Source organism: Pseudomonas sp. NFPP02, from assembly GCF_900119355.1.
Lineage (GTDB): Bacteria > Pseudomonadota > Gammaproteobacteria > Pseudomonadales > Pseudomonadaceae > Aquipseudomonas > Aquipseudomonas paracarnis.
This window is the reverse complement of record NZ_FPJI01000010.1, coordinates 23,842-81,354: the sequence shown is the minus strand read 5'-3', so window position 1 is coordinate 81,354 and position 57,513 is coordinate 23,842. Positions and strand designations below refer to the sequence as shown.

At 61.3% G+C, this 57,513-nt stretch carries 52 protein-coding genes and 1 pseudogene (1 of these 53 only partly in view); 33 read left to right on the top strand and 20 right to left on the bottom strand.

Features of this window, described 5'->3' with window-relative positions; genetic code table 11:
* The 13 genes from BT204_RS18225 to BT204_RS18165 all read left to right on the top strand — a co-directional run.
* Positions 1–422, top strand: the 3' portion of a protein-coding gene (locus BT204_RS18225; protein WP_054896538.1) for a copper chaperone PCu(A)C. The gene continues 61 nt to the left of window position 1, outside the view; only the last 422 of its 483 coding nucleotides appear in the window; its start codon lies off the left edge, out of view; it ends in the stop codon at positions 420–422.
* A 144-nt stretch (positions 423–566) separates the two neighbouring features.
* The gene (locus tag BT204_RS18220; protein WP_072447756.1) at positions 567–1,061 is read left to right on the top strand and encodes a DUF1543 domain-containing protein; all 495 of its coding nucleotides are present in this window, start codon (positions 567–569) and stop codon (positions 1,059–1,061) included.
* A gap of 107 nt (positions 1,062–1,168) precedes the next feature.
* A complete protein-coding gene (locus BT204_RS18215) occupies positions 1,169–1,450 on the top strand; it encodes a peptidylprolyl isomerase (protein ID WP_034125729.1) in 282 nt (93 codons plus the stop codon).
* Between the two features lie 129 nt (positions 1,451–1,579).
* Positions 1,580–3,439 (top strand): extracellular solute-binding protein, encoded by a 1,860-nt coding sequence (locus BT204_RS18210; protein WP_072447755.1) that lies wholly within the window; start codon positions 1,580–1,582, stop codon positions 3,437–3,439.
* Positions 3,439–4,497 (top strand): microcin C ABC transporter permease YejB, encoded by a 1,059-nt coding sequence (gene yejB / locus BT204_RS18205; protein ID WP_072447753.1) that lies wholly within the window; start codon positions 3,439–3,441, stop codon positions 4,495–4,497. Before BT204_RS18210 ends, yejB begins: the two co-directional genes overlap by 1 nt.
* A complete protein-coding gene (locus BT204_RS18200) occupies positions 4,497–5,519 on the top strand; it encodes an ABC transporter permease (protein WP_032896898.1) in 1,023 nt (340 codons plus the stop codon). The genes yejB and BT204_RS18200 overlap by 1 nt, the downstream gene beginning before the upstream one ends.
* A 10-nt stretch (positions 5,520–5,529) precedes the next feature.
* The gene (locus BT204_RS18195) at positions 5,530–7,101 is read left to right on the top strand and encodes an ABC transporter ATP-binding protein (RefSeq protein ID WP_072447751.1); all 1,572 of its coding nucleotides are present in this window, start codon (positions 5,530–5,532) and stop codon (positions 7,099–7,101) included.
* A gap of 145 nt (positions 7,102–7,246) precedes the next feature.
* Positions 7,247–8,647, top strand: coding sequence for a sigma-54 interaction domain-containing protein (locus BT204_RS18190; protein WP_072447749.1), 1,401 nt, complete (start codon positions 7,247–7,249; stop codon positions 8,645–8,647).
* 286 nt (positions 8,648–8,933) lie between these two features.
* Complete coding sequence (locus BT204_RS18185; RefSeq protein ID WP_054896542.1) at positions 8,934–10,325, top strand: GntP family permease; 1,392 nt, start codon at positions 8,934–8,936, stop codon at positions 10,323–10,325.
* Between the two features lie 7 nt (positions 10,326–10,332).
* Positions 10,333–11,106: a 3-hydroxybutyrate dehydrogenase gene (locus BT204_RS18180; RefSeq protein WP_072447747.1), complete on the top strand. Its 774-nt coding sequence runs from the start codon at positions 10,333–10,335 to the stop codon at positions 11,104–11,106.
* A gap of 127 nt (positions 11,107–11,233) precedes the next feature.
* A complete protein-coding gene (locus BT204_RS18175) occupies positions 11,234–13,189 on the top strand; it encodes an acetoacetate--CoA ligase (RefSeq protein WP_072447745.1) in 1,956 nt (651 codons plus the stop codon).
* A gap of 138 nt (positions 13,190–13,327) precedes the next feature.
* Positions 13,328–15,865 carry a PAS domain-containing hybrid sensor histidine kinase/response regulator gene (locus BT204_RS18170; protein WP_072447743.1) on the top strand — a complete coding sequence of 846 codons (2,538 nt, stop codon included), beginning with the start codon at positions 13,328–13,330 and terminating at the stop codon, positions 15,863–15,865.
* Between the two features lie 43 nt (positions 15,866–15,908).
* On the top strand, positions 15,909–16,184 hold the full coding sequence (locus tag BT204_RS18165) for a peptidylprolyl isomerase (protein ID WP_003174397.1): 276 nt from the start codon (positions 15,909–15,911) through the stop codon (positions 16,182–16,184).
* Between the two features lie 129 nt (positions 16,185–16,313).
* Here the strand turns inward: BT204_RS18165 and BT204_RS18160 are convergent, their stop codons facing one another.
* The 8 genes from BT204_RS18160 to BT204_RS18125 all read right to left on the bottom strand — a co-directional run bounded on the left by BT204_RS18160 (position 16,314) and on the right by BT204_RS18125 (position 22,900).
* Positions 16,314–17,219: a sugar kinase gene (locus BT204_RS18160; protein ID WP_072447888.1), complete on the bottom strand. Its 906-nt coding sequence runs from the start codon at positions 17,217–17,219 to the stop codon at positions 16,314–16,316.
* Positions 17,220–17,362: 143 nt separating this feature from the next.
* A complete protein-coding gene (locus BT204_RS18155; RefSeq protein WP_054918566.1) occupies positions 17,363–18,571 on the bottom strand; it encodes an amino acid deaminase in 1,209 nt (402 codons plus the stop codon).
* 9 nt (positions 18,572–18,580) lie between these two features.
* Positions 18,581–19,345, bottom strand: a complete 765-nt coding sequence (locus BT204_RS18150; protein WP_003191821.1) for an IclR family transcriptional regulator — start codon at positions 19,343–19,345, stop codon at positions 18,581–18,583.
* Between the two features lie 134 nt (positions 19,346–19,479).
* Positions 19,480–19,869 (bottom strand): RidA family protein, encoded by a 390-nt coding sequence (locus BT204_RS18145; RefSeq protein ID WP_057014351.1) that lies wholly within the window; start codon positions 19,867–19,869, stop codon positions 19,480–19,482.
* A 14-nt stretch (positions 19,870–19,883) separates the two neighbouring features.
* On the bottom strand, positions 19,884–20,666 hold the full coding sequence (locus BT204_RS18140) for an amino acid ABC transporter ATP-binding protein (protein WP_020301585.1): 783 nt from the start codon (positions 20,664–20,666) through the stop codon (positions 19,884–19,886).
* The gene (locus tag BT204_RS18135; protein WP_072447742.1) at positions 20,663–21,325 is read right to left on the bottom strand and encodes an amino acid ABC transporter permease; all 663 of its coding nucleotides are present in this window, start codon (positions 21,323–21,325) and stop codon (positions 20,663–20,665) included. Before BT204_RS18135 ends, BT204_RS18140 begins: the two co-directional genes overlap by 4 nt.
* An 11-nt stretch (positions 21,326–21,336) precedes the next feature.
* On the bottom strand, positions 21,337–21,999 hold the full coding sequence (locus tag BT204_RS18130) for an amino acid ABC transporter permease (protein WP_054896547.1): 663 nt from the start codon (positions 21,997–21,999) through the stop codon (positions 21,337–21,339).
* A gap of 52 nt (positions 22,000–22,051) precedes the next feature.
* Positions 22,052–22,900, bottom strand: a complete 849-nt coding sequence (locus BT204_RS18125) for a transporter substrate-binding domain-containing protein (RefSeq protein WP_054896548.1) — start codon at positions 22,898–22,900, stop codon at positions 22,052–22,054.
* A 282-nt stretch (positions 22,901–23,182) separates the two neighbouring features.
* On the opposite strand from BT204_RS18125, the gene BT204_RS18120 reads away from it, so the two are divergent.
* Entirely contained in the window at positions 23,183–23,431 is a 249-nt protein-coding gene (locus tag BT204_RS18120) for a hypothetical protein (RefSeq protein ID WP_072447740.1), read from the top strand.
* A gap of 74 nt (positions 23,432–23,505) precedes the next feature.
* Positions 23,506–23,793 (top strand): annotated as a pseudogene (locus BT204_RS26970) (thioredoxin family protein); the annotation flags it as partial.
* 22 nt (positions 23,794–23,815) lie between these two features.
* On the opposite strand, the gene BT204_RS18110 reads toward BT204_RS26970, so the two are convergent.
* The 3 genes from BT204_RS18110 to rpiB all read right to left on the bottom strand — a co-directional run bounded on the left by BT204_RS18110 (position 23,816) and on the right by rpiB (position 27,386).
* Entirely contained in the window at positions 23,816–25,384 is a 1,569-nt protein-coding gene (locus BT204_RS18110) for a TerC family protein (RefSeq protein ID WP_034125744.1), read from the bottom strand.
* 496 nt (positions 25,385–25,880) lie between these two features.
* Entirely contained in the window at positions 25,881–26,861 is a 981-nt protein-coding gene (locus BT204_RS18105; protein WP_054918572.1) for a sugar-binding transcriptional regulator, read from the bottom strand.
* A gap of 63 nt (positions 26,862–26,924) precedes the next feature.
* Complete coding sequence (gene rpiB, locus BT204_RS18100; RefSeq protein WP_019817614.1) at positions 26,925–27,386, bottom strand: ribose 5-phosphate isomerase B; 462 nt, start codon at positions 27,384–27,386, stop codon at positions 26,925–26,927.
* A gap of 262 nt (positions 27,387–27,648) precedes the next feature.
* On the opposite strand from rpiB, the gene BT204_RS18095 reads away from it, so the two are divergent.
* The 7 genes from BT204_RS18095 (at position 27,649) to dhaL (ending at position 34,972) form a co-directional block, all read left to right on the top strand.
* Positions 27,649–29,136, top strand: a complete 1,488-nt coding sequence (locus BT204_RS18095; RefSeq protein ID WP_054918574.1) for a sugar ABC transporter ATP-binding protein — start codon at positions 27,649–27,651, stop codon at positions 29,134–29,136.
* Complete coding sequence (locus tag BT204_RS18090) at positions 29,133–30,110, top strand: ABC transporter permease (RefSeq protein WP_014718193.1); 978 nt, start codon at positions 29,133–29,135, stop codon at positions 30,108–30,110. Before BT204_RS18095 ends, BT204_RS18090 begins: the two co-directional genes overlap by 4 nt.
* Positions 30,111–30,144: 34 nt before the next feature.
* A complete protein-coding gene (locus BT204_RS18085; protein ID WP_014718192.1) occupies positions 30,145–31,152 on the top strand; it encodes a substrate-binding domain-containing protein in 1,008 nt (335 codons plus the stop codon).
* Between the two features lie 121 nt (positions 31,153–31,273).
* On the top strand, positions 31,274–32,029 hold the full coding sequence (locus tag BT204_RS18080; RefSeq protein ID WP_072447736.1) for an SDR family oxidoreductase: 756 nt from the start codon (positions 31,274–31,276) through the stop codon (positions 32,027–32,029).
* Positions 32,030–32,056: 27 nt separating this feature from the next.
* The gene (locus BT204_RS18075) at positions 32,057–33,172 is read left to right on the top strand and encodes an erythritol/L-threitol dehydrogenase (RefSeq protein WP_019817618.1); all 1,116 of its coding nucleotides are present in this window, start codon (positions 32,057–32,059) and stop codon (positions 33,170–33,172) included.
* Between the two features lie 150 nt (positions 33,173–33,322).
* The gene (locus BT204_RS18070) at positions 33,323–34,324 is read left to right on the top strand and encodes a dihydroxyacetone kinase subunit DhaK (protein ID WP_034125751.1); all 1,002 of its coding nucleotides are present in this window, start codon (positions 33,323–33,325) and stop codon (positions 34,322–34,324) included.
* Positions 34,325–34,327: 3 nt separating this feature from the next.
* Positions 34,328–34,972: a dihydroxyacetone kinase subunit DhaL gene (gene dhaL / locus BT204_RS18065; protein ID WP_054896551.1), complete on the top strand. Its 645-nt coding sequence runs from the start codon at positions 34,328–34,330 to the stop codon at positions 34,970–34,972.
* 65 nt (positions 34,973–35,037) lie between these two features.
* Here dhaL and sohB read toward each other — a convergent pair whose 3' ends face one another.
* Positions 35,038–36,063, bottom strand: coding sequence for a protease SohB (gene sohB / locus BT204_RS18060; RefSeq protein ID WP_014718187.1), 1,026 nt, complete (start codon positions 36,061–36,063; stop codon positions 35,038–35,040).
* Between the two features lie 194 nt (positions 36,064–36,257).
* On the opposite strand from sohB, the gene BT204_RS18055 reads away from it, so the two are divergent.
* Together BT204_RS18055 and BT204_RS18050 are read left to right on the top strand one after the other, a co-directional pair.
* The gene (locus BT204_RS18055; protein ID WP_034135852.1) at positions 36,258–36,968 is read left to right on the top strand and encodes a histidine phosphatase family protein; all 711 of its coding nucleotides are present in this window, start codon (positions 36,258–36,260) and stop codon (positions 36,966–36,968) included.
* 56 nt (positions 36,969–37,024) lie between these two features.
* Positions 37,025–37,339, top strand: coding sequence for an SCP2 sterol-binding domain-containing protein (locus BT204_RS18050; RefSeq protein ID WP_034125754.1), 315 nt, complete (start codon positions 37,025–37,027; stop codon positions 37,337–37,339).
* A gap of 182 nt (positions 37,340–37,521) precedes the next feature.
* On the opposite strand, the gene BT204_RS18045 is transcribed toward BT204_RS18050, so the two are convergent.
* Positions 37,522–40,158, bottom strand: a complete 2,637-nt coding sequence (locus BT204_RS18045) for an MGH1-like glycoside hydrolase domain-containing protein (protein WP_072447734.1) — start codon at positions 40,156–40,158, stop codon at positions 37,522–37,524.
* A gap of 198 nt (positions 40,159–40,356) precedes the next feature.
* Here BT204_RS18045 and BT204_RS18040 point away from each other — a divergent pair, with 198 nt between their 5' ends.
* On the top strand, positions 40,357–41,733 hold the full coding sequence (locus tag BT204_RS18040) for a 2-oxoadipate dioxygenase/decarboxylase HglS (RefSeq protein WP_072447732.1): 1,377 nt from the start codon (positions 40,357–40,359) through the stop codon (positions 41,731–41,733).
* 780 nt (positions 41,734–42,513) lie between these two features.
* On the opposite strand, the gene BT204_RS18035 is transcribed toward BT204_RS18040, so the two are convergent.
* Positions 42,514–42,738 (bottom strand): HP1242/YdcH family protein, encoded by a 225-nt coding sequence (locus tag BT204_RS18035; protein ID WP_072447730.1) that lies wholly within the window; start codon positions 42,736–42,738, stop codon positions 42,514–42,516.
* A 175-nt stretch (positions 42,739–42,913) separates the two neighbouring features.
* On the opposite strand from BT204_RS18035, the gene tkt reads away from it, so the two are divergent.
* On the top strand, positions 42,914–44,968 hold the full coding sequence (tkt, locus tag BT204_RS18030; RefSeq protein ID WP_072447728.1) for a transketolase: 2,055 nt from the start codon (positions 42,914–42,916) through the stop codon (positions 44,966–44,968).
* Positions 44,969–44,998: 30 nt separating this feature from the next.
* Here tkt and BT204_RS18025 read toward each other — a convergent pair whose 3' ends face one another.
* Positions 44,999–45,910, bottom strand: a complete 912-nt coding sequence (locus tag BT204_RS18025; RefSeq protein WP_072447726.1) for a LysR family transcriptional regulator — start codon at positions 45,908–45,910, stop codon at positions 44,999–45,001.
* Between the two features lie 250 nt (positions 45,911–46,160).
* Here BT204_RS18025 and BT204_RS18020 point away from each other — a divergent pair, with 250 nt between their 5' ends.
* From BT204_RS18020 to BT204_RS27570, 3 genes are all read left to right on the top strand, one after another.
* Positions 46,161–47,576, top strand: coding sequence for a purine-cytosine permease family protein (locus BT204_RS18020; RefSeq protein ID WP_072447724.1), 1,416 nt, complete (start codon positions 46,161–46,163; stop codon positions 47,574–47,576).
* A gap of 214 nt (positions 47,577–47,790) precedes the next feature.
* Complete coding sequence (locus BT204_RS18015) at positions 47,791–48,300, top strand: GNAT family N-acetyltransferase (RefSeq protein ID WP_060765081.1); 510 nt, start codon at positions 47,791–47,793, stop codon at positions 48,298–48,300.
* 308 nt (positions 48,301–48,608) lie between these two features.
* Entirely contained in the window at positions 48,609–49,175 is a 567-nt protein-coding gene (locus BT204_RS27570) for a hypothetical protein (protein ID WP_139271524.1), read from the top strand.
* Positions 49,176–49,321: 146 nt separating this feature from the next.
* On the opposite strand, the gene BT204_RS18005 is transcribed toward BT204_RS27570, so the two are convergent.
* Positions 49,322–50,515 carry a TPM domain-containing protein gene (locus tag BT204_RS18005; protein ID WP_072447719.1) on the bottom strand — a complete coding sequence of 398 codons (1,194 nt, stop codon included), beginning with the start codon at positions 50,513–50,515 and terminating at the stop codon, positions 49,322–49,324.
* A gap of 131 nt (positions 50,516–50,646) precedes the next feature.
* On the opposite strand from BT204_RS18005, the gene BT204_RS18000 reads away from it, so the two are divergent.
* Entirely contained in the window at positions 50,647–51,462 is an 816-nt protein-coding gene (locus tag BT204_RS18000) for an alpha/beta fold hydrolase (RefSeq protein ID WP_072447717.1), read from the top strand.
* The gene (locus tag BT204_RS17995; RefSeq protein ID WP_072447715.1) at positions 51,452–52,588 is read left to right on the top strand and encodes a PAS domain-containing sensor histidine kinase; all 1,137 of its coding nucleotides are present in this window, start codon (positions 51,452–51,454) and stop codon (positions 52,586–52,588) included. The genes BT204_RS18000 and BT204_RS17995 overlap by 11 nt, the downstream gene beginning before the upstream one ends.
* On the opposite strand, the gene dapF is transcribed toward BT204_RS17995, so the two are convergent.
* Complete coding sequence (gene dapF, locus BT204_RS17990; RefSeq protein WP_034125768.1) at positions 52,585–53,388, bottom strand: diaminopimelate epimerase; 804 nt, start codon at positions 53,386–53,388, stop codon at positions 52,585–52,587. The genes BT204_RS17995 and dapF overlap by 4 nt on opposite strands.
* Before the next feature lie 160 nt (positions 53,389–53,548).
* On the opposite strand from dapF, the gene BT204_RS17985 reads away from it, so the two are divergent.
* The gene (locus BT204_RS17985; protein ID WP_034125769.1) at positions 53,549–54,046 is read left to right on the top strand and encodes a P-loop nucleotide/nucleoside kinase family protein; all 498 of its coding nucleotides are present in this window, start codon (positions 53,549–53,551) and stop codon (positions 54,044–54,046) included.
* A gap of 107 nt (positions 54,047–54,153) precedes the next feature.
* On the opposite strand, the gene BT204_RS17980 is transcribed toward BT204_RS17985, so the two are convergent.
* The 3 genes from BT204_RS17980 to BT204_RS17970 are packed head-to-tail and all read right to left on the bottom strand — an operon-like array spanning position 54,154 to position 56,409.
* Positions 54,154–54,564, bottom strand: a complete 411-nt coding sequence (locus tag BT204_RS17980) for an SRPBCC family protein (protein ID WP_054918606.1) — start codon at positions 54,562–54,564, stop codon at positions 54,154–54,156.
* A gap of 25 nt (positions 54,565–54,589) precedes the next feature.
* The gene (locus tag BT204_RS17975; protein ID WP_072447712.1) at positions 54,590–55,387 is read right to left on the bottom strand and encodes an SDR family NAD(P)-dependent oxidoreductase; all 798 of its coding nucleotides are present in this window, start codon (positions 55,385–55,387) and stop codon (positions 54,590–54,592) included.
* A gap of 11 nt (positions 55,388–55,398) precedes the next feature.
* Positions 55,399–56,409 (bottom strand): aldo/keto reductase, encoded by a 1,011-nt coding sequence (locus tag BT204_RS17970; RefSeq protein WP_072447710.1) that lies wholly within the window; start codon positions 56,407–56,409, stop codon positions 55,399–55,401.
* 112 nt (positions 56,410–56,521) lie between these two features.
* Here BT204_RS17970 and BT204_RS17965 point away from each other — a divergent pair, with 112 nt between their 5' ends.
* Entirely contained in the window at positions 56,522–57,418 is an 897-nt protein-coding gene (locus BT204_RS17965; protein ID WP_072447707.1) for a LysR substrate-binding domain-containing protein, read from the top strand.
* Positions 57,419–57,513 lie beyond the last annotated feature (95 nt).

The following is a 57,513-nucleotide window of genomic DNA, read 5'->3' as shown; positions in this document are numbered from 1 at the left end:
CCCACGCCAGTGCCCAGGTACAAGTCACTGACGCCTGGGTACGCGCCTCCGTAGTGGGCCAACCGTCCAGTGGCGCCTTCATGACCCTCACAGCCGACAGCGACAGCAAACTGTTGAGCGTGGCATCGCCAGTGGCCAAGGACGTGCAGATTCATGAGATGAGCATGAAGGACGACGTCATGCGCATGGGCCCGGTGGGCTCGGTGGCCCTGCCTGCCGGCAAAGCCGTCAAGCTCGACCCCAACGGCTACCACGTCATGTTGATGGGCCTGACCGGCCAGATCAAGGAAGGCGACCAGGTACCACTGACCCTTACGGTAGAAGATGCCAAGGGTGAAAAGCAGGCCGTCGAAGTGAAGGCAACGGCGCGTGGGCTGGATGGCATGGACCACAGCAAGATGGACCATAGCAAGATGCATTGATTGCGCAAACAAGCCTGCAGCGCTTGCTCTGCTCCCCGGTAACGTTGGTTGAGGGTTGCCCCTCAACCATAGAATCTCCCACAGTTTGATTGCCGGGAGTGATCAGATAGGCTGTCAGGCCGCCCTCCCCAGGAATCATCGGTAATGCTGTTTGTCGTCATGCTCGGGGGCAAGCACCCGCGGGCCAGGATCGAAGTACACGATGTGGTGTTCGCCGTGGCGGACACCCTGCAAGCCACCTACCCGCAATTACGCGACGCCTGGTTCGGCAGCCCCAAAGGCGTACACATCGATTCATGGATGGCCGTCGATGGCGTCGACGGCTGGAAGGTTGAACTGAGCCACCTGGCGCCCCACGGCGATGCACTCCGCCTGTACTTCATCAACCTGGGCGGTTACGAAGCCAATAGCTTTGGCGAGTCCCATCACTACCTGCTGTTGGTCGCCCGTAACAAACAGGAGGCCATGGGCAAAGGCAAGCAGCAGATGCTCAGCCACTGGTCCCAGGCCCACACCGACGCGGTGCTGGATATCGACGACTGCCTGGCCATCGACCTGGTGGACGGCCGCTATATCCACCTGGTGCAAGCGGCGCACCGCCCGATCGTGCAGCGCAACGACTACCTTGTGCTGCCTTGAATCCTCACGGCGAAAACAGTGCCGGCTGAAACCCAGTGGAACTTTGCCGAGAAATAACCGCCTGAATCCGGTACGCTCACCGTTTTTTACTCTAGGAGTTACTCACCATGGCCAAAGCCACCGCCCGTCACATCCTCGTTGCCTCTGAAGACAAGTGCAACGAACTCAAGGCCCAAATCGAAGGCGGCGCTGATTTCGCAGAAATCGCTAAAGCCAACTCCAGCTGCCCATCCAGCCGCCAGGGCGGTGACCTCGGTTCGTTCGGCCCAGGCCAGATGGTCAAGGAATTCGACACCGTGGTCTTCAGTGCCCCGGTCAACACCGTGCAAGGCCCGGTGAAGACTCAGTTCGGCTACCACCTGCTGGAAGTCACCAGCCGCCAGGATTGATTCAATCCGCGCTGATGCTATAAACAACGGCCCGCCCTTTGGTGGGCCGTTGTGCATCTGATGACTGGCGATGCCCAGGCCGTTAGCGTACAAATCCTTATGACTCTTACCCGGCGCTCAAGGCTGATAATGCGATTGGCTTTTTCATCTCTGCTCTGTTCCACCCTGGCCTTGCTAATGGCCAGCACTGCGGTGATCGCAGCCCCGCAAACCTACCTGACGGTGTACGGCGAGCCCGCCAAATACGCCGAAGGTTTCAGCCATTTCGACTATGCCAACCCCAACGCTCCCAAGGGCGGCAGCCTGCGGCGTTCCGCGCTGGAGGTGGGGCGGTTTGACCATGTGCTGCCGTATATCGACAAAGGCATCGGCGTATCCCAGGTCGACGGCTGGGTGTATGCGCCCTTGGCGTTGCGCTCGCTGGATGAGCCTTACACCGTCTACGGCCTGGTGGCGCAAAAGATGGAGCGCGCCGACGATGGCCTGTCACTGCGCTTCTACCTGAACCCCAAGGCGCACTTTGCCGATGGCAAGCCCATCACCGCGCAAGACGTGCGCTACAGCTTTGACGTGCTGATGACCCAAGGCAGCTTGCGCTTTCGCACGCTATTTGCCGACGTGAAGCACGTCGAGGTCGAAGGTGAGCGCCAGGTGCGCTTTGACTTTTCCAGCAACGAAAACCGTACCCTGCCCCTGGATATCGCTACCTTGCCGGTGTTCCCCGAGCACTGGTGGAAGACCCGCGACTTTGCCAACGGCGGTGGCTACGAAGCGCCACTGGGCAGCGGCCCTTACAAGGTCAGCAAGATCGACTCCGGCAGTACCATCACCTTCACCCGTGACCCCGACTGGTGGGGCAAGGACTTGCCGGTCAGCCGCGGCCTGTACAACTTCGATCACCTGAGCCTGGAGTACTTCGGCGACACCGAAGTAGCGCGACAAGTGCTACGCGGCGGCGCCTATGATTTCAACCGTGAATTCTCCGCCACCGGTTACTCCATCGGCTACAACGGCCCGGCCCTGGACGATGGCCGCCTGCAGCGCGCGCACCTGGCCAAGGAGATGCCGCAGCCGGCCCAGGGCTATGTGTTCAACGTGCAAAAACCGATATTCAAGGATCGCCGCGTGCGCCAGGCCCTGGCGATGCTGTGGGATTTTGAATGGGCCAACCGGCAGATGATGCGCAACCTGTACATCCGACAGCAGAGCTATTTTTCCAATAGCCCGCTGGCCGCCAGCCAGTTGCCCACCCCGCAAGAACTGGCGATCCTCGAACCCCTGCGCGGGCAGATTCCCGACGAGGTGTTCACCCAGGTGTTCAAGGCCCCGGTCACCGATGGCAGTGGCATGATCCGCGACAAACAGTTGCAAGCCTTGGCCCTGCTGGAAGACGCCGGCTGGAAACCTGTGGGCGACAAACTCGTCAATGCCCAGGGCGAGCCACTGGAATTCACCTTCCTCAACGTCCAGAACGGCCTCGAACGCCTGTTGCTGCCCTACAAACGCAACCTGGCGCAGATCGGCATTACCCTGAACATCCGCCGCATCGACTCCTCGCAATACGTCAACCGACTGATGGCCCGCGACTACGACATGATCGTCACGGGTTTCCCAGTCACCACCTCGCCCGGCATGGAGCTGTACAACTATTTCGGCTCTGCCGCCGCGTTCGATTCGGGCGCCAACAACTACATCGTACTCAAGGACCCGGCCGTCGATACGCTGATCCATGGCCTGGTCAAGGCCGACACCCAGGCGAAGATGCTCACCTATGCCCACGCCCTGGACCGCGTACTGCAATGGAATTACCTGTGGATCCCCAACTATTACCCACCGGGCACCTCCGCCGCATGGTGGAACCGTTTCGGGCGCCCGGCCATCGAGGCGAAGAACGACGAAGCCTTGGAAACCTGGTGGGAAGTCAGCCCCACCCCGCTGACGAACGAACAAATGCAGGCTGAGTTGAAAAAACGCGGAGAGGCCCACTGATGTTTGCCTATATCGTACGGCGCCTGCTGCTGATCATCCCGACGCTGGTGATCATCCTGCTGGTGAACTTCGTGATCGTGCAGGCCGCGCCCGGCGGGCCGGTGGAGCAAGCCATCGCCCACTTGCAAGGCATTGGCGGCGGTGGTGTAGCCGGCGCATCCGGCGAAGGCATCAGCGGCTCGCGAGCCAGCCGCGGCCTGGACCCGAAGCTGATCAAGGACATCGAGAAACAATACGGCTTCGACAAATCCGCGCCGGAACGCCTGTGGTTGATGCTCAAGAACTATGCCCAACTGGACTTCGGCAACAGCTTCTTTCGTGGCGCGACGGTGACTGAGCTGATCCTGGAAAAGATGCCCGTCACGATTTCCCTTGGCCTGTGGGCCACGCTGATCACCTACCTGGTGTCGATCCCGCTGGGCATACGCAAGGCCGTGCGCCATGGCAGCAGCTTTGATATGTGGAGCAGCACGGCCATCGTCATCGGTTACGCGATGCCGGCGTTCCTGTTTGCGATGTTCCTGATCGTGGTGTTCGCGGGCGGCACCTCGCTGAACTGGTTCCCGGTACGCGGGCTGGTCTCGGAAAACTTCGCCGAACTGAGCACCGTGGGCAAAATCGCCGACTATTTCTGGCACCTGGTACTGCCAGTAACGGCGCTGGTGATCGGCGGCTTTGCCACCTTGACCATCCTGACCAAGAACTCGTTCCTCAATGAAATTACCCGCCAGTACGTGGTCACCGCCCGCGCCAAGGGTTTGAGCGAACGCCGGGTGCTGTACGGTCACGTGTTCCGCAATGCGATGTTGCTGGTGATCTCGGGGATTCCCCAAGCGTTTATCAGCGTGTTCTTTGCCGGTTCGCTGCTGATCGAGGTGATCTTCTCCCTCGATGGCCTGGGCCGCATGAGCTACGAGGCGGCCGTGTCCCGCGACTACCCGGTGGTGTTCGGCTCGCTGTTTATCTTCACCCTGTTCGGCCTCTTGATAAAACTCATCGGTGACCTCTGCTACACCCTGGTGGACCCGCGTATCGACTTCGCCGCGAGGAACGCCTGATGCTCAACCTCTCCCCCGTGGCCCGCCGACGCTTCGAGCGCTTCAAGAAAAACCGCCGTGGCTGGTGGTCGCTGTGGCTGTTTATCGGCCTGTTTATCCTGACCCTGGGCGGCGAGTTGATCGCCAATGACAAGCCCCTGGTGCTCAGTTTCAAGAACGAGCTGTATTTTCCGGTGTTCAAGCGCTACACCGAGCAGCAGTTCGGTGGGCAGTTGCCGTTCCAGGCGGACTACCGCAGTGACTACGTGCAAAAGCTGATCAAGCAGGATGGCGGCTGGATGCTGTTCCCGCCGATTCCATTCAGCGATGACACACCCAACTACGAACTCACCCGCCCTGCCCCGAGCCCGCCGTCGGCGGTGAACTGGCTGGGCACCGATGACCAGTCCCGCGATGTGTTGGCCCGGGTGATCTTTGGTGCACGGGTGTCGATCCTGTTTGCCCTGGCCCTGACCGCCATCAGCGCGGTCATTGGCATTGCCGCCGGGGCGTTGCAGGGGTACTACGGCGGCTGGGTGGACTTGCTCGGCCAGCGCATCCTCGAGGTGTGGTCTGGCCTGCCGGTGCTGTACCTGCTGATTATCCTGTCGGGGTTTGTGGAGCCGAACTTCTGGTGGTTGCTGGGGATCATGGCACTGTTTTCCTGGTTGGCCCTGGTGGACGTGGTGCGCGCCGAGTTCCTGCGTGGGCGCAACCTGGAGTACGTCAAGGCCGCACGCGCCCTGGGCCTGGGCGACGGCAAGATCATTCGCCGGCATATCCTGCCCAATGCCATGACCGCAACCCTCAGCTATTTGCCGTTTATCTTGACCGGGGCGATATCCACCTTGAGCGCCCTGGATTTCCTTGGCTTCGGCATGCCCGCCGGCAGCGCCTCCCTGGGCGAGCTGATCGGCCAGGGCAAGCAGAACCTGCAAGCGCCGTGGCTGGGCTTGACGGCGTTTTTCACCTTGGCGCTGATTCTGTCGTTGCTGGTGTTTATCGGCGAGGCACTGCGTGATGCCTTCGACCCCCGCTCATGAGTGACTGCGTATGAACCTGATCGAAATCCGCGACCTGTGCGTCGCCTTCAACGGCCAGACCGTCGTGCGCAACCTGAGCCTGGACGTGCGCCCTGGCGAGTGCCTGGCGTTGGTGGGCGAGTCGGGCTCGGGCAAGTCGGTGACGGCCCATTCGATCCTGCAACTGCTGCCGCAAGCCGGCACCGAAACCCTGGGTTCCATCAAGTATCGCGGCCAGGAACTGATCGGCACCTCACCGAGTACCTTGCAAAAATTGCGCGGCAACCGCATTGCCATGATCTTCCAGGAGCCGATGACCTCCCTCAACCCGCTGCACAGCATCGAAAAGCAGATCGGCGAAACCCTGCTGCTGCACAAGGGCCTGGGCGGCAAGGCGGCGCAGGCGCGCATCCTCGAACTGCTGGAACTGGTGGGCATCCAGAAACCCCAGGAACGGCTCAAGGCCTACCCCCATCAATTGTCCGGCGGCCAGCGCCAGCGGGTGATGATCGCCATGGCCCTGGCCTGCGAGCCCGAACTGCTGATTGCCGACGAGCCCACCACGGCGCTGGACGTGACGGTGCAGCGCAAGATCCTGCTGCTGCTCAAGTCCTTGCAACAACGCCTGGGCATGTCGCTGCTGCTGATCAGCCATGACCTCAACCTGGTGCGCAGTATCGCCCAGCGGGTCTGTGTGATGCGTGCCGGCGAAATCGTCGAGCAGGCTGACTGCCAGGCCTTGTTCACCGCACCGCAGCATCCCTACAGCCGCCTGCTGCTGGACGCCGAGCCCTCGGGCGATGTGCTGTGCAGCGAGCCCCGTGAGACGGTACTGGAAGTGGATGACCTGAGCGTGCAATTCCCCCTCGGTGGCGGGCTGTTCCGGGCCAAGACCTACCTGCGCGCGGTGGACGGCATCAGCCTCAGCGTGCAGCGCGGCAAAACCCTGGGGATTGTCGGCGAGTCCGGTTCCGGCAAGTCCACCCTGGGCCAGGCGATCCTGCGCTTGCTCGACTCCAGCGGCGGCATTCGCTTCCAGGGTGAGGCCCTGGACCCGCTCAACCATCAGCAGATGCGCCCATGGCGCAAGCAGATGCAGGTGGTGTTCCAGGACCCCTATGGCAGCCTCAGCCCGCGCATGTCGGTGCAGCAGATCATCAGCGAGGGCCTGGAAGTACACGCGCCGTGCAGCCTGGCCGAGCGTGACGCGCAAGTCATCCAGGTGCTCAAGGACGTGGGCCTCGACCCTGCCAGCCGACATCGCTACCCCCATGAGTTTTCCGGTGGCCAGCGCCAACGCATCGCCATTGCCCGCGCCCTTGTACTCAAGCCAGCGCTGATGCTGCTCGACGAACCGACCTCGGCCCTCGACCGTACAGTGCAGAAACAAGTGGTGGCGCTGCTGCGCGAACTGCAGGACAAATACGGCCTGACCTACCTGTTTATCAGCCATGACCTGGCGGTGGTGCGGGCCATGGCCCATGACATGATCGTGGTCAAGGATGGCAAGGTGGTGGAGCGTGGCGCGAGCCATGATGTGTTCGAATCGCCCCAACACCCGTACACCAAAGAACTGCTGGCAGCAGCGCACATCCCTTTGTGAGGTGAGATTGTTCCCACGCTCTGCGTGGGAACACAACCCGAGACGCTCCGCGTCGTGTCTTGGCCCTGCGCCAAGTGACGCAGAGCGTCACGGTAGACATTCCCACGCAGAGCGTGGGAACGATCATTAACAGGATTCTGTACCCATGAGTACCAGCCTCAAGGACTACCAACAGGTTCGCGGCCTGGCCATCCAGTCGCTGTTCGAGATCATCGAGCAGTCCAGCGAGGGCACAGTCATCGTCGACCGCGATGCGAACATCGTGTGGATGAACGAGCGTTACGCCAAGCGTTTTGGCCTCAAGAGCGCCGACCAAGCCATCGGCCAGCCTTGCGAGCAGGTGATTTCCAACAGCCTGCTGCGCCAGGTGGTGCGCAACGACCGGCCGATCCTGCTGGATATCCAGGACACTCCCAAAGGCCCGCTGGTGGTGATGCGCCTGCCGATCCACGACGAGGCCGGGGCGGTGATCGGCGCGATTGGGTTTGCGCTGTTCGATGAACTGCGCAACCTGTCGCCGCTGATCGAGCGCTACCTGAGCATGCAGCAGGAGCTGGCCTCCACGCGCTCGCTGCTGCGTTCGCGGCAAAGCAAATACAACTTCGCGCACTTTATCGGCACCAGCGCCGCCAGCCTTGAGGTCAAGCGCCGGGCGCGGCGCAGTGCGAGTGCCGATTCGCCGGTATTGCTGCTCGGGGAGACCGGCACCGGCAAGGAGCTGCTGGCCCAGGCCATTCACGGCGCATCGCCACGGGCGCACAAAGCCTTTGTGAGCGTCAACAGCGCGGCGATCCCCCATGATCTGCTTGAAGCCGAATTCTTCGGCACCGCACCCGGCGCCTTTACCGGTGCCGACCGCAAGGGTCGCCCCGGCAAGTTCCAGATTGCCCAGGGCGGCACGTTGTTTCTCGATGAAATCGGCGACATGCCGCTGCCACTGCAAAGCAAATTGCTGCGGGTGTTGCAGGAAAAGGAATTCGAACCGGTGGGCTCCAACGAGATGCTGCACAGCGATGTGCGGGTGATTGCCGCGACGTCCATGGACTTGGAAGCGGCGATCAAGCGTGGCGAGTTTCGCGCCGATCTGTATTACCGCCTCAACGTGCTGCCGATCCAGGTGCCGCCGCTGCGTGAACGGCTGGAGGATATTCCGGCGCTGAGCGAGGCGATCCTTGAGGAGTTGCGCAGCCAGCACGAACTGGAGCGCGATGCCCTGGCGCTGTTGGCCCAACATGCCTGGCCGGGCAATATCCGCGAGCTGCGCAATGTGCTGGAGCGGGCGGCGTTGCTGAGTGATGACTTGGTGTTGAATGCCGAGGAGATACGCACAGCGATTGGCACTTTTACGCCGGTTGAACGCCGTGCGCTGGTGTCGATGGAAGAAGAGACATTCAGTGCGGCACGGGAACGGTTAGATCGGCAGGTGATCGCAGCCGCGCTCACGGCGTGTGAAGGGAATGTGGTAGAGGCAGCCAAGCGGTTGGGGCTTGGGCGGTCAACGTTGTATAAAAAAATGCTGGCTCTTGGAATAACCCAGTCTCATTAAAGAGACTAGATTCCCACTATGGAGACAATCCTGTGTGGGAGCTGGCTTGCCTGCGATAGCGTTGGTTCAGCTAGGGAATATGGCACTGTTACACCGCTATCGCAGGCAAGCCAGCTCCCACAAGGGATCTCCACTCGTCTCTCGATTGAGACTGCCTTCTGGAAAACCGTCGTTAAAAAGTAAATAAATCTATATATATCAACAAGTTATAAATCTGGCACACATCTCGCTATAGCTTCCTCCCACAGCCTCACCCACAACAATAACAATCCGATGGAGACACACCATGAGTGTGATCATTGCCCTGGCCGCGCTCGCGCTGCTGATGCTGGCCGCCTACCGTGGCTATAGCGTTATCCTGTTCGCCCCCATCGCCGCCCTTGGCGCGGTGCTGCTCACCGACCCGTCCGCCGTCGCACCTGCCTTTACCGGGGTGTTCATGGAAAAGATGGTCGGTTTTATCAAGCTGTATTTCCCGGTATTCCTGCTCGGTGCGGTGTTCGGCAAGCTCATTGAGCTGTCGGGGTTTTCGCGCTCGATCGTGGCCGCTGCGATCCGCTTGCTCGGCACGCGCCAGGCGATGCTGGTGATTGTGCTGGTCTGCGCCCTGCTCACCTACGGTGGCGTGTCGCTGTTCGTGGTGGTGTTTGCGGTGTACCCGTTTGCCGCCGAGATGTTCCGCCAGAGCAATATCCCCAAGCGCCTGATCCCGGCGACCATCGCCCTCGGTGCGTTCTCGTTCACCATGGACGCCCTGCCCGGCACGCCGCAGATCCAGAACATCATCCCCAGCACCTTCTTCAACACCACCGCCTGGGCGGCGCCGTGGCTGGGGCTGATCGGCACGATCTTCGTGTTTTGCGCCGGTATGCTCTACCTCGCGCGCCAGCGCAACAAGGCCCAGCGCGCCGGTGAAGGTTATGGCACCGAGCTGCGCAATGAGCCGGAAACCGCCGACAACCTTGCCTTGCCCAACCCATGGGTCGCGCTGTCGCCGCTGATCCTGGTGGGGGTGATGAACCTGTTGTTCACCCACTGGATCCCGCAGTGGTACGGCAAGACCCACAGCCTCAGCCTGCCGGGCATGAGCGCGCCGGTGACCACCGAAATCGCCAAGCTCACCGCGATCTGGGCGGTGCAGGCGGCATTACTGGTGGGGATTATCGTGGTGCTGGTGTTCGGCTTCTCGGCGATCAAGAGCAAGCTGGCCGAAGGCAGTAAAAGCGCGGTAAGCGGTGCGCTGCTGGCGGCAATGAACACCGCCTCGGAATACGGCTTTGGCGCAGTAATCGCCTCGCTGCCAGGCTTTCTGGTACTGGCGGACTGGCTCAAGGGCATCCCCAACCCACTGGTCAACGAAGCGATCACCGTGACCTTGCTGGCCGGTATCACTGGCTCCGCTTCCGGCGGCATGAGCATCGCCCTGGCGGCGATGTCCGAGAGCTTCATTGCAGCCGCCCACGCGGCCAATATCCCCCTTGAGGTGCTGCACCGAGTCGCGGCCATGGCCAGCGGCGGCATGGACACCCTGCCCCACAACGGCGCGGTGATCACCCTGCTGGCGGTCACCGGGTTGACCCACCGCGAAGCCTACAAGGACATTTTTGGCATCACGATCATCAAGACCCTTGCGGTGTTCGTGGTGATCGGCACTTTCTACGCCACCGGCATTGTGTGAGGTTTTCATGACAACTTTGAATGGCAAGACCGCCCTGGTCACCGGCTCCACCAGCGGTATCGGCTTGGGGATTGCCCTGAGCCTGGCCAAGGCCGGCGCCAACCTGATTCTCAACGGCTTTGGCGACGCCAGCGCGGTGGTCGCCCAGGTGCAGGCCTTTGGCGGCAAGGTCGGGCATCACCCGGCAGACGTCAGCGACCCCGCGCAGATCGCAGACATGCTCGCCTACGCCGAGCGCGAGTTCGGTGGCGTGGACATCCTGGTCAACAATGCCGGTATCCAGCATGTGGCAGCGGTAGAAGACTTCCCTGTGGAGCGCTGGGATTCGATCATCGCCATCAACCTGTCCTCGGTGTTCCACAGCACACGCCTGAGCTTGCCGGGCATGAAGGCCAAGGGCTGGGGGCGTATCGTCAATATCGCCTCGGTGCATGGGCAAGTCGGCTCAGTGGGCAAGGCGGCGTATGTGGCGGCCAAACATGGGGTGATCGGCCTCACCAAGGTGGTGGGCCTGGAAACCGCCACCAGCAATGTCACCTGCAACGCCATCTGCCCGGGCTGGGTGCTGACGCCGCTGGTGCAGAAGCAGATTGATGATCGCGTGGCCACTGGAATAGACCCCCAGCAGGCGCAGCAGGATCTGTTGGCAGAGAAACAGCCGTCGCTGGAGTTTGTGACGCCGTCGCAGCTTGGGGAACTGGTGTTGTTCTTGTGCAGTGAAGCCGGCGCCCAGGTGCGCGGCGCGGCCTGGAACATCGACGGTGGCTGGCTGGCCCAGTAAACCCGTGATGATCGTTCCCACGCTTTGCGTGGGCACGCAGACCGGGGCGCTCCGCGCCCCAAAAGCGGACGCAGAGCGTCCAGTCAGGCATTCCCACGCGAAGCGTGGGAACGAGAAGAGGCAGCTTATGTCCGACATCCTCTGGCAACCCTCCCCGGAACGCATCGCCAATACGCGCATGGATCAGTTCCGCCGCTTCATCAACCAACGGCACGGCGTGCAGCTCGACGACTACCCCGCCCTGCACCAATGGAGCATCGACCAGCGCCCGGATTTCTGGCAGGCGATTGTCGCGTTCTTCGACGTGCAGTTTCGCAGCCCATCCAGCGTCACGCTGATCGAAGACATCGAGATGCCCAGCGCCCAATGGTTTCCCGGCGCCACCCTGAACTTCGCCGAACACCTGTTGCGCCGCCGTGACGATCATCCTGCGGTGGTGGCTGTCAGCGAAGACGGCCAACGTGAACAGTTGAGCTATGCACAACTGGCGGAACAGGTTGCCGGCCTGCAAAAAAGCCTGCGGGCGGCCGGGGTCGGCATAGGTGACCGGGTGGCCGCGTGTATGCCCAACACCTGGCAAACCCTGGTGGGCATGCTCGCCACCACCAGCCTCGGTGCGATCTGGTCGTGCTCCTCGCCAGATTTCGGCACCCAAGGCGTCATCGACCGCTTCGGCCAGATCGAGCCCAAGGTGCTGATCACCTGCGCAGGCTACCGCTATGCCGGCAAGCGCATCGACCAGAGCGCCAAGCTCAATGAGATCCTTGAACGCCTGCCCTCCCTGCAACAGCTGATCATCGTGCCTTACGCCAAGCCCGAAGCGCAGGCTGGGGACTACACCACCCACGCCCACGTCGCGCTGTGGGACGACTTCTATCAAGCCGGCGGCGAACCGGAATTTGTCGCGGTGCCGTTCGACCACCCGCTGTATATCCTTTATTCCAGCGGCACCACCGGCATCCCCAAGTGCATCATCCACGGCACTGGCGGCGTATTGCTGACGCACCTCAAGGAACACGGCCTGCATGCCGACCTGAACCGCGAGGACTGCCTGTTCTACTACACCACCTGCGGCTGGATGATGTGGAACTGGCTGGTGTCGGTGCTGGCGATCGGCGCCACCGCGGTGCTGTACGACGGCTCGCCGTTCCACCCCGGCCCCGAACGTTTGATCGACCTGATCGATGCGGAAAAAATCAGCGTGTTCGGCACCAGCCCCAAATTCCTCGCCACCCTGGAAAAGTCCGGGTTGCAGCCGCGCCTGAGCCACGACCTGGGCAGCCTCAAGGGTCTGATTTCGACCGGCTCGCCGCTGTCGCCCCAGAGTTACGACTACGTGTACCGCGAGATCAAGGCTGAGCTGTGCCTGTCCTCGATGTCCGGTGGCACCGACATTGTCTCCTGCTTTGTGATCGGCAACCCGGTGCTGCCGGTACGGCGCGGTGAAATGCAGTGCAAGAGCCTGGCCATGGCCATCGAAGTGTGGGACGACCAGGGCCGGCCCCTGATCGGGGAGAAAGGCGAACTGGTGTGCACCCGGCACTTCCCTGCTATGCCCATCGGGCTGTGGAATGACCCGCAACAGCAAAAACTGCGCGCCTCGTATTTCAGCCAGTTCCCCGGCGTGTGGGCACAGGGTGACTATGCCGAGCAACGCGCCAACGGCAGCCTGTTGATCCACGGGCGTTCCGATGCGGTGCTCAACCCCGGCGGCGTGCGCATTGGCACCGCCGAGATTTATCGCCAGGTGGAAAAGGTCCCGCAGGTGCTGGAAAGCCTCGCCATCGGTCAACGCTGGCAGGACGACGTGCGCGTGGTGCTGTTTGTGCGCCTGGATGATGGAATTGAACTGGACGAGGCGCTGCAACAGCAGATTCGCCAAGTGATTCGCGCCAACACCACACCGCGGCACGTGCCGGCGAAGATCCTCGCTGTCACGGATATCCCCCGCACCATCAGCGGCAAAATCGTCGAATTGGCGGTGCGCAATGTGGTGCATGGCGAGCCGGTGAAAAACACCGATGCCCTGGCCAACCCCCAGGCACTGGAGCAATTTCGCCACAGAGCTGAACTGGCCGATTAGATGAAAGGTTTCAGCGCTGACGCAGCGTTTTGAAGAAAAACCCTCAAGGCATGCTATTTTTCCGGGGTAGCCACCCGTTGTCGTTCCTTGGGACAATGGGTGTTGTCATTTTTCAAAGCGTCATGCTCAGGGCTTTTTATGAATGGAACATCCACCGGTAGCGAAGCCGCTGCGTTGATCAAGCGGCTGGACTGGGCGCAAAGCCCACTCGGTGAGGCCAGTGAGTGGCCGCAAAGCCTGCGCACTGCCGTTGATATCGTCGTGCATTCGCCCATGCCGATGGTACTGCTGTGGGGCCCGCACCTCACGCAACTCTATAACGATGGCTTTGCACACCTGATTGGCAGCAAGCACCCCGGCGCCTTGGGCCAGCCGGCGCACCACACTTGGCCTGAGCTTGAAAGCTTCGCCGCGCCGGTGTACGACGCCGTGCTCGGCGGCCAGGTACGCACCTTCAGCGAGCAACGCTTTGTGCTGCACCGCCAGGGCTGCGATACCGAAATCTGGCTGGATCTGACCTACAGCCCGGTGCGCGATGAAAGCTGCCGGGTAGCCGGCATTCTGGTCACGGCCATTGAAACCAATGAGCGACGCAGCAAAACCCTCGAACTGCAACAGCGCTCCGAAGCAAGCCTCAAGGCCCAGCACAACACCGAGCAACGCCTGCAACTCGCGTTGGCGGCCACCGACGCGGTGGGTACCTGGGACTGGGATATCGGTGAAGACCGCTTCATCGCCGACGCCCATTTCGCCTACCTGCATGGCGTCGACCCCAACGATTCAAGCCTGCTGCCCATCAGCGCCTACCTGCACGGCGTGCATCCCGAAGACCGGGGCACGGTGACGCGCAGCATCAAGCATTGCATCACCCATGGCACCGAGTACGCCGAGGAATACCGCCTGCAACAGGCCGATGGCCAGGTGCGCTGGGTGTTCGCCCGTGGCCGCTGCTACAAGGATCAACAGGGCCGGCCGGCGCGGTTCCTCGGCGCCGCGCTGGACCTCACCGAGCGCAAAAACACCGAGCAGGCCTTGCGCCAGAGCCAGACCGAGCTGCAACTGATCATCAACGCCATGCCGGTGTTGATCGGCTACGTTGACCACGAACAGCGCTTTCGCCTCAACAACAGCGCTTACCTCGAGTGGTATGGCAAGACGCCCCAGGAGCTGTACGGCAAGACCATCCGCGAAGTGCTCGGCGACGAGGTGTATGCCGGGCGCGCAGACAAGATCGCCGCCGCGCTCAAGGGCAAGGCGTGCAGCTTCATGACGGTGACGCCTCATCGCGATGGCCGCCCCCGCCATGCGCTGATGAAGTACCTGCCGCGGTTTAGCAGTGACGGCTCGGTGAATGGTTTCTACATCTTTGTGATCGACGAGACCGAACGCAAGCTCACCGAAGAGGCCCTGCGCCACCTCAACGAGAACCTTGAAGAACGCGTGGCCCAGCGCACCCAGGCGCTGGCCGAGGCCAACCAGCGCCTGCAGAACGAGATGTTCGAGCGCGAACGTGCAGAAGATGCCCTGCGCCATGCGCAGAAGATGGAAGCGGTCGGTCAGCTCACCGGCGGTATCGCCCATGACTTCAACAATATGCTCACCGGCATCATCGGCAGCCTGGACCTGATGCAGCGCTATATCGCCGCCGGGCGCAGCGACGATATCGGCCGTTTTGCCGATGCTGCCGTGTCCTCCGCGCACCGTGCCGCCGCCCTTACCCACCGGCTGCTGGCGTTCTCGCGGCGCCAGTCACTGGACCGTCGCCCCACCGACCCCAACCAACTGGTGGCGTCCCTGGAAGACCTGTTCCGGCGCACCAAGGGCGCGCATATCACGCTCAAGGTGCAACTGGGCAAGGACATCTGGCCGGTCAACACCGACGCCAGCCAACTGGAAAATGCCCTGCTCAATCTGGTGATCAACGCCCGCGACGCCATGCCCGACGGCGGTGAGCTGCTGATCGAAACCGCCAACAGTTATCTGGACGGCACCGACATCACCACCCTGGAACCGGTCAAGGCCGGCGACTATGTGATGCTTGGTGTGAGCGACAACGGCAGCGGCATGGCGCCGAAAATCCTCGCCAAGGCGTTCGACCCGTTCTTTACCACCAAGCCCATCGGCCAAGGCACTGGCCTTGGGTTGTCGATGATCTACGGCTTTGCCCAGCAATCCGGCGGCCACGTGACCATCCAGAGCGAACCGGGCCAGGGCACCTGCGTGCGCCTGTACCTGCCGCGTTTGTATGGCACGGCGCTGGAAAGCAGCCTGCCCGCCAGCCTGACCGAAGCGCCCGTGGCCCTGGCCGGTGAAGCGGTGGTGGTGGTCGAGGACGACCCGGCGGTGCGCATGCTGGTGGTCAATGTGCTCGACGAACTGGGCTACACCGCGCACCAGGCGGCGGATGCCCGTGCGGCGCTGCCGTTGCTGGAGTCGGATTTGCGTGTGGACTTGCTGGTGACCGACGTTGGCTTGCCCGGCATGAACGGCCGACAACTGGCGGAAATCGCCCGTCAGCATCGTCCCGGCCTGCGCGTGCTGTTCATGACCGGTTATGCCGAGAAAGCCGCCGAGCGCCAGGGGTTCCTGGAGGACGGCATGGACATGGTCGCCAAGCCTTTTTCCATTGACCTGTTGGCCAACAAAATCCGTAGCATGATCGGCGTCGAGGCCTGAGTTCAGGCATAATCGCGCGCCGTCGCACAGCTGGTAGAGCCCCATGAAAGCCCAAGCCCGTCATATCCTGGTGAAAACCAGCGAAGAAGCCGAACAACTCAAGCAGCGCATTGCCAAGGGCGAAGCCTTTGATGTGCTGGCCAAGAAGTACTCCACCTGCCCGTCGGGCAAACGCGGTGGTGACCTGGGCGAAGTGCGGCCCGGGCAGATGGTGGGGGCGATTGATGCGGTGATCTTCAAGAAACCGGTGAAGGTGGTGCACGGGCCGATCAAGAGCAAATTTGGGTATCACCTGGTGCAGGTGTTTTACCGCGATTGAGTGGATGGCTTCAGTCCGATCGTTCCCACGCTCTGCGTGGGAATGCCTCACTGGACGCTCTGCGTCCGCTTCTGGGACGCGGTGCGTCCCGGGCTGCACTCCCACGCAGAGCGTGGGAACGATCAGTGATCATCTCGGTATCAGCGCCCCGGGCACCTGAATCACCCGGCTTGCCAACCGATGCCCCGCCAGTGCGGCGTCTTGGGGCGAGCCACCCTTGAGCCGAGAGGCCAAATACGCCGCACTGAACGAATCCCCCGCCGCCGTGGTGTCCACCACCTTCTCCACTTTCAACGACGGCACCGCAAAGCGCTCGCCCGCGCAACGAATCAGGCACGCATCCGCTCCCCGCTTGAGCACCACTTCTGCAATCGACGGGTACGCCGCAAACACCTGCTCGCTATCCTCATAGCCAAACAACGCGCGCTCGTCATCCTCGGTGAGCAAGGCAATGTCCACTTCGGCCAACACCCTGCGATACGCCTCACGAGCCGTTTGCACATCGGCCCACAACCGGGGCCGGTAGTTGTTATCGAACACCACCCTGGCGCCGCGCCGGCGGGCTTCGATCAGCGCCTGCAGTAAACGCTCACGCCCGATGTCTCCCAGCACGGCCAAGGTAATGCCGCTGAAATACACCACATCATAGCCCGGCAGGGCCGCCAGCACCGGCTCGGCGGCAGGCGTGGTGAAGCAGTCGCGCACGGCCGCCTCGTTGCGCCAGTAGAGGAATTTACGTTCGCCCTGGGCGTCGGTCTGGATGCAATACAAGCCCGGCAGGCGCCCAGGCAGACGCTGGACCCTGTCCAGGCCAAGGCCTTCGGCGTGCCAATGCTCACACATGGCATCGCTGAAGCTGTCATCGCCCAGGGCGGTGACGTAGTCAACGCTGCCGGCATCGCCCAGCTCGCGGCGCAGGTACACCGCGGTGTTCAAAGTGTCACCGCCGAAGCTCTGGTGCAGGCTGCCGTCGGCGCGGTGTTGCAGTTCGATCATGCATTCGCCGATGAGGGCGATGCGGGGGTGGATGTTCATGGCAAAGTTCTCAGGTGTGCTGGAGGGCCCCATCGCGGGCAAGCCCGACTCCCATATTCGACTGCATTCCTTCAGTTAAAACGCGGTCACTGTGGGAGCTGGCTTGTCGGGTCGCCGCATCGCTGCGATAGCCGCGACTCGGTCTAGAAGCAGGTATGCAGAGACTCGACCACCTGCAACTGCTCATCCACCAGGCACCCCACCTGCCACTTGTCAAAGGTCAGGCAAGGGTGGGACGTACCAAAGGAAATGATGTCGCCAATACGCAATTCAACCTCCGGCGCCACAGTCATGAACGCATGCTGGTCCATCACCGCCGTGACCTTGCACCCGCTCACATCATCACCTTGCGCCGGCACGATCCCGGCCCTGTAGCGCTTGAGCGGCACTGGCAAACCGGCGTCGTAGGCCACGTCGCGCTTGCCCAGGGCAACCACCGCAAAACCAGGCTCCGGCAGCGACTGCACATGCGCCCAGACTTCCATTGCCGGGCGCAGGCCCTCGTTGAGGTCGCTGCGGCGTTCGAGTACGCAGCACTGCGCCTCTTTATAGATGCCATGGTCGTGGGCCACGTAACTGCCAGGGCGCAACACGCTGAGGAAGCGGCCGGCGGCGTTCTGCGTTTCGAACGACTCGGCGATCAGGTCGTACCAGGCCGAGCCCGATGCGGTGATGATCGGCTTGGGCAGGTCGAACAGGCCGCTGTCTTGCAGTTCCACCGCCAGGCTCACCAGGCTGGCGGCGAAGGCGCGGATACCGCTGATGGCGTGCTCGCCGTGGATCACGCCTTCGTAACCCTCGATACCGGTGAGGGCCAAGGCCGGCTGGGCCTTGATCGCCTTGGCCAGGTCGCGCACTTGCTGCTCGCTGCGGCAGCCGCACCGGCCACCGACCACGCCGTACTCGATCATCACGTTGAGGCGCTGGCCACGGGCGGCGAAGAACAGGCCCAGGTCGGCGACGTTGTCCGGGTGATCGACCATGCAATGGAAGTCAAAATCCTTGTCGGCCAGCAGGTCTGCGATCAAGGCCATGTTCGCCGCGCCCACCAGTTGGTTGGCCATCAGCACGCGACGCACGCCGCTGGCGTAGGCGGCGCGGGTCTGCACGGCGGTAGCCAGGGTGATGCCCCAGGCACCGGCGGCGATCTGGCGCTGGAACAGCGCGGGCATCATGCTGGTCTTGCCGTGGGGCGCCAGCTCGGCGCCGCTGCTGCGGACAAAGTCCTGCATCCAGCGGATGTTATGTTCCAGGGCGTCACGGTGCAGCACCAGGGCCGGCAGGCTGACATCGCGAACCAAATGGGCACCGACGGCGGCGGCACCTTTTTCAACGGCATTGAGGGCAGACATGGAAAACTCCTATTCGTTGATGCGCCGGGCCAGGCTGTTGGCACTGTCGATCAGTACCCGGCGATAGTCGTGGTAGTTTTTGCTCGCATCAGCCCGGGGGGCGACGATGCACAGGGTCGCGATGCTGATGCCCTGGGCATCGCGCACCGGGGCGGCAAAGCAGTGGGTGAAGGTGTCGGCCACACTGTCGAAGGAGAAGAACCCATCCAGGCTGGCCTGGCGAATCTGCGCCAGAAAGGTGTCCAGCGGCAGGCGCAGGCCATCCGGCAGGATGAAATCGTCGGGATCGATCAGGTCGACGATCTGCTGATCGCTCAAATGCCCCAGCAACAAGCGTCCCGAGGCAGTCCACGGAATGGGCGCGTTTTCACCTATGTCCGAAGAAATACGGAAATGCCGCTGGCCCTCGCGCATCAGCGCCACCGTGTATTTGCGCCCGTTGAGCAGGCACATCTGCGCGGTTTCGTGGGTCTGGCTGACGATCTCCTGCAAGGCGTGGTCGGCCTCGCGGGTCAGGTCGAAGTGACGCAAGTGTGCCTGGCCGAGGAAATACAGCTGGCGCCCCAGATACACGTGGCCGTCCTTGCCCACGGTCTCCAGGATGCGCCGCTCCAGCAACGACGCCACCAGTTCGTAGACCGTGGATTTGGGGCTGCCAATGCCGCTGGCAATATCATTCGGGCGCAGGGGTTGGCCGATTTCCTTGAGAAAATCGAGGATATCGAACGCACGGTCCAGGCCTTTGGCGCGGCGTTTGATGGTGTCTTCGGTCATGGCAGTACTCGGTCCCGTTCCAGATGATCGTTCCCACGCTCTGCGTGGGAATGCATGCGGTGACGCTTTGCGTCACATGCGCGGACGCAGTGCGTCCAAGGCGGTATTCCCACGCAGAGCGTGGGAATGATCAGTTAGGCCTTTTTCTTGTAGGCCACGCAATCGATCTCGACCTTGCAATCGACCATCATATTGGCCTGCACGCAGGCGCGCGCCGGGGCGTGTTCCGGGGTGAAGTATTCGCCGAATACCTTGTTGAAACTCCAGAAGTCCCGTGGGTCTTCCAACCATACGCCCACCCGCACCACATCCTTGAGTTCGTAGCCGGCTTCTTCGAGGATCGCCACCACGTTGCGCATCGTCTGGCGGGTTTGCTCGATGATGCCGCCACTGATGATTTCACCGTCCACCGCAGGCACCTGGCCCGACACGTACAGCCAGCCATCGGCTTCCACCGCGCGGGCGAACGGACGTGGCTGGCCGCCACCTGCGGTGCTGCCGGTGCCGTAACGAGTAATGCTCATAAAGTTGCTCCTTGTTAAAAACGAATGTTCTTGAGAAATTCTGCCAGTCGCGGCGACTGCGGCCGTTCGAAGATGTCCTTCGCACTGCCCTGCTCTTCAATGCGGCCCTGGTTCATGAAGACGATCTGGTCCGAGACCTCATAGGCAAAGCGCATCTCGTGGGTGACCAACAACATGGTCATGCCCTCCTCCGCCAACCCCTTGATCACGCTGAGCACTTCGCCCACCAACTCCGGGTCGAGGGCCGAGGTGACTTCGTCGAACAGCATCAGGCTGGGGTTCATGGCAATGGCCCGGGCAATGGCCACGCGTTGTTGCTGACCACCGGACAATTGGCCGGGAAAGTGGTTGCGGCGCTCCAGCAGGCCGACGCGGTCCAGCCATTTTTCGGCCAGCGCTACCGCTTCATCCTTGCCCATTTTCTTGACCTTGAGCAAGCCGAGGGTGACGTTCTGCAGCGCGGTCAGGTGCGGGAACAGGTTGAATTGCTGGAACGCCATGCCGGTCATTGCGCGGTGCTGGGCGATCACCCGCTCCGGGTGGCGTACACGCTTGCCGCCGACATCGCTGTAGCCGATGGACTCGCCATCCAGGGTGATCTGCCCGCCCTGGAACTCTTCCAGCAGGTTCACGCAGCGCAGCAAGGTGGTCTTGCCCGAGCCGCTGGAGCCGATCAACGTCACCACATTGCCGCGCTGCATGGACAGGTCGACGCCCTTGAGCACTTCCACCTGGCCGTATTGTTTACGCAGGCCACGAATGTCCAGCAGCGCTGGGTTGGTTTGAGCTTGGTTCATGGCAAGGCCACCCGCTTTTCAATGTAGCGCCCGAATAATTCGATGGCGTAGTTGATGACAAAGAACAGAAAACCGGCGAACAGGTAGAACTCCAGGGTCAGGAAGGTGCGCGCGATCACCTGCTGGGTACTGAGCAGCAATTCGGCCACACCGATCACCGACAGCAAGGTGGAAGCCTTGACGATTTCCGTAGAGGAGTTCACCCAGGTCGGCAAGATCTGCCGCAGCGCCTGGGGCAGCAGCACATAGCCCAGGGACTGATAGAACGTCAGGCCAATGGCCTTGCCCGCTTCCAATTGCCCACGGGGAATGGCCTGCAGCGCGCCGCGCACGATTTCCGATACATGGGAGCCACAGAACAAGGTAAGCCCCACAGCACCGGCCTGGAACGCACTGATTTGCCAGCCAAGGGCCGGCAGCATGTAGAAACATGCCAACACCAGCACAAACACCGGCGTGCCACGGATCAAATCGACATACAGACGGAACGGCGCACGCATCCAGAACTTGCCGTAGGTGAGGATCAACCCGGCGACGATGCCGATCAGGGTGCCAAAGACAATCGCCAGCGCCGAGACCGCCACGCTGGCCTGAAAGCCGGCCCAGAGGGTCTCGCGGGCGATCCACAATTCATGCAGCCAACTGGGGGATTCGTACATGAGGCCCTTCCTTAACGACGGATAGCCAAACGCTGTTCCAGGTAACGGAGCAGCATGGCAATCAGGTAACAGGCAGCCACGTAGAGCGCGGTCGTGACCAGCCAGGTTTCAATCACCCGGTAGCTTTCGACGTTGATCTTGCGGGCGTAATAGGTCAGCTCCGGCACCGCGATCGCGGCGGCCAGGGAGGTGTCCTTGAACAGCGAGATGAAGTTGTTCGAGAGTGCCGGCAACACGTTGCGCAGCATCACCGGCACGGTGATGTAAGCGCGAATCCGCCACTCCCCCAGGCCGATGGCCAGGCCGGCTTCCCGCAAGCCCTTGGGAATATTCACCAGGCCTGCGCGGAATACCTCGGTGAGATAGGCACCGGCATACAGCGACAGGGTGATGATGAACGAGGGAATCTTATCCAGCCGAATGCCCAGGGAGGGCAAGGCGAAGTAGATCAACAGGATCAACACCAGGATCGGGGTGTTGCGCACCACGGTGACATACACCGAGGCAATAATACGCAACGCGCGGTACCTGGAAAGCATGGCAAACGCCATCAACAGGCCGATCACGCAGCCGATGGCGATCGACAGCAACGCCAACTGCAGCCCCAGGCCGAGCCCCGCCAGCAAGGTGTCGAAATCACGCCAGACGGCGGCAAAGTTCAACTGATAGTTCATGGTCAGCAGCACCTGAAGGGGGCGTGTTCAGGCACGCCCCTGTTGTTGCGGGTCACTTGAATTCCACGGGAAAACCAATCGCCGGTTCTGGCAGTTCCACGCCGAACCACTGCTTGAACGAGGCTTTGTAGGTGGGGAATTCCACACCGGTCATGGCTTCGTGCAGCGCGGTGTTGACGAAATTCAGCCAGTCCTGGTCGCCGCGCTTGACCGCGCAGGCATAGGTTTGCGGGCTCCAGGCGTAGGTGGGGCTGCGGTAGCGGCCAGGGTTCTGCACCATCAGGTATTTGACCGAGGACTGGTCGGTGGCAGCAGCATCGGCGCGGCCTGAGTTCACGGCCTGGTACATCAGGTCAACGCTGTCGTACTGATCGACCTTGGCCTTGGGCAGTGCCTGGTGCACCAACTCTTCGGCATACACGTTCTGCAGCACAGCCACGGTGACGTCGTCGCCCGCCGCCTGCAGGTCTTCGATTTCCTTGTATTTGCTGTTATTGGGCAACAGCAGGCCGACGCCTTCCCGGTAGTACGGCAGGGTAAAGGCCACCTGCTGCGCACGGCTGGCGGTAACGGTGATGAACTGGCAGCTCATGTCGACCTTGTCGGTGAGCAGGTTGGGAATACGTGCATCGGACGATTGCACCACAAACTCCACCTTGCTCGGGTCATTGAACAAGCCTTTGGCCACGATGCGGCCGATGTCGATATCAAACCCCTGCAATTTGCCATCCGCTCCCTGGAAGTGCCACGGCGCATTGGTACTGCCTGTGCCTACGATCAAGTGCCCACGCTTGAGCACATCATCGAGCTTGCTGTCCGCCGCCTGCACCACGCTGGCGAGGGAAGCCGATGCAGCGACGAGAAAAACACACGCTTTGAATACGGAAGGTCGGTGATGCATGACAAGCACTCCAGGGAGGGTGTATTCCGCTATACCGGAACTTGGTATGTAACAACGGAATAGACAGCAGAAAGTGTGCCATAGGTGCTCATGGAAAGACATGCGCCCCGCAAATGCCTTGTGGATCAGTCAGATAGCGGCCTGACGGGAATACGGCGCCTGCCTGTGAGTACAAACGCTTTGCTACGCAAGACCTCAAACCCTGTTACTGCGCACCAATACCGAACGCCTGGGCTAACCTCTAAGAGCGTGCTTGCTCGCCCTTACATGGAACCCTGACTGATGAAACTGCGATATATCTTGCCCGTGCTTTTGCTCGGGGTGGCTGGCAACGCCCTGGCCAGTAGCGACCGTCGTGAATGCAAGGAAGAACTGCAGAAACTCAAGGAAGCCTTCAGTACCGACTACACCGCCCAGAATCACCATGGCTATCGCCGGGCCAAGGCCTCCCGCGACAATGAGGAATACGAGAAGTGCGCGAGCCAGGCCCGCAAGGCCAGGGAGCGCATAGAGCGCGAGGCAGGCCTGTGAAGGTTGACAGTAGACGGTGATAAGCCACGGGCTTAGCGTTGGCAAACACCCACGCGGCTTGAAGGGAGATCACCATGGGAATGGCCACCCGCATCATTTCCAGCGCCAAAGCGTTCGAACGCGTACTGAATACACCGCGCCCGGTGTTCCTCCTGTTTGTATCAGAGCATTGCCCCGCTTGCGCGCAGGCAGGCTCCTTGTTCGAACAGCACGCCTGGCAGCATCCCTGGGTCGTGAGCCTGGTACTCGATTGCGCCCATACGCCGAGGCACCCGGACGTGTCAGGCACCCCGACGCTGCTGATCTATCGCAAGGGCGCCCTGGTGGAACAACACAAAGGTTTGGGCCCCCTTGAAGAACAAGAGCAGTACGTGAAGGACATCTTCAGCCGTTATGACCTGAGCAAGGGTGCAAGTGCACTTGCGTCACTCGACGCTCCTCCACTTCAGCCACGGTCAAACGCCAGCCTTCATGTTCCAGGCTATCGCCCACCACCGGCAGGCGGTCAAGCAGGCTCATCACCAAACCTGCCAGGGTTTGATAATCCTCGGTCGTCACCGCCTTGAAGCCCGTGCGTTGACGCACCAGGTTGAGGTTCAAGGCGCCATTGGCACGGAAGCCATCGCCTTGCTCGACAATATCGGGCCCTTCGATTTCGCTGGCATCGGGCAATTCACCGGCGATGGATTCCAGAATATCCGTCATGCTCAATACGCCCATGAAGTCGCCGAATTCGTTGATCACGAAAGCGATGTGAGTGGACTCCTGGCGCATCTGCTCCAGGGCATTGAGGATCGAAAAACTGTCCAGCAGGTTGATCGCCCGACGCGCCAGGTGTTCCAGGTTCGGCTCGTTGCCCGCCAGGTACTCCTTGAGTAACTCCTTCTTGTGCACAAAACCCAGGGGCTCATCCACCGCACCGTTACGGATCAACGGCAGACGCGAGTAGGACGAGTGCATCAGTTTCAGACGGATCGTCTCGGGGTCATCCGCCAGGTCGATGCAATCAACCTTGGCCCTTGGCGTCATCAGGGTGCGAATCGGCCGCTCGGCCAGTTGCAGCACGCCGCTGATCATCACCCGTTCGCGTCGGTCAAACAGCGGACCCTGCGCAGCATCCGGCTCGCCCAGCAGGTCAGCCACGTCTTCACCCACCTCTTCCACCGCCAGGCTGCGGCCGCCCAACAAGCGCATCACCGCATGGGCGGTACGCTCACGCACCGGCAACACGCCCTGCGCCGACTTCTTGCGACGGGCTCGGGCGATCTGGTTGAACACCTCGATCAGAATCGAGAAGCCAATGGCCGCGTACAAGTAGCCCTTGGGAATATGGAAGCCCAGGCCTTCGGCGGTCAGGGCGAAACCGATCATCATCAGGAAGCCCAGGCACAGCATGATCACGGTCGGGTGCGCATTGACGAAACGGGTCAGCGGCTTGCTCGCCACGATCATCAGGCCGATGGACACGATCACGGCGATCATCATCACCGCCAGCTCGTCGACCATGCCCACGGCGGTAATCACCGCGTCGAGGGAGAACACCGCATCCAGCACCACGATCTGCGCGACAATAGGCCAGAACATTGCGTAAGCCACACTGCCCTTGTGCTGCGCCACATGGCCTTCAAGGCGCTCATGCAATTCCATGGTGGCCTTGAACAACAGGAACACACCACCAAACAGCATGATCAGATCACGGCCGGAGAAGCTCTTGTCGAACACCTCGAACAGCGGCTGGGTCAGGGTCACCAACCAGGAAATACTCGCCAACAGGCCCAGGCGCATCAGCAGCGCCAGGGATAAACCGATCAAACGTGCACGGTCACGCTGCTCCGGCGGCAACTTGTCCGCCAGGATCGCGATAAACACCAGGTTGTCGATACCCAGCACCAGTTCCAGCACAATCAAGGTCGCAAGGCCGAGCCAGGCCGTAGGATCCGCTAACCATTCCATTTATAAATTCTCTGTCTTTAAAGTGTTCAGAACGCCGGGCACGGCAAAGTGCGGTCATGCGACCGGGACAAGGTTAGTTGACGGAATACGGGGTGCTTCAGCGGGAACAGCGACAGCGGTTGTCTTGGGGAAAGACGACTGGGAGGCTCCGAGAGGGTGTTCATGCAAGTCCTGAAATGACAAAAGGACTTGAATCCTACATTCGAAATACAAATTTCCCACAACGCAAAACTATTACAAAACCTGTAAACCCCTATCAGAAGCACAGCGATACTTGTGGGAGCTGGCTTGCCCGCGATGCAGGCACCTCGATGCATGATCGTTGAGATGCCGGCACCTCGATGCATGATCGTTGAGATGCCGGCACCTCGATGCATGATCGTTCCCACGCTCTGCGTGGGAATGCCGCCTGTGACGCTCCGCGTCCCACCCGCGCAAGGATGACGCGGAGCGTCACAGGATGCGTTCCCACGCTGGAGCGTGGGAACGATCTGTATCAGGGTTTACGAGTGGCATCGTCCAGCGCCAGGATGGTGTGGGCATTGGTGACGGTGGTCGCCAGCGTATTGATCACCCCCGAACGCAACGCCCCCAAGGTCGCCGCCGCCTTGGTGTTCTCGCTGGCAATCGCCACCACGTCCGGGATGCGAAACAGCTCCTGCACCGTCAACCCGATCACCCGCCCCTGGATGGCGTTGACCGCCGGCTGGCCGTGAATGTCGATAAAGTCATAGCCCATCATGTCGCCCACAGTGCCAGACAGGCGCGCCTGGGCGATTTCCTGGGGCGAGAACCAGCCCATGCGCACCATGTTGCTGTTCTCGCTCATGTCGCCGATGCCGATCAAGGCAATGTCAGCGCGGCGTGCGCGGTCAAGGGTCGAACGCACCGTGTCGTTGTTGATCAGCACCCCGCGCAGTTCCGGGTTGGCCACCAACGCCGGGGCGTAGAGGCTTTCACTTTCGCCCCCAAAGCGCAGGGCCAGGCGTCGGCAGATGTGGTCAGGGTTCATGTATTCGCCGGCCTTGAGCGAACCGCCGATGGCACACACGAAGGTGCAGTTGCGGGTCACCGGCAGAAACACGTTATCGGCCACCGCGCCGACGTTACGCCCCATGCCCACGGCAACGATCATCCCATCACTCAGGGTCTTGTTGAGGTAGTTGGCGACCAGGCTGGCGACCGCCGAGCGCTGGGTGTCGGGGTCGCTGTGGTCGACCGCGATCAAGGCGCGGTCGAGCTTGAAGCGCTCTACCAGCGCCCGCTCCAGCTCGTTGTTCATCGCCGGGTGCTGCAACACACGCACCTCGACGATCCCTTCATCCCGAGCACGCTTGAGCAGGCGGCTGACTTTGGCCCGCGACAGGTCAAAGCGCTTGGCAATGGCCTCCTGAGTGACGTTCTCAAGGTAATAGAGCATCGCCACTTCGGTCATCTGATCGATATCACTGGCCATGCGCTGGGTACTGTCACTCATGGGGACGGGCTTCCGTTTCGGCGTCAAAGGCGCATTCTCCCGACTCTTGCCCCGCGCCGTCCACTACTGATGCCCATCGCGCTCGATCGCATTGATGCGTTCGACCTTGGCCCCGGACCGCGCCGCTTCGAACTCCGAGGCCAAAAACGCACTGACGATGCTTTTGGCCAACTCCGCACCGATGACCCGCGCACCGATGGAGAGGATTTGCGCATCGTTGCTCTTGCGCGCCCGCTCCGCCGAGTAGGTGTCATGGGCCTGGGCCGCACGGATGCCCAGCACCTTGTTGGCCGAGATGGCCATGCCTATGCCGGTGCCGCATACCAGCACGCCGAGGCGCTGTTGCCCGGCATTGATGGCGGTGGCCACGGCCAGGGCGATGTCCGGGTACAGCACCGGCGCCGTTGAATGCGTACCGAAGTCGGTCACCGGGTATCCCAACGCCTCGATATGGCGCTTCAACAACTCTTTGAGCTCAAAACCCGCTTCATCACATCCGATAGCCACCGGGAAAGGTGTGTTCATGGCGCCAAACTCCACTGATCAAATGATCACTTAGTGAAATATCTCTCACTCATTTCGCAAGCATTCACCCCTTACTGTCAAGCGAGATTTAACTGACCTGCCAGTCAAAGCCCTATACCAAGGCAATAACCGCGTCAAAGATGAGAATCACACCTTTTAAGTGAAAGAGATTGACTGATCAGAATTTCATTTGATACACATATGATCACAGCGAAACATGACTGTGCGACCTAATAAGAATTCACAGCACGAGGACACGCCGATGGCCACGCCATTACTGCTCCAGGCTGAACACGTCGCCAAGGCTTACGCCGGGGTGCCAGCCCTGCGCGACGGGCGCCTTTCTCTGCGCGCCGGCAGCGTCCACGCCCTGTGCGGCGGCAACGGTGCCGGCAAGTCGACCTTCCTGAGCATCCTGATGGGCATCACCCAGCGTGACGCCGGCAGCATTCTGCTCAACGGCGCACCAGTGCAGTTCAATCGCCCGAGTGAAGCCTTGGCCGCGGGGATCGCAATGATCACCCAGGAGCTCGAACCCATCCCCTACATGACCGTCGCCGAAAACATCTGGCTGGGCCGCGAACCGCGCCGCGCCGGTTGCATCGTCGACAGCAAGGCCCTCAACCGCCGCACCCGCGAACTGCTCGAAAGCCTGGAGTTCGACGTCGACGCCACCAGCCCCATGCACCGCTTGAGCGTGGCGCAGATGCAATTGGTGGAAATCGCCAAGGCGTTCAGCCATGACTGCCAAGTGATGATCATGGACGAGCCCACCTCGGCCATCGGCGAGCGCGAGGCCGAAACCCTGTTCAAGGCGATTCGCCGCCTTACCGCACGCGGTGCCGGCATCGTGTACGTGTCCCATCGACTGAGCGAACTGGCGCAGATCGCCGATGACTACAGCATCTTCCGTGATGGCGCCTTTGTCGAAAGCGGGCGCATGGCCGATATCGACCGCGACCACCTGGTGCGCGGCATTGTCGGCCAGGAACTGACGCGCATCGACCACAAGGTGGGCCGCGAATGCGCGGCCAGCACCTGCCTGCAGGTCGACAACCTGAGCCGCAACGGTGAGTTCCACGACATCAGCCTGCAGCTGCGCCGTGGCGAGATCCTCGGCATTTATGGGTTGATGGGCTCCGGGCGCAGTGAATTCCTCAATTGCATCTACGGCCTGACCGTGGCGGATGCCGGCAGCGTTACCTTGCAAGGCAAGCCCATGCCCATCGGGCAGCCCAAGGCGACCATCGACGCCGGCATGTCGCTGGTCACCGAAGACCGCAAGGACAGCGGCCTGGTGCTGACCGGCAGCATCCTGTCGAACATTGCACTGTCGGCCTATAAGCGCTTGTCGAGTTGGTCGCTGATCAACGCACGCAAAGAAGCGCAACTGGCCGAAGACATGGTCAAGCGCCTGCAGATCAAGACCAGCTCCCTGGAGCTGCCGGTGGCGTCCATGAGCGGCGGCAACCAGCAAAAGGTGGTGCTCGCCAAATGCCTGTCCACGGAACCGGTGTGCCTGCTCTGCGATGAACCCACCCGCGGCATCGACGAAGGCGCCAAACAGGAGATCTACCACCTGCTCGACCAGTTTGTGCGGGCCGGTGGCGCAGCCATTGTGGTGTCGTCAGAAGCACCGGAACTGCTGCACTTGAGCGACCGCATCGCCGTCTTCAAAGGTGGCCGGCTGGTCACTATCAGCACCGACACCGCCCTTTCCCAGGAAGCCTTGTTGAGTCTTGCCTCATGAATGCCAAAACCATCGTTGCCCCCGTTACCGCCGCGCCGCGCAACCGCCTGCGCCTGTCCCTCGACCGCTTCGGCCTGCCGCTGGTGTTTATCCTGCTGTGCGTGGTGATGGCGTTTTCCAGTGAGTACTTCATGACCTGGCGCAACTGGATGGACATCCTGCGCCAGACCTCCATCAACGGCATTCTCGCCGTGGGCATGACCTATGTGATCCTGACCAAGGGCATCGACCTGTCGGTGGGGTCGATCCTGGCCTTCGCCGGGTTGTGCAGCGCCATGGTCGCCACCCAGGGTTATGGCCTGTTGGCGGCGGTCAGCGCGGGGATGTTTGCCGGCGCGATGCTCGGGGTGGTCAATGGTTTCATGATCGCCAACCTGTCGATCCCGCCGTTCGTGGCCACCCTCGGCATGCTCAGCATCGCGCGGGGCATGACCTTTATTCTCAACGACGGCAGCCCGATCACCGACCTGCCCGACGCCTACCTGGCCCTGGGCATCGGCAAGGTCGGCCCGGTGGGCGTGCCGATCATCATCTTCGCCGTGGTCGCGCTTATTTTCTGGATGGTGCTGCGCTACACCACCTACGGCCGTTATGTGTATGCGGTGGGCGGCAATGAAAAAAGCGCACGCACCTCCGGCATTGGCGTGCGCAAGGTGATGTTCTCGGTGTACGTGGTCTCGGGCCTGCTCGCCGGGTTGGCCGGCGTGGTGCTGTCGGCACGCACTACCTCTGCCCTGCCCCAGGCCGGGGTTTCCTATGAGCTGGACGCGATTGCCGCGGTGGTGATCGGCGGCACCAGCCTGTCGGGCGGTACCGGCAGCATTGTCGGCACCTTGTTCGGGGCCCTGTTGATCGGCGTGATCAACAACGGCCTGAACCTGCTCGGCGTGTCCTCCTATTACCAGCAGGTCGCCAAGGGCCTGATCATTGTGTTCGCAGTACTGATCGACGTGTGGCGCAAGAAGAAACGCTGAAGAACGACCCATAACAATAACCGGAGTTCTACTTATGAAACTGGGTACCACCCTGGCCGCCGCGGCGGCCCTCTCCCTGCTCGCCAGCAGTATCGCCCTGGCCGCCGACGGCAAGACCTACAAGATCGGCGCAGCCGTCTATGGCCTCAAGGGGCAGTTCATGCAGAACTGGGTTCGTGAGCTCAAGGAGCATCCGGCCGTCAAGGATGGCACCGTGCAGTTGACCGTGTTCGACGGCAACTACGACGCCCTGACCCAGAACAACCAGATCGAAAACATGGTGACCCAACGCTACGACGCGATTCTGTTCGTGCCGATTGATACCAAGGCCGGCGTCGGCACCGTCAAGGCCGCCATGAGCAACGACGTGGTGGTCATCGCCTCCAATACGAAAGTAGCCGATGCCAGCGTGCCGTATGTGGGTAACGACGACGTGGAAGGCGGCCGCCTGCAGGCCCAGGCCATGGTCGACAAGCTCAACGGCAAGGGCAACGTGGTGATCATCCAGGGCCCGATTGGCCAGTCGGCGCAGATCGACCGGGAAAAAGGCGAGCTGGAAGTGCTGGGCAAACACCCGGACATCAAGATCATCGAAAAGAAAACCGCCAACTGGGACCGCGCCCAGGCCATGACGCTCACCGAAGACTGGCTCAACGCCCACCCCAAGGGCATCAATGGCGTGATCGCCCAGAACGACGACATGGCCCTGGGCGCCGTGCAGGCCTTGAAGTCCCATGGCCTCACCGCCAAGGATGTGCCCGTGACCTCTATCGACGGCATGCCGGATGCGATCCAGGCGGCGAAAAAGGACGAAGTCACCACCTTCCTCCAGGATGCCCAGGCCCAATCCCAAGGCGCACTGGACGTGGCCCTGCGCGCCCTGGCAGGCGAGGACTACAAGCCGCAATCGGTGATCTGGGAGCGCTACGCCAAGGACGTGAAATGGGCCGACGGCACAGCCAAGAACTACATCCTGCCCTGGGTGCCGGTGACCAATGCCAATGCGGACGCGCTGTACAAGCAAGTCAGCGGCGGTAAGTAGTTTGATCGTTCCCACGCTCCGCGTGGGAACGCATCCCGTGACGCTCCGCGTCACTTAACATCGGAACGCAGAGCGTTCCACGCGGCATTCCCACGCAGAGCGTGGGAACGAGGAGTCATTCATGTCTGGTTTCTGGAACCAAGCCTTCGACCTCAGCGGCCGTTGCGCGGTGATCACCGGTGGCGCCGCCGGCATCGGCCTGGCCTGCGCCACTTTGCTGGCGGAACGCGGCGCAAGGGTGGCGCTGCTGGACCGCGATCCGGCCGTGGTCGAAGTGGCCACCAGCCTGGGTGCCGGGCACCTGGGCATTGCCGTCGACCTCGGGAAGATCGACCGAATACAACCGACCGTCGACAAGGTGTTCGCGCATTTCCAGCGTCTGGATTACCTGATCAACAGCGCAGGCGTGGTGCTGCTGGACAAGGCCATCGAGGTCAGCGAAAGCGCCTGGGACACCACCCTGGACATCAACCTCAAGGCCAGTTTTTTCATGGCTCAGGCCTGCGCCAGGCACATGATCGCCCAGGGCAGCGGGCGCATCGTCAACCTGGCGTCCCAGGCCGCCGTGATTGGCCTGGACCGTCACGTCGCCTACTGCGCCAGCAAAGCCGCCATCGTCGGCATGACCAAGGTATTGGCCATGGAGTGGGCGCCGCAGATCAACGTCAACGCCATCTCTCCGACCATCGTCGAAACCGCCCTGGGCAAAAAAGCCTGGGCGGGCGAGGTGGGTGAGCGGGCCAAATTGCAGATTCCGGCAGGTCGCTTTGCCCAACCGGAAGAAATCGCCGGGCTGGCGTTGTACCTGCTCAGTGATGCCGCGCAGATGATCACCGGTGCCAACATGGTGATCGACGGCGGCTACAGCATTCAGTAATTCATCGTTATGTCGTGAGGTTTTGTCATGTCCACCGTCACCGAACGCACACCTGAACAACTCGCCCCGAGCATCCCGAAAACCATGCAGGCTGTGGTCTGCCACGGTCCCGAAGATTACCGCCTGGAAACCGTCGACGTGCCCACGCCCGGCCCCGACGAGATCCTGACCAAAGTCGAGCTGTGCGGCATTTGCATGGGCGATATCAAGACCTATCGCGGCGCGCCGTCGTTCTGGGGCGATGCCGAACAACCGCGCTACGTGAAGCCACCGATGATCCCCGGGCATGAGTTCGTGTGCCGCGTGGTCGCCCTTGGCCCAGGCGCCGAGAAGCGCGGCGTGGCCGTGGGCGACCGGGTGATCTCCGAGCAGATCGTGCCGTGCTGGGGCTGCCGCTTTTGCAACCACGGCCAGTACTGGATGTGCCAGAAGCACGACCTGTATGGCTTCCAGAACAATGTGCAGGGCGCCATGGCCCAATACATGATCTTCACCAAGGAAGGCATCATCCACAAAGTACCGGAATCCATCGCCCCCGATGAAGCGATCCTGATCGAACCCCTGGCCTGCTCGCTACACGCGGCGGAACGCGCCAACGTCGACCATGACGACATCGTGGTGGTCGCCGGCGCCGGCACCCTGGGCCTGGGCATCATCGGCGCGGTGCGGTTGCGCAACCCGAAAAAACTCATCGTGCTGGACATGAAACCCGAACGCGCCGCCCTCGCCCTGCGCCTGGGCGCCGATGAAGTGTGGAACCCGGCCGAGGTGGATGTGTTGGCGAAGATCCGCGAAATCACCGATGGCTACGGCTGCGACATTTATATCGAGGCGACCGGGCATCACAAGGCGGTGAACCAAGGCCTGGCGATGCTGCGCAAGCTGGGACGCTTTGTGGAATTCAGCGTGTTCAATGACGAGGCCACGGTGGATTGGTCGATCATCGGTGACCGCAAGGAGCTGGATATCCTCGGCTCGCACCTGGGGCCGTATATGTACCCAAGGGCCATAGACTTTATCGGCAACCGCAAGATCGATATGCGCGACGTGGTGACCCACAAGTTTGCGCTGGCGGACTTCAAGGAAGCCTTTGCGGTGATGGAGCGCGGCGATAAATCGCTGAAGGTTGTGCTCGAACCCTGAAAGTTTACTCAACCGCTTTTACTGTAGGAGCGAGCTTGCTCGCGAAGAACTCAAGGCCGCCACGCTGAATCAGACAGCCCGCGTCATCGTTGGCGTTTTTCGCGAGCAAGCTCGCTCCTACAGTTAATAAAAACAACAGGAACCCGCGTTATGAATCGAGTCATCAACGATCCCGACCAAGTGGTCGAAGACATGCTGCGCGGCATCCTGGTCGCGCACCCCGAACTGCGCCAGTACGAAAGCAACCCACGGGTCATTGTCCGGGCCAGACCGTCCGCCCAGGGCCGCGTCGGCATTGTCACCGGCGGCGGCTCCGGGCATGAACCGGCATTCCTCGGCTATGTTGGCCCGGGCCTGGTGGATGCGGTGGCCGTCGGCGAGATTTTTTCCTCGCCCACCGCCAAGAGCTTTTTCGACGCCTTCCGCGCCGCCGACCATGGCGCAGGCGTGGCCTGCCTGTATGGCAACTACGCGGGCGACAACATGAACGTGAAGCTGGCAATGAAAATGGCCGCCAGCAAAGACATGCGCATCCGCACCGTGGTCGCCAACGACGACGTGGCCTCCGCGCCCAAGGCCGATATTGCCAAGCGTCGCGGCGTGGCCGGGGAGATCTTCATGTGGAAGATCGGCGGTGCCGCCGCTGCCCAGCATTACGACCTGGACGGCGTGATTCGGGTGGCGCAGAAAACCGTCGACCACTGCCGCTCGATTGGTATCGGCCTTACGCCCTGCACGATCGCCGCGGTGGGCAAGCCGAACTTCCAGATTCCCGACGGCCAGATGGAGCTGGGTATCGGCCATCATGGCGAACCGGGCATCGAAGTCATCCCGATTGAACCGGCCGCCGCCATGGCCGAGCGCATGCTGGCGCCGATCCTCGCCGACCGCGATTTCAGCCAGGACGACAGCGTGGTGGTGCTGGTCTCAGGCCTGGGCGCCACCCCGGTGATGGAGTTGTATATTTTCTACGCCGAGGTGGAAAAACAGCTCAAGGCCAAAGGTTTGAAGATTCACCGTTGCTACGTGGGCAACTACTTCACGTCCCTGGAGATGATGGGCGTGACCTTGACCCTGCTCGGCCTCGACGCCGAGCTGAAAACCCTGATCGACCAACCCTGCCGCTCCATCGGCATGACCCAGGCGGAGTGAACCATGAGCGAGCATTTTTCCACCCATGACGGTAGCGCCATTGTCGCCGACCTGGTCAGCGTGATCGTGGCAAACCGGGAGTACCTCAGCGAAGTCGACGGCGCTATAGGCGATGGCGACCATGGCATCAACATGGCCAAGGGCTTTGCCCATTGCGGCCGCACGATCGAAGGCCGCCAACTGACCCTGGCCGAAGCCCTGGATGAACTGACCCTGAGCCTGATGGAAGGCATCGGCGGCTCCATGGGGCCCTTGTATGGCAGCCTGTTTATCGGCATGGCCGACGAAGTGCGCGGCAGTGAAGACATCGACGCCGCCACCTTCGCCCACCTGCTGCGCGGCGGCTTGACCTCGTTGCAGGACATCACCGAAGCGGGCGTGGGCGACAAGTGCTTGATGGACACGTTGATCCCGGCGGTGGAAGCCTTTGAACGGGCGCATGCAGCGGCGCGTTCTTTCAGCGATGCACTCGACGCGATGAAAAGCGCTGCTTCTCAGGGGCGGGATTCGACCAAGGACCTGGTGGCCAAGATTGGCCGGGCCAGTCGTTTGGGCGAGCGTTCCCTCGGAGTTCTGGATGCCGGGGCCGTGTCGTGCTGCCTGATCCTTACGCAGTTGGCGGACTCGATTAAACCCCGTTTGACCTGACATGATCGTTCCCACGCTCCGCGTGCGAACGATCGACAAGGGATTACCTGGTTTTCAGTACTGGCTTACCAGAACCGCTGCTGGGTCAAGCGGCTCCACCAGGTCAACAGCACCCGGTCCACCGAACCGCTGGCCGCCAAGCCCACGCGCTCCTGCAGGCTCTTACGCTCGGCATAGTGCAGGTGGAACACTTCGGCGGTCTTGGCCTTGGTGGCCAGGTATTCATCGCTGGTTTGCAGCTCATCGACCAGTTGTTTGTCGAGAGCGGCAACCCCCAACCACACTTCGCCAGTGGCCACCTCGTCAATCGCCAACTGCGGGCGGTAACGCGAGACGAAGTTCTTGAACAGCTGATGAGTGATGTCCAGGTCTTCCTGGAACTTCTCCCGGCCCTTCTCGGTGTTTTCGCCGAACACTGTGAGCGTGCGCTTGTATTCACCGGCGGTCAGCACTTCAAAGTCGATGTCGTGCTTTTTAAGCAGGCGATTGACGTTGGGCAACTGCGCCACCACGCCAATGGAACCGAGAATGGCGAAGGGAGCGCTGATGATCTTCTCGCCGATGCACGCCATCATGTAGCCACCGCTGGCCGCGACTTTGTCGATGCACACGGTCAACGGCACGCCGGCCTGGCGGATACGCGCCAGTTGCGAGGAGGCCAGGCCATAGCTGTGCACCATGCCGCCGCCGCTTTCCAGGCGTAACACCACTTCGTCCTTGGGCGTGGCCAGGCTCAGCAGTGCGGTGATTTCATGGCGCAGGCTTTCGGTGGCCGAGGCCTTGATGTCACCGTCGAAATCCAGCACGAATACCCGTGGCTTGGGCTCGGGCTTCTTCTTGTCTTTCTTCTTTTCAGCTTTGCTTTCGGACTTGCGCAGGGCCTTGAGCTGGTCCTTGTCGAGCAGGCTGGACTCCAGGCGCTCACGCAAGCCCTTGTAGAAATCATTCAGCTTGCTGACCTGCAATTGGCCGGCGGATTTACGACGACCTTTGCTGCGCAGTGCTGCAAAGCTGATCAGTACCACCAGAATAGCGACCACCAGGGTGACGGTCTTCGCCAGAAAGCTCGCGTATTCGGCCAAAAAATCCATATGTCTCCTTAAAAAATGCACTGCGCCAGGCGCGGATGGCCTCAGCATACCGACGCCACTGCGAAGGAGCCAGTGATCAAACCGCCAGCAGGTGGGCTCCAACGCGCTTTTAAAACAAGCGTATGTTTTTTCATTGACAGCTCGCAGGCATCCTCATAACCTCGCCAGACTTTCAACGTACCGGGAAAACGGACGTGGGCAGCATTTATCTGATTCGACATGGCCAGGCTTCCTTCGGTGCAGACGACTATGACGTCCTCTCGCCCATTGGCGTGGAACAAGCGCAAGTGCTCGGTCGCCACCTGGCAGACCTGGGCATTGCGTTTGACCGCTGCATCGCCGGCGACCTGCGTCGCCAGCAGCACACTGCCAGCGCCACGTTCGACCAGTACAGCGCCCTGGGCTTGCCGGTTCCGGCATTGGAAACAGACAGCGCGTTCAACGAGTTCGACGGCGAGGCGATCATTCGCGGCCTGTTGCCCGACCTGCTCAGCAGTGAGCCGGATGCCGTGCACATCCTGCGCAATGGCCCGCAGAACCGCAGCGAGTTCCAACGCATTTTCGCCCTGATCATCGAACGCTGGCTGGCCGGCACCTATGATCCGCCCGGGCTGGAAAGCTGGCTGGGGTTTGTCGAGCGGGTCCAGGGTGGTTTGCAGCGGATCCTTGAAGCCGCCAACCACACCGACAAAATCGCCGTATTCACCTCCGGCGGCACCATCACCGCCCTGCTCCACCTGATTACCCGAATGCCTGCCGCCCAGGCCTTCGAAATGAACTGGCAAATTGTTAACACCTCGCTCAACCAACTGAAGTTCCGTGGTCGCGAGGTGGCACTGGCTTCCTTCAACAGTCACGCCCACTTGCAACTGTTGAAGGCGCCGCAGCTCATCACTTTCCGATGAACTGCGGCCAACCGTGACCCCAAGGTCACTGGACTCTACCCTTAAGGATCGAAACCATGACTGACGTAGCTAAAGCAGTAGAAGCAATGAAAGCCAAATTCAACCCAAGCGCTGCCGAAGGCTTGGACCTGGTGTTCGGTTTCCGTATCGACGACAGCAAGAATTTCTCGCTGGTAGTCAAGGACAAGACCTGCGAGCTCAAAGAAGGCGAAAACCCTGACGCGCAGGTCACCCTGGTGATGGACAGCGAGACCCTGGAAGGCATCGTCGACGGCTCCACCGACGGCATGCAAGCGTTCATGGGCGGCAAGCTGCGCACCGAAGGCGACATGATGCTGGCGATGAAGCTGAGCGAGCTGTTCCCTTCCTGATTCACGGGTAACCCTGAATCCTGATCCCGCCTCCCCAGGCGGGATTTTTTTGCCTGCATTCTCGCGGTGAATGAAGATCCCCTGTGGGAGCTGGCTTGCCTGCGATGGCATCTACTCCATCACCGCGGTGCCTGTATCGCAGGCAAGCCAGCTCCCACAGAAAAGCAAATCCGTAGGACTGCTCAGGTTTTTGGCTGTAGCAACAACGCCACCAACGCGCTCCACCCGGTCTGGTGTGAAGCCCCCAACCCTCGCCCTGTCTCACCATGAAAATACTCATGGAACAACACCAGGTCACGACTGGCCGGGTCTTCCTGCAACTGCGCATACCCCGCCATCGACGGCCGCACACCGTTTTCATCTTTGAGAAACAGCCGCGTCAGCCGCTCGCTGAGGCTGTCAGCCACTTCCTCGAGTGACGCCAGATACCCACTGCCCGTCGGGTACTCCACGGAAAAATGCTCCGCGTAATAGCGATGAAATTCGCGCAACGATTCAATCAGCATGTAATTGACCGGCATCCACAGCGGCCCGCGCCAATTGGAGTTGCCGCCGTACAAGCGTGAGTCGGATTCACCGGGTTGGTAACTGGCGCACAAGGTGTCGCCATTCATCTTCAACGCCAGGGGCTGCTCGGCGAACGCCTTGGACAGGGCGCGCACGCCAAAGGCCGACAAGAACTCCTGGTCATCCAGCATGCGTCGCAGCAAATCCTTGGTGCGTTCACCGCGCAGCAGCGCCAGCAACAGGCGGTTGCCCTGCCCCGGTTCGGTCCAGCGCGAAACCAACCTGGCCAGGTCCGGCCGATGATGCATAAAGCCCAGCAGGCGCTCGCGCAAGCCTTCCAGGCCCTCGTGCTCGCGCTGTTCCAGCACAAGCACCGCGAACAGCGGCATTAACCCGACGATGGAGCGCAGGCGCACCGGTTCGCTCTGGCCATCAGGACGGTGCAGTACGTCGTAGAAAAACTGGTCCTGCTCATCCCACAAGCCTTCGGCGCTGTCATCGACGCGGTTGATAGCACCGGCGATGTAGAGGAAATGCTCGAAAAACTTCACGGCAATGTCCACGTACACCACATTGCGCTTGGCCAACTCCAGGCCGATGCGCATCAGGTCCAGGGCATAGGCCGCCACCCAGGCGGTGCCATCGGCCTGGTCCAACTGGTAACCCGGCGGCAACGTGGCCGAGCGGTCGAACAAGGCGATATTGTCCAGGCCCAGAAAACCGCCCTGGAACAGGTTGCGGCCCTCGGCGTCCTTGCGGTTGACCCACCAGGAGAAATTCAACAGCAGCTTGTGAAAGATGCGCTCCAAGAAATCCATGTCGCCCACGCCGGTCAACGCCTTGTCCTGCTGATATACGCGCCAGCTGGCCCAGGCATGCACGGGCGGGTTGGCGTCGTCAAAACGCCATTCGTAGGCCGGCAATTGGCCGTTGGGGTGCATGAAGCGGTCCTTTACCAGCAGCAACAGCTGTTGCTTGGCGTAACCGGGGTCGATCAGCGCGATGGCCACCGCCTGGAAGCCTTGATCCCAAGAGGCATACCAGGGGTATTCCCAAGTGTCGGGCATGGACAAGATGTCGAAGTTGCTCAGGTGCCGCCAATGGGAATTGCGGATAAGCAGACGCTCGGGCGGTGGCGCGGGCTGAGCCGGGTCGCCGTCAAGCCACTGGTTCACGTCGAAATAGTACAGTTGCTTGGACCACAGCAGGCCGGCCAGGGCCTGGCGTTGCACATTGCGCGCATCGTCATCGGCAAGGCCCTGTTGCAAGACCGCGTAGAAGTCATCGGCCTCCTGGCGGCGCTGTTCGAATAGCTTGCTCGCATTGACATCGGGCGCGTCCAGAGGCGCAAAACGCAGGTAAAGAGTTTTGCTTTCCTGGCCCGCCAGTTCAAGGGTGAAATGCGCGGCCACCTTGGTGCCGGCGTCCCGGCGAACGGCCGACTCAACCCCGCCCACCACGTAATCATTAATGCCATCCTTGAATGGCCCCGGCGCCGGTTGCCCGTCCAGTTTGGGCCGATTGGTTTGGTTTTCGCAGAACAGCCACTGCAACCCGTCCTGGCCCCAGGCACTGAGGTGGCGATCATCGAGTTCATGATGACGCGCCAGAACCCGCTCGCCGTCCAACCTCAAGCTGGGCTTGGGTGCATCGAAGGTCCAGCTCCAGTCATTGCGCGCCCAGAGCTGGGGCAGCACCTGCAGGCGTGTGGGTTGGTCCGAACGGTTATGCACGGTGACGCGCATGAAAATATCGTCGGGCTGATGCTTGGCGTATTCGACACTGACGTCGCAGTAGTGGTTGTCTGCGAACACACCGGTATCAAGGATTTCATACTCGGCATCCGCCAGCCCACGACGGGCGTTTTCGGCGATCAGGTCAGCGTAGGGAAAGGCCGCATGGGGATATTTGTAGAGCATGCGCATGTAGGCATGGCTCGGCACGCCATCGACGAAAAAGTACAGTTCCTTGACGTCTTCACCGTGGTTGCCTTCGGCGTTGTCGAGGCCGAACAGACGTTCCTTGAGGATTGCGTCACGCTCGTTCCACAGCGCCAGGCCCAGGCACCAGCGTTGAGCCTTGTCACTGAAACCGGCCAACCCGTCCTCGCCCCATCGATAGGCGCGGCTGCGTGCATGCTCATGAGGGAAGTAGGCCCAGGCGTCACCGTCGGCGCTGTAGTCTTCGCGCACCGTGCCCCATTGGCGTTCACTCAGGTACGGGCCCCAGTCGCGCCACTGCTCGGCGCCTGGCGTTGCCAGGCGCTGGCCTTCGAGGGTGTCCAGCAGGTTGGTTGCGGGTTTGGCCGTCATTGGGTCCTCCTTCACCTACACGGTGGAGCGCAGTGTAGAGCCCAATGACGCCCGCTTGCACATGAAGACTTGGACGCAGGGTCAACTCATTCATTTGCAGAATGAAGTCCAGAAGAATCTTCGTTTGCAAGGCAGCCGGCGGCTCAACAAAATCAGGCAAAGGCCACTTTCATCGCTCCAGCCATCAGGAATTTTTCTATGCACGCCACTGCACATGTCAGCCCTGACGAGATCCGCAAGGGCTTTTCCAAGGCCATGTCCGACATGTATCGAGATGAAGTTCCGTTATATGGGGCGTTGCTGGAGTTGGTGGCCGAGACCAATGCACATGTGCTCGACAGCGAACCGGGCCTGGCGCACCAGCTGCAACGTACCGGCGAAATCCAGCGCCTGGGCATGGAACGCCACGGCGCCATCCGCCTGGGCACCGCTGCGGAACTGGCGACTATCAGCCGTTTGTTTGCGGTGATGGGCATGCAACCGGTGGGGTACTACGACCTCACCCCCGCTGGCGTACCTGTTCACTCCACCGCCTTTCGCGCCGTGCATGAACACGCGCTGCAAACCAGCCCGTTTCGCGTGTTCACTTCATTGCTGCGCCTGGAACTGATCGAAAACCCCGACCTGCGCGCCTTCGCCGAAAGCGCCCTGGCCAAGCGCTCGATCTTCACCGGCGAGGCCTTGGCATTGATCGACCAGGCAGAGACCCAAGGCGGCTTGAATGCCAGCGATGCCGAGGTCTTTATCCGCCAGGCCCTGGAGACGTTCCGCTGGCACCACACTGCCACGGTCACCGGCGCCCAATATCAGCAACTGAGCGACCAGCACCGCCTGATCGCCGACGTCGTCGCGTTCAAAGGCCCGCACATCAACCACCTGACGCCACGCACCCTGGACATCGACCAGGTGCAGGCGGCGATGCCCGGCAAAGGCATCACTCCCAAAGCCGTGATCGAAGGCCCACCTCGGCGCCAATGTCCGATCCTGCTGCGCCAGACCAGCTTCAAGGCCCTGGACGAACCCATCGCCTTCACCGATGCCCACGGCAGCCACAGCGCACGCTTCGGCGAAATCGAACAGCGCGGCGTCGCACTTACCCCTAAAGGCCGCGCCCTGTACGACCAACTGCTGAACGCCGCCCGCGACGAACTCGGCACATTCCCCAATGAGGCCAACGCCGAGCGCTATGTGCAATTGATGGAACAGCACTTCCACGCCTTCCCCGATAACTACCCGCAGATGCGCGAGCAGGGCTTGGCGTATTTTCGCTACTTCGTCACCGATAAAGGCCTGACGGCACGCGCCCAGGCCGATCAGCCGCGCACATTGGAGGCGCTGGTCGGTGCCGGTCATGTGGCGGTGGAGCCGTTGGTGTATGAGGACTTTTTGCCGGTCAGTGCGGCGGGGATCTTCCAGTCAAACCTGGGGGATGGGGCGCAGAGTCACTACGCGGGCAACTCCAACCGAGATGCCTTCGAACAGGCGCTGGGGCGCAGGACGATTGATGAGTTGCAGTTGTATGAGCAGACGCAGCAGCGTTCCATGGATATATGCGTTGAAACGCTGTTGAAATGACTGGATGCAAGACCGAACGCCAAGCGTCACGGCGTTGATGGTAACCACGATGCGAAGCGAGCCGCTTTTGATCTTGATCTGCTTTTGATCTTGATCTTAAGCGCCCCGTCAAACCACGCTGGCCGGAATTCGACAGGGATTTGGGGGGTAAACCGGCAGGGATGCGGGTTTAGCCGCCCCGCGCCATGGATGGCGCGTGGCGGCGGCCCCCCAAATCACTGGAGGATTACGGGCACACCGAGCCTAAGCGAGGTGCCGAGTGGTGGGGCAAGAGCCTTTTGCTTACTTTTGGGCTTTTCAAAAGTGAGCCGCTGTAAAAGCGGAACCCTAAGTGGCCGTTACCGCAGGAATGGATATACACCCGGTATACCTGCGTCGCCTGTCAGGCCGCCTTCGCGAGCAAGCCCGCTCCCACAGTTGGATCGCGGTGTGTCAGGTAGGTAGGCGTCGGCTGGGAGGCCGCCATCGCAGGCAAGCCAGCTCCCACAGACGGCATTTGCAGCCGACCGATTCGGCCCTGTGTTGCATGAATTCTGAGGATGCCCACCCGGCTCAAACAACGCAATCCTTGCGCCGCAACAAGCCCCAGAGCCGAGTGGACGGGGGCATCATAAGGAGAGAAGCGACACTTGTCCTCCAGACAATTCTGAACAAATGTGCACATTCCGTGTGTGTGTGTGGCGAGGGAGCTTGCTCCCGCTGGGGTGCGAAGCGCCCCCATCGGCGGCGGCTGCGCAGCCGAACGGGAGCAAGCTCCCTCGCCACAGGTTACGGGTTTGCTTAAGCCAGCCGCTGCGCAATTTCGTCTTTGATCGACAGCCGCTTCTTCTTCAGGTTCTCCACCTCTTCATCGCTGGCACTGGCTTTTTCCGCTTTTAGCACCTTGGCGTCGGCGTCGTCGTATTGAGTGAGCAGTGAGTCCAACCGGTTGTCTTGCGCCCTGCGCTTGTGAACGTCTTCCTTGCTCAATCCCAAGTCCTGATACAGGTCGTGTTTCACTGGCATGGCGTACCTCCACAGATTGATCGATGGTCTGCGCCCTTGAAGCTAGCCCATTCCAACAAGACTTGTCATGTTTGAAGTCAAGAACGACCCGTTCGTCGCGGCGCACGCGATGGGATCAAACCTTTGCCCCGCCCTGCCCTCCACTGTAGATCGCCACCCCAGGGAGAACGGTTTTATGAGTCACGTTGCCACTGCTGCCGACACCCAATGCATCAATACCCTACGCACCCTGGCCATGGATGCCGTGCAGAAGGCCAATTCGGGTCACCCTGGCACGCCCATGGGCCTGGCGCCCGTGGGGTACACACTGTGGAGTCGCTTCCTGCGTTATCACCCCGAACATCCCGACTGGCCCAACCGTGACCGTTTTGTGTTGTCGGTGGGGCATGCCTCGATGTTGCTGTATTCGCTATTGCACCTGGCCGGCGTGGTAGAGATCGACGCCCACGGCAAGCGTTCCGGCCAACCGGCCGTCAGCCTCGAGGATATCAAGCAGTTCCGGCAGATGGGCTCCAAGACCCCTGGCCACCCCGAGTACCGCATGACCACAGGCGTAGAAACCACCACGGGCCCGTTGGGCCAGGGCTGCGCCAACAGCGTGGGCATGGCCATGGCTGAGCGTTGGCTGGCTCAGCGCTTCAACCGCGACGGCCAGGTGCTGTTTGACTATGACGTCTACACCCTGTGCGGTGACGGCGACATGATGGAAGGCATCAGCAGCGAAGCCGCGTCCCTGGCCGGGCACTTGAAGCTCGATAACCTGTGCTGGATCTATGACAACAACACCATCAGCATCGAGGGCCACACTGAGCTGGCGTTCAGTGAAGACGTGATCCAACGCTTCCAGGCGTATGGCTGGCACACCGTGCATGTCACCGACGCCAATGACTTGCAGGCCTTGAGCGTGGCGCTGGAAACCTTCAAGGCCAACACCGGCGCGCCCACCTTGATCGTCGTGGACAGCGTGATCGGCTACGGCTCACCGCACAAACACAATACCGCTGCTGCCCATGGCGAGCCGTTGGGGGACGATGAAATTCGCCTGACCAAGGCCGCCTATGGCTGGCCGCAGGATTCGAGCTTCCTGGTGCCGCAAGAGGCTCGCACAGTGTTGCGCGATGCCCTTTACGAACGTGCCGAGCCGTTGTACGCCGAATGGAACCAGACCCTGGCCTCCCTCGAGCCGCAACGGGCCGATGAACTGCAACGCATGCGCGCCGGGGAAATGCCCGAGCAATGGCAAGCGCACCTGCCAGACTTTGCCGCCGATGCCAAAGGCGTCGCCAGCCGTACCTCAGGCGGCGAAGTGTTGAATGCCTTCGCCCAACAGATCCCCTGGCTGCTGGGCGGCTCGGCGGATTTGTCGCCCTCGACCAAGACCAACCTCACCTTCGACGACGCCGGGCGTTTCAGCGCGGATGATTACAGCGGGCGCAACCTGCACTTCGGTATCCGCGAACACGCCATGGGCGCAATCGCCAACGGCATGGCGCTGTCCTACCTGCGCCCGTATACCTCGACCTTCCTGGTATTCAGCGATTACATGAAACCGCCGATCCGCCTGGCGGCGATCATGGAATTACCCGTGATCTTCGTGTTTACCCATGACTCCATCGGCGTCGGCGAGGATGGACCGACACATCAGCCTATCGAACACCTCACCCAACTGCGGGCCACGCCGGGGCTGTTGACCTTGCGCCCGGGCGATGCCAATGAAACGCTGGAATTGTGGAAAGTCGCCTTGGCCCAGACTCATCGGCCCAGCTGTGTCGTGCTGTCACGCCAGCCGCTGCCCACCCTGGATCGCACCCAGTACGCGGCGGCCTGCGGTGCGGCCAAAGGTGCCTACGTGCTGGCCAGTGCGCAAGAGCCTGAGGTCATCCTGATAGGAACAGGCAGCGAAGTCAGCCTGGCGGTAGCCGCCTATGAGCAGCTCAAAGGTGAAGGCATTGCCGCCAGCGTGGTATCGATGCCCAGTTGGGAGCTGTTTGAAGACCAGGATCAAGCCTACCGCGACAGTGTGCTGCCGCCCGCGGTGAAAGCCCGCGTAGTGGTGGAACAGGCAGGTCCCTTGGGCTGGGACCGCTATGTCGGGCAGACCGGCGCCAAGGTGGTGATGAACAGTTTTGGGGCCTCGGCACCGCTGGCAAAGTTGCAGGAGAAGTTCGGGTTTACCCTGGACAATGTGGTGAAGCTGGCCAAGCAACAGCTCCAGTTGGCTGAAAACTGACCCGCATAAGCGCGCGGGGCTGGTTCGCAGTCACGCCAGTAACCGCGCAAGTTCTTCACGGCAATAGTCGACAAACAATTGCACCGGCTTGGTCAGCGGTGCACGACGCAGCCACACGGCCGACAACCCGGACCCCGTGACCGTTTCAGCCAAGGGAATGCACACCACCTTCTGCCCATCATAGGTGTACTCGCTGAAGGGTTTGGTCACCAGGATCGAGAACCCGAACCGGCGCCCCACCATGCCCCGCACCATTTCGATGGAGGGCGAGCTGAATACGATATTCGGGGTCAGCCCGCGCTCTTCGAAGATGCTCACGAAGTAGGTACGGCTGGGCAACACGTCCAGCAAAATCATTGGCTCCAGCACCAGGTCGGCCAGGGACACCCTGGCCTGCTGGGCGAAGCGGTGATCGGCCGGCAGCAACGCATAGGGCTGTTGGGGCGGCATCAACGGCGTGGTCTCGATGGTGCCGCCCAGGTCGTGCTCAAACAACATCGCCACGTCGATACTGCCTGCGGTCAGCGCCTGCACCAATTCTTGCTGCTCGCCATCGCGGATGCGGATCTCCACCCCTGGCCAGCGCGCCTTGAAGCCGGCGATCAAGCGTGGCAGGTACAACGGCGCCACAGTTTCAAAGCAGCCGATGTCGATCTGCCCGGCCACCACGTCATTATCCGCCAGGGCGTTCTGCTCGAACTCATGGGCCACCCGCAACAGCTCCAAAGCCTTGCGATAAAAGCGCGCGCCACTGGGCGTAAGGGAAACGCCCTGGGCGTGGTGGCGGATAAACAGCTGCACGCCAAAGCTGTCTTCCAGCTGTTTGATCGCCGTGGACACCGACGGCTGGGCGATATACAGCTTGCGCGACGCCTCGGCGACGCTGCCGCATTCGGCCGTGGTCACAAAATATCTGAGCTGGCGCAGGTTGTAGGCAGCCATCGGCACCTCCATAAACGTGGGTTTTCGCCCCAAACAGGTGCGCAGATACACCGGTTTTTCAAGCCATTGAAGCCCATGCAACATACCGGAGCATAAAACCACGTGAGATATTTTTTTTAAGGTCTATAGCAACAAACTTACTAATTTACCTGCCTGCGCCCATTACAGATGATCACTCCAACAACAAAGCGCCGCCCGTGCAGCGCATAGCGAAGTACGTCCACGTACTCACCTTGCCTTGGAGCTCGTCATGGTTACCACTGCAACATCCTCCGCCCCGCTCATCGAAAAACACACGATTGGATACGTGCCTCCGGAAGATCGCCATGGAAAGGTAAGAGACCTGTTCACCCTGTGGTTCGGCGGCAACATCGCGCCGTTGCCTATCGTCACTGGCGCACTGGGTGTGCAACTGTTCCACCTCAACCTGGTGTGGGGCATTGTCGCCATTCTTGTCGGCCATTTGGTCGGCGGTGTGCTGATGGCATTGCACTCAGCCCAGGGCCCGCAGATGGGCATCCCGCAGATGATCCAGAGCCGTGCTCAGTTCGGCTCCCTCGGCGCGTTGCTGGTGGTGGTGATTGCCGGGGTGATGTACATCGGCTTCTTCGCCTCCAACATTGTGCTGGCCGGTAAATCCCTGCACGGCGTGGTGGACGTCGTGCCTGTACCGGTGGGCATCGTTATCGGCGCCATTGGTTCCGGGATCATCGGCATCATCGGCTATCGCTTCATCCACGTACTCAATCGAATCGGCACCTGGGTACTGGGCGCCGGCATCGTGCTGGGCTTTGCCTACATCTTCACCCATGTACAGACCACGGATTTCCTCACCCGTGGCAGCTTCAACATCTCGGGTTGGCTGGCCACCGTTTCCCTGGCCGCGCTGTGGCAGATCGCCTTTGCGCCCTACGTGTCGGACTATTCCCGCTACCTGCCAGCCGACGTGCCGGTAGCCGCCACCTTCTGGACCACCTACCTGGGCTCGGCGCTGGGGTCGAGCCTGGCGTTCATCTTCGGCGCCGTGGCAGTGCTCGCCACGCCGGTAGGCATGGACACCATGGACGCCGTCAAACTCGCCACCGGCGCCATCGGCCCGTTGATGCTGGTACTGTTCCTGCTCAGCGTGATCAGCCACAACGCCCTCAACCTGTACGGCGCGGTGCTGTCGATCATCACCCTGGTACAGACCTTCGCCTACCGCTGGATCCCGACCGCGAAAAGCCGTGCGGTGATCTCCATTATCGTGCTGGCCGCCTGTTCGATTGCGGCGGTGTTTGCTTCCCAAGACTTCATCGGTCACTTCGTCGACATGGTGCTGGTGCTGCTCGTGGTGCTGGTGCCCTGGACGGCGATCAACCTGATCGACTTCTACGCCATTCACAAAGGCCAATACGACATCGCCTCGATCTTCCGTGTGGATGGCGGCATCTACGGCAAGTACAACCCGCAGGCGCTGCTGGCCTATGCGGTGGGGATCGCGGTGCAGATTCCGTTCATGAACACGCCGCTGTACGTCGGGCCGATTTCGCAGCACATCAACGGCGCGGACTTGTCGTGGGTGGTGGGGCTGGCGGTGACCTCGCCGTTGTACTTCTGGTTGGCGAGTCGGGACAGTGCGTATAAGCGCCGGATGGACAGTGGCAAGTTGGTGGGTGGGGTTTGATACAGACTCTCGGTCGCGCCTGCCCTACCCTTACAACGTGTAGGAGCGCGCTTGCTCGCGAAAAACTCGCAGGCGCCGCGTTCATCCAGGAGGCGCGCGTTATCGTTGACGTTTTTCGCGAGCAAGCTCGCTCCTACAAGGGGTGCCGTGCGGTGCCATAGGCCCGATGTTTCTCTATGATGTGGCCTTTCACTGAACATCCCTGGAACCGCCCATGCCCACTCTCACCCTGCGCAACGCCCTGCCCACCGACGCCGCACGCTGCTTTCACATTGAAACCACCGCTTACGAAGGCGACGAAGCCGCAACGCTTGAAAAAATCGCCACGCGCATCGCGCAGTATCCCGAGGGATTTCTGATCCTGGAGGAAGATGGCGCAGTGGTGGGGTTCATCAACTCGGGCTGTGCCCATGAGGTGGTAATGTCGGACGAGGCTTTCAAGGAGTTGGTGGGCCATGACGCCGAGGCGCCGAATGTGGTGATCATGTCGGTGGTGGTCGACCCGGCCCATCAAGGCAAGGGCTATGCGAAAAGACTGATGACCGCGTTCGTGCAGCGCATGGGAACACTGGGCAAGCAGACGATTCATCTAATGTGCAAGCAACAGCATGTGCCGTTGTACACCCGCATGGGCTATACCTACGTGCGCCCTTCGCCGTCGGATCACGGTGGGATGGCGTGGCATGAAATGGTGATGGCGTTGAAAGCCACACCGTCGCAGTAGTGATTGTGTGTTGCAAGGCATGAAACTGCCGAAAAGCCGTGCAGGGAACGAATGCTTTTCAACAGGTAAAAATCCTGGATTTGTCTGTGCTGTCTGACGTCAAGCCTGACGCTGCAAAGCGTTATCTCAGATTGTGCCTACAGCAACTTCTCCCGCTGTATGAGCTAACCACACAGGGGTTTCACACGCTTACATTCACGCGAAACAGGCCACATTGAGTGAAGGTTCCGGGCGCTGTAGCCTGCGAAACACCCCGCCAGGACCCTGCCCCGGCGGGGCATCTTCCTAGCTATCACAGAGGTGTAATCGTGTCTTCAATCAGTGGCTTCACCCCATCCATCCCGACCCATCAACCTGTTGACGCAAACAAGATCGATAACGATAAACCCAGGTACAACCCCTTGGAAGAAAACAGGGTTGGCGATGATGCAGAAGTGTCCGGTGGCAAGTGCGGCTGGAAGAGCGTCGGCGACGAATATCGGGCCTACGCCAATCGCAATCGGTTTGATCGCCTCTTCCTGCCTTCGGACAAAAAAGCCATCCACGTCGCTCAGGTCCATCCTCTTCCCCATCGGTTTGATCACCACTTCGTGCCTTCGGACAAAAAGGTCATCGACGACGCGCAGTTCCACCCTCTTCCCCATCGGTTTGATCAGATCTTCCTGCCTTCGGACAAAAAGGTCATCGACGACGCGCAGATCCACCCTCTTCCCCGTCGGTTTGATCACCTCTGCCTGCCGTCGGACAAAAAGGTCATCGACGACGCGCAGATCCCCCCTCTTCCCCATCGGTTTGATAACGGTTACCTGCCTGCGGACCAAAAGGTCATCGACGACGCTCCGAGCGTCGCCAATCGCGCCCCCATAGATTCCTAAATCAAATCCGACGGCAAGGGCGGTTGGGTCAAGGCGTAACAGTGCAAACGACTGTTTGCTATCCAAGCCGTTGCGCCTCCCCATGGTATTGCCAAACACGCGCTTGCCATGGGTGGGGTGCGAAAGCGTGGGCATCCGCCAGCGAGTCACCAACTGCCGGAAGCCCCACCACCGCCACTGGAACCACCACCACCGGACGAGCTGCTGCTAGAACTGCTGGAACTTGAACCGGAGCCACCGCCCGAGCCAGATCCAGCCCCCTCGCCAACCTTGCCAAAGATAATCAGCGCGACAAACGATGCGATAGGAAACGCCAGCAGCCAGCCGTCGCGGCCGCCGTCAATCACCCATCCTGCCACCACGTACACCACTACCGCCGCCAGCAGCCGCACGATAAAACCGGCGCGGCTGGTGCGCCATGTCTCTCTCATGATCAGCAGCAGTACCAGGTACAACCCCAGCACCACCAAGACGCCCAATGGCCACAGCAGCCAATGGATGAAACTGACATCCACGTACTGGTTTGCCATAACCAACCCGAGGCTGTAAGCCAGCAGCCCGATCACACAGTAAAACAGCGTACGCACCTGCCACAGCGCGCCGAATATCGCGCCGCCTATCAACAGCGTCAGCGGCACGACAAACAGGAACATCGGCCACTCCCAACCGCCCGCCAGCAGCGTCAACAACAGCGTGGCCGCCACGGCGGCGATCAACGCCTTGCGCCAATGCAGCTTGCCGGCTGCAATCGCCACGCCGCCCAAGCCGCCCAGGATAAGCGCCGCCAACAATGCCATGAATTGGGGGTTGATCCCGGCTCCCGCCAGTTGCGGCAGGTCACCGCCGTCCACCAGCACGGTCAGGGCGTCCACCCCCTGTTGCACACCGCCGGCAAAATCGCCCTGGCGAAACGCCGGGGTGATCTGTTCTTCAATAATACGATGGGCCAGCAGGTCGGTGACGATGCCTTCCAGGCCGTAGCCCACCTCGATACGTACCTTGCGGTCGTCCTTGGCCACCACCAGCAGGATGCCGTCGTTGACGTCCTTGCGTCCCAGTTTCCAGGCACGAAACAGCTGGTTGGCGTAGCCTTCGATATCGGCGCTGCCGGTGGTTGGCACCAGCAATACCGCCACTTGCGCGCCTTTGCGTTGTTCAAGGTCAGCCAGCTGTTGCTTGAGGCGCTGGGCGGTGCCCGAGTCGAGGGTGTTTGTCAGGTCAATGACCCGCTGATCAAGGGCTACCTCAATCGGCGAGGTGTCCGCATGAGCGGTGATCAACAGGCTGGAAAATACCAGGGCCAGTAGGCTGAACACCGATTGCCGCACAAGCACGATCATGTATGGTTACCTGAAGTCTCTCCCTGAAGGCGCCGACTTTACCTTATCTGCGTGCAAACGCGTGACCCAGGGCCTGCGACTATCTAAACTGCCGATCAGCTGCATAGCAATAAGCCATCTACGGGACGCCCATGGACCTAAGTCACCGCAACAATGTACATGTGATGGGCAACGGTCCCTCGACCCTGGTGTTTTCCCACGGTTTTGGTTGCAACCAGGCCATGTGGGATGCCCTGGCGCCGCACTTTCTCGACCGCTTTCGCGTGGTGCTGTATGACCTGGTTGGCGCCGGCCTGTCGGACCTGAGCGCGTTCGACAAAGCCAAATACAGCCGCCTGGATGGCTATGCCCATGACCTGAACGAGATTATCGACGCCTACGCCCAAGGCCCGGTGATTCTAGTGGGCCACTCGGTGAGCTCGATGATCGGCACTCTCGCTGATCGTTTCATCCCGGAACGCATTGCCGCGCATGTGATGATTGGCCCATCGCCGCGCTATATCGACACTGAGGAGTATGTCGGCGGTTTCAAGCACGATGACATCGACGACCTGCTCGACACCCTCGACAGCAACTACCTGGGCTGGTCCAGCGCCATGGCCCCGGTGATCATGGGCGCACCGACGCAACCGCACCTGAGCGAGGCGCTCACCGACAGCTTCTGTCGCACCGAGCCGGACATCGCCAAGCAGTTCGCCCGCGTGACCTTCCTGTCGGATAACCGCCAGGATGTGTTCGGCCTGACCACCCCGGTGCTGATCCTGCAATCGACCGACGACCTGATCGCCCCCGTGGCCGTGGGTGAATACCTGCACACCGTATTACCTAACAGCACTTATTGCCTGGTCGAGAATGTCGGCCATTGCCCGCATATGAGCGCGCCCCAGGCGTGTGCCGCGGCGATGGACCGGTTCCTGGCCCCTTGGGCGGCTGCCGATGCCCGTTGACCCGCTGTTTGACAGCGCGGCCTGTGCCCTGGCGGTGACCCAGGAAGATGGCACGATCCTGCACGTCAACCCACGCTTGTGCGATTGGCTGGGCTTCACGGCGGCCCAACTGCTGGGCCGGCGTTTCCAGGACCTGCTGGCCATGGGCGGGCGGATTTTCTACCAGACGCACCTGGCGCCAATGCTGCGCATGCACGGCAGCGTCACCGAGGTGAAGCTCGACATCCGCCATTCCAACGGGCACAAAGTCACGGTCTTGCTCAATGCCAACCAGCGCCAGCAGCCGGCCGGCGTGGTGTATGACCTGGCGCTGTTCGGCACCACCGACCGTGACAAGTACGAGCGCGAACTGCTCAATGCGCGCAAGCAGGCCGAAGCCCTGCTGCAGGAAAAAACCGCCACGGAACTGGCCCTGCAACAGGCCCAGGCCGAGCTGAGCGAGGCCTATGCCATTGCCCAGCGCCGGGCGTTGTTTGCCGAACAGATGGTGGCGATTGTCAGCCACGACCTGAAAAACCCTCTGACGGCGATCCGCATGGCCGCCGACTTTCTCCAGCGCGGCGAGCGCACGGCCAAGGAGCGCCAGCTACTGGGGCACATCGGCCAGTCTTCCGAACGCGCCCTTCGCATGATCGCCGACCTGCTGGACTTCACCCAGGCCCGGGTCGGCCAGGGCATTACCATCAAGCCGCAACCGCTGGACCTGCATGGCGTTATTCATCGCAGCGTCGACGAACTGCGGGTGGCCTTCCCCAAGGCCACGCTGGTGCATCACGCCGAGGGCCAGGGCGACGCCTGCCTGGACGCCGACCGTGTGCAACAGATGATCGGTAACCTGGTGGCCAACAGCGTGGCCTATGGCGACTTGCTGCAGCCGATTACCATCACCTCACGCCTGGGCGACAACACCTGCGCGGTTGCGGTGCACAACCACGGCCCGGCGATTCCGCAAACCCTGCTGGCCGGGTTGTTCGAACCCATGACCCGCGGCACCGACCAAGGCAGCGACGTGCGTAGCGTAGGCCTGGGCCTGTATATCGTGCGCGAACTGGCCAAAGTACATGGCGGCGACGTGGCGGTGAGTTCCTGTGCGAGTGCCGGCACCACGTTTACCGTGAAGTTCTAGTCCAGGTACGCGGTGCCCTGCATGATCGGCTCGACACGGCCGGTCAATATCACGCCGCCCTGCCCGTCCCATTGCACCGTGACCGCGCCACCGTCGCACTGGACTTCCACACGCTCATCGAGCAGCCCTCGCCGGATGCCGTTGACGACCGCCCCGCAACAGCATGAACCGGACCCCAGCGGCACACCGCCGCCACGCTCCCAGATACGCAGGCGGATATGGCCGCGGTCCAGCACTTGCACGAAATGCACATTGGTCCTGGCCGGAAACAGCGGGTGAACTTCCAGGGTCGAGCCTATGGCCTCAATATCGAGCGCAGTCACATCCTCTACAAAAAACGTGCAATGCGGGTTGCCCATGCTGCACGCTGCCGGCTGGCCGTCGATAGGCAACACGCAGGTGTCCATCGCCTTGGCCAAGGGTACCGACGCCCAGCCCAGCGAGGGTGCGCCCATGTCCACCGACACCCGCTGCCCATCAGCACGTGTGCATGTCAGTAAACCGCGGTCGCTAAGCAGCACAATGGCCTCGGCACCTGCCTCATGCATCAGGCGGTCGGCCACGCCACGAGTCGCGCTGCCGCAGGTTTGCAGGCGTGTTCCGTCGGGGTTCCAGAACTGAACGCGCGCGGCGGCCTGCTCACAGTCGAGCACCACCGCCAGTTGATTGAAACCGATGCCGGTGCGGCGGTTACCCAGGTGGCGGGCAATCTGCGCATTAATGGGGTTATCCTCGCCACGGCGGTCGATGATAATGAAGTCATCGCCGTGGGCGTGCATCTTCACGAACGGCAGGGTCATGGGCGCTCCTGTGGGTGAAATGAATCACGCGGTTCTAATACCACTGTAGGAGCGAGCTTGCTCGCGAAAAACTCACAGGCACCGCGTTTATTCAGGCAGTACGCGTTTTGTTGGCGTTTTTCGCGAGCAAGCTCGCTCCTACATATGGGGTTGATGGGTCATGCTTATTGTATTCAGCGGCTTGCCTGGCAGTGGCAAGACCACGATTGCCAGGGAGCTGGCGCGACAGTTGGGCGCGGTTTACCTGCGTATTGATGTGATTGAGCAGGCGCTGCGGGAGGCTGCGGTGTTGGCGGGCGATGTGGGGGCCAGTGGCTACGGTGTGGCGAATGCGCTGGCGCTGAGTAACCTGCGCCTGGGACAGCGGGTAATCGCCGATTGTGTGAACCCGGTGAAGGAAAGCCGCGATGCCTGGCAAGCGGTGGCGACAGCGGCCGGCGTGGCACTGATCAATATCGAGGTAGTGTGTACCGATCAGCAGGCGCATCGGCGCCGAGTCGAAGGGCGTGTGGGCGATATTCCGGGGCTGGTGCCACCGACCTGGGAATCGGTACAGGTACATGAGTATGAACGCTGGGAGGTACCACCGTTCAGGCTGGATACGGCGCAGATGACGCCGGCAGAGGCTGTCGCGGCAGCCTTGCTCCATATAGGCTAAACCCAACCTGTGGCGAGGGAGCTTGCTCCCGCTGGGGCGCGAAGCGGCCCCGCTCTTTGTGGGACTGCTACGCAGTCCAGCGGGAGCAAGCTCCCTCGCCACAATCTTTAGAAGTTACCGCGCAGCGCCTCAAGCCCGCCTTCGTAAATACCGGCAAACAATTCCTCGACTTGCGCATCGGTGGTGCCCGCTGCCGGCGTGAACACGCCGGACCAGGTCACTTTCGCCGAGGTGTCCGTCAACGCTTCCACCTGCAAGGTCGACAGGTAAGCACTCACCGGAAACGGCGACGCTTCAATGGTGTAGCTGTAGGTGCGCGCAACGTTGTCGAAAGTCTGCAAGCGCTCGACAATCGTGCCGCCGTCAGCGGCGGTCAGATGACGCACACGGCCACCCTCGCTCGGCTCGCTCTTGGCAATCAAAGGCAGCCAGTCGGGCAGGCTGTTGAAGCCGCCAATCAGTTGCCAGACTTGGTCGGCCGACACCGCAATTTCAATCACAGAAGAAGCTGTTGCCACAATCAATACTCCAGTCAGGAAAAAATCAGATTGCCATGCTGTCGACAACGCCACCGTCAACCCGCAGCGCGGCACCGGTCGTCGCCGAAGACAGCGGTGAAGCAATGTACGCCACCAGGTTCGCCACTTCATCCACATTGGCCGCACGCTGGATGATCGAGGTGGGCCGCGCATGGCGCACAAACACATCTGCTTCGTCTCGGGCACTGCGCCCGGATTCGGCCGTGGCGTCCTTGAGCATGTGTTCCAGGCCATCGGTAAAGGTCGGCCCCGGCAAGATAGCATTCACCGTCACCCCAGTACCCGCCAGGCGCTTGGCCAGGCCGTGGGACACCGCCAGGTTGGCGCTTTTGGTCACTCCGTAGTTGATCATGTCAGCCGGCGTCGCCACGCCGGACTCCGACGACACGAAGATCACCCGACCCCAGCCCTGCTCGACCATACCCGGCACATAATGCCGCGCCAGGCGCACGCCGGAGATCACATTGACCTCATAGAAGCGCGCCCACTCACTGTCTGGCGCGTCGAAGAAATCCACCGCGTCGAAGATGCCCAGGTTGTTGACCAGAATGTCGGCGCGGGGTTCGGCGGCGAAGAGTTTCTGTGCGCCTTCAACGGTCCCGAGGTCGGCCACTAAACCACGCAGTTGAGCAGCGGGAACCGCCTGGCGAATGCTCGCCAAGGCGTCGTCCACCTTGCCTGTATCACGCCCGATCACCACCACCGTGGCACCGGATTGCGCCAGGGCCTGGCTGATGCCCAGGCCGATACCGGCGGTGCTACCGCTGACAATAGCCACTTTGCCGCTTACATCAATCTTCATGCTCAAGCTCCTTAACGTGAGAGAGGCAAAGGTGCACGGTCCGAGATCAAGCGGGCCTCGCGCAACGCCTGCCAGAAGGCTGCTGGAATCTGTTCAGACAACGCCGCGACGTCTTCGGCAATCCGCCCCGGACGACTGGCACCGGGAATCACCGCCGCCACCGCCGGATGCGCCAGTGAAAACTGTAGCGCAGCGGCCTTGATACTGACGCCAAACGCCTGGGCAATCGCCTTGATCTGCTCGACCTTGGCAATGATCGCCGGACCGGCTTGCTGGTATTCAAAGTGCGCACCGCCAGCGAGGATGCCGGAGCTGTACGGGCCACCGACGACGATCTCGACCTGCTGGGCGTGGGCTGCGTCCATCAGGCGCTGCAAGGCGCGGTCGTGGTCCAGCAGCGTATAGCGACCCGCCAGCAGAAAGCCGTCGGGCTGGGCTTCGGCCAGGTCCAGGGTCAACTCGCAAGGCTCGACACGATTGACGCCCAGCCCCCAGGCCTTAATCACTCCTTGCTCGCGCAAACGGGTGAGTACTTTGAAGGCACCAGTGCGGGCCTGGTTGAAGTATTCCAGCCATTGGTCGCCGTAAAAATCCTGGGCGATGTCGTGAACCCACACGATGTCCAGGCGATCGGTTTGCAGGCGTGTCAGGCTGTCTTCAATGGAGCGCAGGGTGGCGTCGGCGCTGTAGTCATTGATTATTTTATTGGGCCGGCCGTGTTCGAATACGCCGCTTTTTTCCCCAAGGTCACGGGCGGTTTCTTCGACTTCATCGAGAATTACCCGGCCAACCTTGGTGCTGAGCACGTAGTCATCGCGGTGATACTTGGACAGGGCCTGGCCCAAGCGGATTTCCGACAGGCCCGAGCCGTAGAACGGCGCGGTATCGAAGTAACGCACGCCGTGGCTCCAGGCGGCCTCGACGGTGGCCTGGGCTTCTTCTTCGGGGATAGCGCGAAACATATTGCCCAAGGGGGCGGTGCCAAAGCCCAGTACGCCGGGCAGTGTGTCTTTCAAGCTCATGGTGGTTCCTCAATCGGTGCGAGGTCGCTGTGACCGTTGAGCAGATGCTAGATTGCGCAGATCAGACCGTCCAAGACATACTGCGACCAACTTGAGTCCTTGCAGGTCTTACATGATTGATCTACGCCAGTTGCGCTACTTCGAAGTGGTGGCCGAAGAAGAACACGTCGGCCGCGCCGCCGAGCGCTTGCACATTTCCCAATCGCCCCTGAGTCGGCAGATCGCCCAGCTCGAGGAACGCCTGGGCCTGACCCTGTTCGAGCGCAGCCAGCAGCGCATCCGCCTGACCCGCGACGGCCAGACGTTCCTGGCCGAAACCAAGGCCCTGCTGACCCACGCCAACCGCCTGGAGTCCCTGGGCAAGCGCCTGGGCCGCGGCGAAGAAGGCGGTTTGTGCATCGGTTATATCGAAAACGCCATGCACGCCGGTGTCCTGCCCAATGCCTTGCGCATACTGCGCGACGACCGGCCCGCCGTGCATATCAAGCTGTATAACCTGCCCTCCCTGGAACAACTCGAAGGTTTGCGCCAACGCAGCCTGGACATCGCCCTGGTGGGCGAACCACCTGCCGCCGACGACCCGGACCTGACCGCCTGGCAAGTCCTCGATGACCCGATGCTGCTGGCCCTGCCCGAACAGCATCCGCTGGTTCAACAACATGAACTGTTACCCGAGCACCTGGCCGACCAACAATGGATCGGCGTGCAGCGCAAACCTGGCGCCAACCCGGCCGATGATTTCGTCGCCGCCTGTATCCGTGCCGGTTTCACCCCGCAGATTCCTATGGAAGCCAGCGAGCCCTTTACTGCATTGGGCCTGGTCGCGTCGGGGCTAGGGGTGGCGATGGTGCAAAAGGGCCTGAGCCGCAACGCTCCACCGGGCGTGGTATTGCGCGAACTGCCGTGGCTGGCCTACACCACACCGCTGTGGGCGGCCTGGCACCGCGTCAACTTGAGGCCGTTGGTGGAAACCTTTCGCAAAGTGCTGACCGAACCTGAGGCTATCTGACTGACGCCCCACAGGGTGTCTATGCCGGGTGATGATTTTGTGGGCAACGCAGAACCAGTGTGGGAGCTGGCTTGCCTGCGATAGCGGTGGTTCAG

Coding starts and splice junctions, on each gene's coding strand:
- BT204_RS18220 (WP_072447756.1), top strand. CDS start 567: ATGCTGTTTGTCGTCATGCTCGGGGGCAAGCACCCGCGGGCCAGGATC.
- BT204_RS18215 (WP_034125729.1), top strand. CDS start 1,169: ATGGCCAAAGCCACCGCCCGTCACATCCTCGTTGCCTCTGAAGACAAG.
- BT204_RS18210 (WP_072447755.1), top strand. CDS start 1,580: ATGCGATTGGCTTTTTCATCTCTGCTCTGTTCCACCCTGGCCTTGCTA.
- yejB (WP_072447753.1), top strand. CDS start 3,439: ATGTTTGCCTATATCGTACGGCGCCTGCTGCTGATCATCCCGACGCTG.
- BT204_RS18200 (WP_032896898.1), top strand. CDS start 4,497: ATGCTCAACCTCTCCCCCGTGGCCCGCCGACGCTTCGAGCGCTTCAAG.
- BT204_RS18195 (WP_072447751.1), top strand. CDS start 5,530: ATGAACCTGATCGAAATCCGCGACCTGTGCGTCGCCTTCAACGGCCAG.
- BT204_RS18190 (WP_072447749.1), top strand. CDS start 7,247: ATGAGTACCAGCCTCAAGGACTACCAACAGGTTCGCGGCCTGGCCATC.
- BT204_RS18185 (WP_054896542.1), top strand. CDS start 8,934: ATGAGTGTGATCATTGCCCTGGCCGCGCTCGCGCTGCTGATGCTGGCC.
- BT204_RS18180 (WP_072447747.1), top strand. CDS start 10,333: ATGACAACTTTGAATGGCAAGACCGCCCTGGTCACCGGCTCCACCAGC.
- BT204_RS18175 (WP_072447745.1), top strand. CDS start 11,234: ATGTCCGACATCCTCTGGCAACCCTCCCCGGAACGCATCGCCAATACG.
- BT204_RS18170 (WP_072447743.1), top strand. CDS start 13,328: ATGAATGGAACATCCACCGGTAGCGAAGCCGCTGCGTTGATCAAGCGG.
- BT204_RS18165 (WP_003174397.1), top strand. CDS start 15,909: ATGAAAGCCCAAGCCCGTCATATCCTGGTGAAAACCAGCGAAGAAGCC.
- BT204_RS18160 (WP_072447888.1), bottom strand. CDS start 17,219: ATGAACATCCACCCCCGCATCGCCCTCATCGGCGAATGCATGATCGAA.
- BT204_RS18155 (WP_054918566.1), bottom strand. CDS start 18,571: ATGTCTGCCCTCAATGCCGTTGAAAAAGGTGCCGCCGCCGTCGGTGCC.
- BT204_RS18150 (WP_003191821.1), bottom strand. CDS start 19,345: ATGACCGAAGACACCATCAAACGCCGCGCCAAAGGCCTGGACCGTGCG.
- BT204_RS18145 (WP_057014351.1), bottom strand. CDS start 19,869: ATGAGCATTACTCGTTACGGCACCGGCAGCACCGCAGGTGGCGGCCAG.
- BT204_RS18140 (WP_020301585.1), bottom strand. CDS start 20,666: ATGAACCAAGCTCAAACCAACCCAGCGCTGCTGGACATTCGTGGCCTG.
- BT204_RS18135 (WP_072447742.1), bottom strand. CDS start 21,325: ATGTACGAATCCCCCAGTTGGCTGCATGAATTGTGGATCGCCCGCGAG.
- BT204_RS18130 (WP_054896547.1), bottom strand. CDS start 21,999: ATGAACTATCAGTTGAACTTTGCCGCCGTCTGGCGTGATTTCGACACC.
- BT204_RS18125 (WP_054896548.1), bottom strand. CDS start 22,900: ATGCATCACCGACCTTCCGTATTCAAAGCGTGTGTTTTTCTCGTCGCT.
- BT204_RS18120 (WP_072447740.1), top strand. CDS start 23,183: ATGAAACTGCGATATATCTTGCCCGTGCTTTTGCTCGGGGTGGCTGGC.
- BT204_RS18110 (WP_034125744.1), bottom strand. CDS start 25,384: ATGGAATGGTTAGCGGATCCTACGGCCTGGCTCGGCCTTGCGACCTTG.
- BT204_RS18105 (WP_054918572.1), bottom strand. CDS start 26,861: ATGAGTGACAGTACCCAGCGCATGGCCAGTGATATCGATCAGATGACC.
- rpiB (WP_019817614.1), bottom strand. CDS start 27,386: ATGAACACACCTTTCCCGGTGGCTATCGGATGTGATGAAGCGGGTTTT.
- BT204_RS18095 (WP_054918574.1), top strand. CDS start 27,649: ATGGCCACGCCATTACTGCTCCAGGCTGAACACGTCGCCAAGGCTTAC.
- BT204_RS18090 (WP_014718193.1), top strand. CDS start 29,133: ATGAATGCCAAAACCATCGTTGCCCCCGTTACCGCCGCGCCGCGCAAC.
- BT204_RS18085 (WP_014718192.1), top strand. CDS start 30,145: ATGAAACTGGGTACCACCCTGGCCGCCGCGGCGGCCCTCTCCCTGCTC.
- BT204_RS18080 (WP_072447736.1), top strand. CDS start 31,274: ATGTCTGGTTTCTGGAACCAAGCCTTCGACCTCAGCGGCCGTTGCGCG.
- BT204_RS18075 (WP_019817618.1), top strand. CDS start 32,057: ATGTCCACCGTCACCGAACGCACACCTGAACAACTCGCCCCGAGCATC.
- BT204_RS18070 (WP_034125751.1), top strand. CDS start 33,323: ATGAATCGAGTCATCAACGATCCCGACCAAGTGGTCGAAGACATGCTG.
- dhaL (WP_054896551.1), top strand. CDS start 34,328: ATGAGCGAGCATTTTTCCACCCATGACGGTAGCGCCATTGTCGCCGAC.
- sohB (WP_014718187.1), bottom strand. CDS start 36,063: ATGGATTTTTTGGCCGAATACGCGAGCTTTCTGGCGAAGACCGTCACC.
- BT204_RS18050 (WP_034125754.1), top strand. CDS start 37,025: ATGACTGACGTAGCTAAAGCAGTAGAAGCAATGAAAGCCAAATTCAAC.
- BT204_RS18045 (WP_072447734.1), bottom strand. CDS start 40,158: ATGACGGCCAAACCCGCAACCAACCTGCTGGACACCCTCGAAGGCCAG.
- BT204_RS18040 (WP_072447732.1), top strand. CDS start 40,357: ATGCACGCCACTGCACATGTCAGCCCTGACGAGATCCGCAAGGGCTTT.
- BT204_RS18035 (WP_072447730.1), bottom strand. CDS start 42,738: ATGCCAGTGAAACACGACCTGTATCAGGACTTGGGATTGAGCAAGGAA.
- tkt (WP_072447728.1), top strand. CDS start 42,914: ATGAGTCACGTTGCCACTGCTGCCGACACCCAATGCATCAATACCCTA.
- BT204_RS18025 (WP_072447726.1), bottom strand. CDS start 45,910: ATGGCTGCCTACAACCTGCGCCAGCTCAGATATTTTGTGACCACGGCC.
- BT204_RS18020 (WP_072447724.1), top strand. CDS start 46,161: ATGGTTACCACTGCAACATCCTCCGCCCCGCTCATCGAAAAACACACG.
- BT204_RS18015 (WP_060765081.1), top strand. CDS start 47,791: ATGCCCACTCTCACCCTGCGCAACGCCCTGCCCACCGACGCCGCACGC.
- BT204_RS18005 (WP_072447719.1), bottom strand. CDS start 50,515: ATGATCGTGCTTGTGCGGCAATCGGTGTTCAGCCTACTGGCCCTGGTA.
- BT204_RS18000 (WP_072447717.1), top strand. CDS start 50,647: ATGGACCTAAGTCACCGCAACAATGTACATGTGATGGGCAACGGTCCC.
- BT204_RS17995 (WP_072447715.1), top strand. CDS start 51,452: ATGCCCGTTGACCCGCTGTTTGACAGCGCGGCCTGTGCCCTGGCGGTG.
- dapF (WP_034125768.1), bottom strand. CDS start 53,388: ATGACCCTGCCGTTCGTGAAGATGCACGCCCACGGCGATGACTTCATT.
- BT204_RS17985 (WP_034125769.1), top strand. CDS start 53,549: ATGCTTATTGTATTCAGCGGCTTGCCTGGCAGTGGCAAGACCACGATT.
- BT204_RS17975 (WP_072447712.1), bottom strand. CDS start 55,387: ATGAAGATTGATGTAAGCGGCAAAGTGGCTATTGTCAGCGGTAGCACC.
- BT204_RS17970 (WP_072447710.1), bottom strand. CDS start 56,409: ATGAGCTTGAAAGACACACTGCCCGGCGTACTGGGCTTTGGCACCGCC.
- BT204_RS17965 (WP_072447707.1), top strand. CDS start 56,522: ATGATTGATCTACGCCAGTTGCGCTACTTCGAAGTGGTGGCCGAAGAA.